This window comes from Novosphingobium sp. MBES04 (assembly GCF_000813185.1).
In the GTDB taxonomy this organism is placed as follows: Bacteria; Pseudomonadota; Alphaproteobacteria; order Sphingomonadales; family Sphingomonadaceae; genus Novosphingobium; species Novosphingobium decolorationis.
Map to the genome: position 1 here is coordinate 869,362 of NZ_DF850489.1, position 56,166 is coordinate 925,527.

Genomic DNA, 56,166 nt, shown 5'->3' on the forward strand with positions numbered 1-56,166 from the left:
GTTTACGCGCCCCGCACGCCATCCCCCGCTTGCCTAGCCGCCTTCCCGCCGCTAGGACGCCCTTGCGTGCGCCCATAGCTCAGCCGGATAGAGCACCAGATTCCTAATCTGGGGGCCAGTGGTTCGAATCCACTTGGGCGCACCAACATCTCTCTTTCTTCAAATCGCAGAACTTCGTTCGGGCGCTGCGGCGTGGCCCGCTTCTGGCGGGGGCGGGTCAGTTCGGGTTTTGCGGCGCTGGTGGGACCAGACGCTGTCGCGCGGGCCGTTGCGTGCGCGGCGGTGGGTGGCGCGTGCGGCGAGGGTGAGGCTGGCGGCGAGCGCGACGCTGACGGCATCGACAAGCGGTTGGCTCCAGGGATGCAGGTCGAGGAAGGCCAGGCTCGCCAGTGGGATGGTGAGAAGGGCGAGCGCGGCTGCGGGGAGGAGTTCGCGCGCGCCTCTTGCGGCGCCGCGCACCAGCGCCCAGGCGACGAACCCTGTAAAGACCACATAGTAGATGGCGCTGTGAATGCCCGCGGTGGCCTCGGTGCCGAGCGGTTTGGCCGCTGCGAGGGTCACCGCGATGCCCGCCACGCAGCCCAGCGGTACGCCCACGGTGAGCGCGCCCAGGGCTCGTGTCGCGCGGGTCTGCGTCACCGCACCGGCCTTGCGCTCGCGCTTGCGACGCGATTCCACCCAGAGCAGGTTGCCCGTGTAGAACAACATCGCGCCGGCCAGTCCCAGCAGGAAGTAGGACCAGCGGATCGGTGCTCCGCCGAAGCTGCCGAAGTGCAGCGCGAAGAAGCTGGTGATCGCGGCGCCCCATGCGTCCTGCAGGCCGGGCATGTAGGTCGTGTCGGTCAGCGCGCCGGTGACCGGATCGGCCTCGACCATGCCGAACGTGGGGCCGCGCAGGCCAAAACGTGGATCATGGCCGCTGAGGCGCGCCTGCGGCTGACCCTCGCGGCCCGTGTGGTAGGTGATCGCGCGGATGGTGAAGCCCGGCGCCTGGCTCTCGACACGCTGGACGAGCTCGGCCGGTGTGAGCAAGTCGGGACCCTGTCCGTTCGGGTTCGGCGGGGGCGGCGGTGCCATCTGCGCGCGCGGGGCGCCCCGGTCCATGAAGGCGGCACCCTGCAAATCGTAGAATTCGTCGTGGAAGGCGAAGACCACGGCGGTCAGGGCCATGACGATGTGGAAGGGCAGGCTGACGATGCCCAGCACGTTGTGGACATCGAGCCACATGCGCTTGGCGTTCTTGCCCACGCGCACCGCAAAGAAGTCCGAGACGAGGCTGGGCAGGAGCACGATCACGCCTGACACCAGCGCGATGAAGTAGAGCAGCGAGATCGCGCCCATGATCGGCATGGCGACCTCGTGCGCGAAGGGCAGGCCGACCTGCTGGTGCAGCCTGTCGATGAACTGCGCCACGGGCGAGGCGGCCTGCTTCTCGACCTCGAGCGTGCCGTCAGGCGCCAGCGCGGCGAGGAAGACCTGCGGATCACGTCGGCTGCCTTGCGGCCATGTGACGCGGGCCGGGTTTTCCGGGCCGGTTTCAAGGTGCACGTCGTACGAGCGTGCGGCTTCGGGATGGGCGGCGAGGACCGCCTCGACCAGTTCGGGCGCGCGCTCCAGCGGGACCGGGGCGGAGATCGAGGTGGGGGCCGAGGCCCAGCGCTGGATCGGCTCCTCGAACATGGTCACAGCGCCCGCGAAGAAGGCGATGAACAGGGCGAGGCCGGAGACGATGCCGACCCAGCCATGTATCTCCTTGTACATCCGTAGGATATCGGTGCGCACTTTCATGATAGGCTCCCCAGCGCGAACAGCGTGAGCCACACGGCTGCGGTGGCAAGGCCTAGCCAGAGCCAGGCGCGAAGGCCGCTGCGAAAGAGAAAGCACAGCGACAGGACGGCGCACCAGACCGGCGCGATGATCCACATCGTGAACTGGCCTTGCGGGGAAAAGAAGCTGTCGCGCACGCCCAGCAGGGCGGCGAGCAGCCCCGAGACACCAAGCGCGAGGGCGAGACCCAGGACGAGGCCGGCGGCGGTCTTGCCCGCCCAGTTCCGGCTGGTGAGAGGCGGGGTCATTTGGGAGCCTTTCGATCTCCGGCGCGCCAGGCGGCGGCAAGCGGGAGCAGCGACCAGACCAGCATGAGCGCGGTCAGCCAGATGAAGACGGAGGTGGTCGGGCCCGACCAGGTTAGCAGGTCAAGAAGGCCGAGTAGGGTGGCACCCCAGCCTGCCCAGAAGATCCCGCGCGCTGCAGGCTTGCCCGGGCGCAGCGCCTGGTTGGGCGCGGCGCGGTAGAGTAGCGCTGCGCCCAGCAGCGTCAGGACGAGGCCGGTGGGCAGGGCCAGTTCGGCCGGGAGCGTGGACCCCGTCATGGCCGGGCCTCCTGGAATGCGACGCGCACCGCCTGGCCGAGGCCCGGCAGCAGCGTGCCGCCATGGCTTTCACCCGAATAGACGCGGCTGTGGACCTCAAGATTCTCCACTGCGGCGAGCCGGTCGGCCAGTTCGCGGTGGGTCATCGCCATGGCCTGGCTGCGGGCGCGGAGGCTGTCCTGCTCGCGTTCCCCCACCTCGAGATGGAGCGTACGGGGCCCGGCCGCCGCGAGGCGCGCGGGAAGGCCGGCAAGGCCGCCCAGCAGGCTGCGCGCCCCGAACCAGAGCGAGGGGCTGGTCGCGACGTAGTTACGGAACAATTCCGGCTCGCCCAGCAGTGTGTCGAGCACGAAGAGAGCGCCGAAGCTGTGGCCCCACAGCGTCTGGCGCGCGGTATCGATACGGTAGCGGCCCGTAATGCGGGGCATGAGGTCGCCCGCGAGGAAGCGGCGGAAGGCAGGCGCGCCGCCGGTTGGATGGGCGACGGCGTCCGGCGGACCCTCGGGCGTGTAGTCGAAGCTGCGGCGCGCGAGCATGTAGTCCTCGTCCGGGTAGCCGATGGCAACGACGATGCCTTCGCATTGCCCTTCGTCGCGGCCGAAGCGGGCCAGGCGCTGTGCGGTCTCGACCGCGCTTGCAAAGGTCATGTCGCCATCGAGCAGGTAGAGCACGGGAAAGCCGCCCGGCGGTGCGGGGCGCCGGGGCACGTGGACATGGACGCGATAGCGCGCGCCCGTGCGCGAGGTCATCGCGAATGTGTCGCTGCCCTCGATGATGTAGGGCGCGGCCAGGAGCGGGGCGGGCGCGGCGAACGTCGCCAGAGCAAGTCCGGCCGTGAGCGCGCGTGCTCTGGAGCTTACCATGTGAACTGCACCCGCGCGGTCACCACGCGGCCCTGTCCGTAGTAGCACGAGGCGACCGAGGTGCAGGTGACGACATAGCGCGTGTCGGCCACGTTGCGCGCGTTGAGCGAGAGGCCGATGCCTTCCAGCGCCGCGTTCGCCTCGCCCAGATCATAGCGCAGCATGAGGTCGAACAGGGTGTAGTCCTGGATGCGGAAATCGGCGTTCATCGCATCGCCCCAGCTCTTGCCGGTGTAGCGCACGCCGCCCCCGAAGCCGAGCCCGGCCAGCGGACCGTTCGCGATGCGCTGGTTGACGAAGAGCGAAGCCATGTAGGCGGGCACCTGGGGCAGGCTCTTGCCGACGAGGTCCTCGTGGGTGTCCTGGGTCACGTCGGAATCGAGGTGGGTGGCGGACGCGATGACGGTCGTGCCTGACCCCAGCGAGGCACGGGCCTCCAGTTCGGCACCGCGAATGCGCGCCTCGCCGGCCTGGACCAGGCAGACATTGCCGTTGCCGCAGATCGTGCCGTCGGGATCGTTCGTCTGGACGTTCTGCTGGGTAATCTCGAAGACCCCCGCGGTGAGGTAGATGCCCGTGCCCGCCTGGTAGCGCAGGCCCGCCTCGAACTGCTCGCCGGTGGTGGGGCGGAAGGGCTGCTGGTCGAGCACGCTTTCAAGCGGCACGAGCTGCGGGATGAAGCTTTGTGAGTAGCTGAAGTAGGGTGCGAGGCCGTTGTCGAAGAGGTAGACCGCGCCCGCGCGCCAGGTGAATTTGCTGGCGTCGTAGTCGTTTTCGGTGTCGGTCAGGCGGTTGCGGGTGTGGTCGCTGGTCCAGTCGTGGCGCCCGCTGATGTTGAGGCGAAGGCGTCCCCATTCGACCTCGTCCTGCGCGTAGAGGCCGGTCTGCTCGCTCGTCCCGCGCCGTAGACCTGCGGGGCCATGTTCGCGGCGTAGTCCTGGCTGCCGCGCGGCTGGGGATCGAAGATGTCGTAGAGCGGATCGACCTGGCCCCGCGGCAGGCCGGGCAGGCTGACGAGGTCGCGGTCGTGGCTCCAGTCGGTGTGGAAGTAGTCCAGCCCGGCGAGAAGGGTGTGGGCAAGCGTGCCGGTGCGCCCGCGCCATTCCAGCTGGTTGTCGATGGCAAAGCCGTCGCTCGACCCGGCCGAGGCGATCGCGCGGCGTCCGATGGTCTGCCCGTCGATGCAGGCCGGGCCGTACTGTGGGACCGCGCTGCAGTCGGTCACCGTCCCGCCCGAGAGCACGGTCACCCGGTAGGCCGAGGTGATGTGGGTGTAGCGCAGGTTGTTGCGGAAGGTGAGGTTGTCAGCGATCTCGTGGCGGAAGAACGAGGCGGCAAGATACTGGTTGCGCGTGAAGTTGTTCCACGAAGGCTCGCCGATGTTGGCGTCGTTGGCGATATGGCCGCCGTTGGTGGGCGCATAGGTACCGAGTGCGGGCAGGAACTGGTAGGTCGCGCCGCCATCGTCGTGCTGGTACTGGCCCAAGAGGGTCCAACTGGTGGCCGAGGTGGGCTCCCAGGTCACGCTGGGCGAGACGTAGTAGCGGCTGTTCTCGACATCGTTGACCTGGCTGCCACCATGTTGGGCGAGGCCGACGAGGCGGGCGGACAGGCGTCCGTCCTCGTCCAGCGGGCCGCCGAAGTCCGCGCCCAGGCGGCCCGACCAGTTGCCAAGATCGGTGTAGCCCTGGGCCTGGAGCAGCACTTCGCCCTGGAAGCGGGAGGTGGGGCGCTTGGTGACGATGTTGACGATGCCGCCCGGCGCCGACTGGCCGTACAGCACGCCCGAAGGGCCTTTCAGGACCTCGATCTGCTGGAGGCCGAAGGTGTCGAAGCCGAAGCGGGTGAACTGGCCGCCCGTGGGCAGGCGCAGTCCGTCGACGAAGTTGTTGTTCGAGGAATAGCCACCCGCGCTGAAGCCGCGCACCGAGACCTCGTCGGTGCGGCTATCGATGCCCATGGGTTCGGCCTGGACACCGGCGGTGTAGGAGAGGGCATCGGCGATTGTCGTCGCCCCGCGCAGGTCCATTTCCTCGCGCGCGACGATCGAGACGCTCTGGGGGGCTTCGATGATGGGCGTGTCGGTCTTGGTGGTCGAGGTCGCGCTGGAAAGGCCCGTCGCGGTGACGATGATGCGCTTGCCCGTGTCCTCGGGCCCCAGATCATCTGGCCCCGGAGCGGGCGCGCCTTGCGCGGCGCACAGGCTGCTCCATCCGGCGCTGAGCAGCAGGCCGCCAATTGCGTACGTTCTCACGATGTCCCCTCATTCTCTCTGATCTATCGCGACTCCTTCTAATGCGAATCAGTCGCATTAGCAATGCTAAGTGGAGTTTTGGAAGGCGGAAGGGGGTGGGCATTGGCGGACGAAGGCGGTGGCCGTGCGGCCTGATCCGGTGGCGGGACGCTCGACGCAGGAGAGGGGGCACGAGGGTGCAAAGTTCGCGGACACAGCGTCTTGGGCCGCGCGCGGGAAGGAAGGAGACGTCTCCGAAAAAAAAAGGGGGGGTCCGAGGGCCATCGCCCTCGGGCTCCCCAGAATGTCGACGTCACCTTGAACGAGCAACGCAGGCTGAGAGCGCCGGGGTGGCCGAGTTTGGGGTCAAGGGGCGATGGCCCCTTGAAAGGGTCTGATCTTTTCTGACTCGCTCCGGTGGGCCGGCTCTACGCCTCAAACCTCGCCCGCCATGCGCGCGATGATCGGACAGTCGGGACGCGCATCGCCCGCGCAGCTCTCCGCCAGGTGGAGCAGGCTTTCGCGCATGTCGGACAGCGCCTTGGCCTTGCGGCCCAGTTCCTCGGCCTTGGCGAGCGCGAGCGCCTTGACCTCGGCGCTGGCGCGGTGGTCATCGCTCCACAGCGCCAGGAGCTCGCCGATCTCCTCGATGGCAAAGCCCAGATCGCGCGCGTTGGCAATGAAACGCAGCCGCGCGATGTCGGCGTGGGCGTAGTCGCGATACCCGCTGTCCCGGCGCGCGGGCGCCGGGATCAGGCCGATCTTCTCGTAGTGCCGGATCATGCGCTGCGAGACGCCCGTGCGCGCAGAGGCTTCCCCGATGTTCACAGCTTCGTCGCTTTCAGGCGCAGCGCGTTGCCGATCACACTGACCGAAGAGAGCGACATCGCCGCCGCCGCGATCACGGGGGAGAGCAGGATACCGAAATGCGGGTAGAGGACACCGGCGGCAACCGGCACGCCCAGAGCGTTGTAGCCGAAGGCGAAGAGGAGGTTCTGGCGGATGTTGGCCATGACCTTGCCGCTTAGCGTACGGGCCCGGGCAAGGCCGGTAAGATCGCCGGTCAGAAGCGTGATCCCCGCGCTCTCGATCGCGACATCGCTGCCCGATCCCATCGCGATGCCCACGTCCGCTGCGGCCAGCGCGGGGGCGTCGTTGACCCCGTCGCCAGCCATCGCGACCACCCGGCCTTCGGCACGCAGGCGTTCGACCACCTCGCTCTTGCGGTCGGGAAGGACTTCGGCCTCGACCTCGGTGATGCCGAGACGGCGGGCAATGGCCGTGGCGGTCGTCGCGTTGTCGCCGGTGAGCATGACCACGCGCAGTCCCTCTTCGCGCAGCGCGGCGAGGGCGTCGGACGTGCTCTCCTTCACCGTGTCGGCCAGCGCGAGAACGCCGCCAAGGTTCCCGTCAAGCGCGACGAAGATCGCGGTGGCGCCATCCTTGCGCAGGGCCTCGGCGGTCTCGGAGGCCGCAGCGGTCGCAATGCCGTTTTCCTTCAGGAAACCGGCCGAGCCAACAAGGACATGGCGTCCTTCCACCTGGCCTTGCGCGCCCTTGCCGGTGGGAAAGTCGGCCTCGGTCACCTCGCCCAGGGCCAGATCGCGGCGCTGGGCCTCGGCCACCACGGCGCGCGCGAGCGGGTGCTCCGACGCCTGTTCGAGCGCGGCAGCAAGGCGCAGCACATCGTCTTCGCCGTACCCGCCGAAGGTGCGGACCTGCGTTACCGAAGGGCGTCCCTCGGTGAGCGTGCCGGTCTTGTCGACGACCAGCGTGTCGACCTTTTCCATGCGTTCGAGCGCCTCGGCGTTCTTGACGAGGATGCCTTCCTGCGCGCCGCGCCCGATGCCGACCATGATCGACATGGGCGTGGCCAGGCCGAGCGCGCAGGGGCAGGCGATGATGAGGACCGCGACCGCGGCGAGCAGGGCATGGGTGGCGCGCGGTTCGGGGCCCCAGATCATCCAGGCGGCAAAGGCCAGCGCGGCGACGGCGAGGATCAGCGGTACGAACCAGCCCGCGACCTGGTCGGCAAGGCGCTGGATCGGCGCGCGTGAGCGCTGCGCCTGCGCGACCATCTGGACGATGCGCGCAAGGAGCGTGTCGCGTCCCAGCTTCTGCGCCTCCATGACCAGCGCGCCGCTGGAGTTGAGCGTGCCCCCGATCACCGCATCGCCCGCCTCGCGGGAGACCGGCATGGCTTCGCCCGTCACCATCGATTCGTCGAGCGAGGAGCGCCCCTCCAGGATCGTGCCGTCGACCGGGATCTTCTCGCCCGGGCGCACGCGCAGGCGGTCCCCGATCCTGAGCGCGTCCAGCGGCACGTCCTCTTCGCCCGTGTCGGTCATGCGCCGCGCGGTGCGCGGGGCCAGGCCCAGCAGCGCCTTCAGCGCGTCGGAGGTGCGCTCGCGCGCGCGCAGTTCGAGCACCTGGCCCAGCAGCACGAGGACGGTGATCACCGCGGCGGCCTCGAAATAGACCGGCACGGTGCCGTCCATGGTGCGCATGGCGGGCGGAAAAAGTCCGGGCGCGAGCGTCGCAATGATCGAATAGGCCCAGGCAACGCCGGTCCCGAGCGCGATCAGCGTGAACATGTTGAGATGGCGCGTGCGCACCGAGGCCACCGCGCGCGTGAAGAAGGGCCATCCCGCCCAGAGCACGACCGGGGTGGACAAGACGAGCTGGATCCACACCGAGACATGCATGGGGACGAGGCGGTGAAGCGCCGGGACGACATGGCCGCCCATCTCCAGCAGGAAAACGGGGAGAGCAAGCGCCAGCGCGACCTTGAAGCGGCGCGTCATGTCACGCATTTCCTCGCTCGGCCCGGCGTCGGGATCGACCATCTCGGCCTCGAGCGCCATGCCGCAGATGGGGCAGGCGCCGGGGTGATCCTGGCGCACGTCCGGGTGCATCGGGCAGGTCCAGATGGCGCCTTCGGGGACAGGCTCGTCGGCGCCTGCGCCCTCCAGCCAGCGGGCGGGATCGTCCTCGAACCGGGCCTGGCAGCGCGCGCTGCAGAAGTGGTAGGCCTGCCCTTCGTGTTCGGTATGGTGCGGGCTCGTCGCGGGATCGACCGTCATGCCGCAGACGGGATCGGTGACCGTGTGCGCCTCGTGTCCGCCTTGCGCGCTCTGCGGGGCTTGGTGATGGCAGTGCTGTTCGTCGTGCATCGCAGTCCCTCCTTGGACCCGCTTCCCATATAGGGTCTGACATCGTGTCAGGGTCAAGGGCGTGGCGCGCATCGGTGTTGTAATGATACAACATATCATGATAGGTGGCCTGCGTACTTATCTGGATCGCAGGATTTCCATGACCCCATCTTCCCGACCCGACACGCGCCTGCCCGTCACCGTCCTCTCCGGCTTCCTCGGCGCGGGCAAGACGACGCTGCTCAACCATGTCCTCTCCAACCGCGACGGGCGCCGTGTCGCCGTCATCGTCAACGACATGTCCGAGGTGAACATCGATGCCGATCTGGTGCGCGGGGGTGGAGCGGCGCTGTCGCGCAGTGAGGAAACGCTGGTCGAGATGACCAACGGCTGCATCTGCTGCACCTTGCGCGACGATCTCCTCCACGAAGTGCGCCGGCTCGCCGAGGAGGGGCGCTTTGATTACCTCCTGATCGAGAGCACGGGCATTTCCGAGCCGCTGCCCGTTGCCAGCACCTTCTCGTTCCGCGACGAGGGCGGGGCTGCGCTCGACGATGTCGCCCGGCTCGACACCATGGTGACCATGGTCGACGCGGTGAACCTTCTGGCCGACTATTCGAGCCAGGATTTCCTTGCCGACCGGGGCGAGAGTACGGGCGAGGAGGATACCCGCTCGCTGGTCGGCCTCCTGGTCGAGCAGATCGAATTTGCCGATGTCGTGCTCATCAACAAGGCCTCGTCGGTGAGTGCGCAGCATCTGGACGTGGTGCGCAAGCTCGTGCGCAGCCTCAATGCCGAGGCCCGGATCGAGATCTGCGATCATGGCCGGATCGAGGCGGGTACGATCCTCGACACCGGGCTCTACGACGAGGAACGTTCCGCGCAGCACCCGCTCTGGGCCAAGGAGCTCTATGGCTACGCGCAGCACCGCCCCGAGACCGAGGAATACGGGATCGAGAGCTTCGTCTACCGCGCACGCCAACCTTTCGACCCGGCGCGCTTCCACCGCTTCCTGACGGCTGACGGGCTCGATCACGTGGTACGTGCCAAGGGGCATTTCTGGTTGGCAACCCGGCCCGACTGGGTGGGTGAACTCGCCGTCGCGGGAAGCGAAACCGTAACCGCGCGCATGGGGCGCTGGTGGGACAGCGTGCCCCGGCACCTCTGGCCCGAGGACGCGCGGTTCGAGAGTTTCGTGCGCGCGCGCTGGGACCCGGTCTGGGGCGACCGGCGCCAGGAACTGGTCTTCATCGGCATCGGCATGGACGAGGCGCGCATCCGCCGCGCGCTCGAGGCTTGTCTGGTGCGCAGCGCAGCCTTTGCGCCTGAAGACTGGGCGGACCTGCCTGATCCCTTCCCGGCCTGGGCGCCCGTCGCGCAGGAGGCCCTGGCATGAGCGCGGCGGTCTGCGCCAACGCGCCCGAAGTCCTGACGCGCATTGCCGAGCCCGATGTCCACCTTGCGATCTGGGAGGCGGGCCGTCCGTCCCGCCTCGACTGGCTCGACACGCTGGACCTTGCGGGAATTTCGGACCTGTCCTTCCCCTGTGCGCTCACCGATCTGGACCGGGAGATCGGGGACGGGCTGGCCGAGGCGGGCTATCCCGACGGGGCAGAGAGGGACGTGCTGGGCGAGCTCATGGCGGATCTCGCGCGCCGGTTTGCCGCGATCATGGGGTGCGCTGAGGTCAAGGTCCGGCTGGAGGTCATCCGCACCGACGCCTGCCGCAAGTTCCACGCCGACTACGTGCCCGCGCGCCTTATCGCCACGCTCGCGGGACCCGGCACGCAGTGGATCGAGGCGGACAGGATCATTGAGGGCAATCCCGAGGAGATCCACCAGATGCGCGCCGGGGATGTGGGTCTGTTCAAGGGGCGTCTGCTCGCGCCCGAACCGGCGATCCTCCACCGCTCGGTCCCCCTGTCGGCCATCGGCGGTACGCGCTTGCTTCTCGTGCTCGATCCACTGGGCGTCGGGGGAGGGGACGGCATGAGCGGCGTGCTCTCCAGCCTCGATGGCCTGATCCCCGTCGCGGTCCTCACCGGGTTCCTGGGGAGCGGCAAGACGACGACGCTCAACGCCCTCGTACGCAGCCCCGAAATGGCGCGCGCGCTCGTCATCATCAACGAATTTGGCGAAGTCGGGCTCGACCACGATCTGGTCACGCAAGGGCACGAGGAGATGCAGGTCGAGATGATCGGCGGGTGCCTGTGCTGCACCATCCGTGGCGACCTCCTGGCGACCTTGCGCGATGCCCCCTGGCGTTTCGCGCGCGAGGGGCGCTGCTGGTTCGACAGGGTGGTGATCGAGACCACCGGCCTCGCCGATCCCGCGCCCATCCTCCACACGCTGATGCGCGACCACACGCTGGAGACGATCTACCGGCTCGACAGCGTGATCGCGACGGTCGATGCGGTGAACGGCGCGGCCACGCTCGAGCGGCAGGAGGAGGCGGTGTAGCAGGCGGCCATGGCGGACCGTATCCTGCTCACCAAGACCGACCTCGTCGCCGCGCCCGAGCGCGAAGCCCTGACCGCGCGGCTGCGGTCGCTGAACCCGGCGGCCCCGATCCTGGCCGCAGAGCACGGCGCGGTCGCGGCGCACGCGCTGTTCGGCGGCGGGGCCTTTGACCCGGCGGGCAAGAGCGCAGACGTGCAGGACTGGCTGCGCGCCGAAGCCTACGCGGACCACCACCACGACCATGCGCATGACCACGCGCACGCGCACGGGCATGACGTGAACCGCCACGGCGCCGACATCCGCGCGACCTGCCTCACCTTCGAGGAGCCGCTTGATCCCGAGACCTTCGAGCGCTGGATCGAGCTTCTGACCTGGATGCGCGGGGAGGATGTCCTGCGCATCAAGGGCATCCTCAACCTGCAGGGGCAGCCGGGGCCGGTGGTGGTCCACGGCGTCCAGCATGTCTTCCACCCGCCGGTCGTGCTGGACGAATGGCCGTCGGATGATCGGCGCACCCGGCTGGTCTTCATTGCGCGCGGGCTGGACGGCCCCGCGCTGGAAGAGACCTTCGCAATGGTGACGCCCGAGCCGGTGCCGGATGCGCCCGTGGACGTGGACGTGGACGTGGAGGAGGGCGGGGAGGCTCTCACTGCGGGAGGCTCGCTGACCGGCTGGACGCGTTAACGGCAGGCCGGGTTGTCGGCCTTGGCAAAGGTGAGGAAGGTCACGCTCGAAGGCGCGAGCGTGACCGAGCCTGACCGGCGAAGGCCGGCAAGGTCGGGCAGCGTATCGCCCGCGCCCAGTTCGAGCGGCGTGCCGTTGAGCGCGGCGTGCGCCGGATCGCGTTCGGCCTGCGTCAGGCTGCGCACCTCGGCCTCGCCGGACAGCGCAAGATCATGGGGCTGCGTGCGGTCGGGATTGATCGCGAGCACGCTGACCCCGCCGGCAACACCGCGCTGGCACTGGGCGTAGAGCCGCAGGCCGAACTTGGCATCGGCGCTCCCGGCATCCAGCACCCTCGTTCCCATCGTGCGCTTCCAGAGGAGCGCAGCCCAGTAGTTGGGGCGCGGCGCAAAGCTCTTCTCGTCGAGGAGCGCGTAGTCGCTGGCGGCCAGCGTGTTGTGCATGACGACCGAGACCCCCTGGCGCGCCGCGCGGGCGAGCTGGTCGACGAAACGGAAGGTGTCGGCAAAGGTCGCGGCCTGCGGGTTGCCGCCACACGCGGTCTCGGCGGTTTCGGTCAGCCAGAGCGGGGCGTCGGGCGCGATTTCGCGGCGCAGGGTTTTGGTCCTGGCGATGGCGTGGTCGATCATGCCCAGCCACGCAGCGCCTTGCGGATCGGGCTGCGGGCCCGCGCAGCGCTGGGAAATCTCGCCGTAGAAGTGGAACGAGACCACGTCCGGGCGCGCCGGTCCGTTCGGCACCATTTCACGGGTCGGCAGCGTCGTGATGAAGGCGGGAAGCGGGCTGCCGTCGCGGTATTCGAAGGCGCCGGGCGCCAGGACCCTGGTCTGGGGGGAGCGCGCCGCCAGCCAGTCGTGGAAACGGGTATAGTCGCGGCGGTAGTCGGCGCTCGTATAGCCCTTGGGCGGCTGGGTGCCGCCGATGAGGTTGGGCTCGTTGGCAAATTCGCTGGCCCAGATCTTGCCGCCCATCTCGTGGGTGGCGGCCAGCCAGCGCTCGGCGGCATCGCTCTGCCAGGCTCCGTTCTCATCGCGGGCGCGCGCTGGTGGGCATCGAGGTGACGATCCGGCCATCGACGGCCTTGGCAAAGTCGATTGCGCCGCGCCACTGCGCGCGGGTCAGGACGGCATCGAAGCCTTCGGGCGCGGGCCCTTCGTGCGTCTCCTCGTCGCGGTAGGTCGTCGCGTTGGCCCAGGTTCCACTGTAGCGCAGGTAGACCGGCCCGAGAGCAGCGGCCAACATGCGCAGGCGCGGGTTGGAAAGGTCGATCGGCGGGCGGTACTCGTATTGGTCGGAAGGGTCGGCCTTGCCTTCGCGATAGGGCTTCCAGAAGCGCCCACCCGTCAGTTCCACCATCTCGACATTGTAGGAGAGGAAACGCGCGTCGACGGTCCCGATCTGCGCCAGTTTGCCCACGGCAAGGGCCGGCTCGGGCGCATCGGCCACAGCCGGAACTCCGCCGAACGCGGCGAAGAGCCCGGTCGTGAGAAGGATACGGCGCAGGTGCGTGGATACGCGAGAGCGGGCGGGCCGGGGCGGCTGCGAAGGAACGTGTGTCATGCACAGGGTCTAGGGGCGCGCGTGGATCGGGCGCAAGCAGAAATTTTTACATTGTAAAAAATAGTGCAGGGCACCCGTACGCCCATCTCCTTTGTGGTGCCAAAGCGTGCTAGGAGCGTGCCGATGACGACGACATCCTCCGATACCGCCCCTGCGCGCGCGGCGGCGTCCGCCAAGGGCGCGGCGCGGCGCGAGAAGATCCTGCGCGGGGTGATCGCGATCATTGGGCGTGACGGCTACCACCAGCAGTCGCTGCGTGAACTCGCCAAGCGCTGGAGATGGAGGCGCAGCACATCCTCTACTACTTTGCGAGCCGCGAGGATCTGCTGCGCAGCGTCATAGAACTGTGGGACAAGGACAGCCTCGCGAACGCCGATCCCGCCGCCTTGGCCGGGCCAAGCCTTGATCTCTACGTGGCGGCGGTCCGGCGCAGCAGCGCGGCGCCGGGCATGTCCTACCTCTATCTCTCGTTCGCGGCCGATGCGGTCGTGCCCACGCACCCGGGGCACCACTTCATTCGCGCCCGCCAGACACGTGTGCGCCGTGATCTTGCCGAGGCCATCCGCGCCGAACAGGCGGCAGGAACGATCGCGCCCGAGATCGATCCGCTGCGCGCCGCGCGCCAGCTTTCCGCGCTCTCCAACGGGCTTCAACTCCAGGCTCTGCTCGACCCGGATGGTGCGGACTGCGATCCGGCGGCTGAAGTCGCCGCGGCGGTGGCTCGCCTGCGCGGGGACGCCCCCTAGGCTCAGGATCGCGCGGTGGCAGGAGGGTTGGCACGCGCACGGTACTGGCTGGGCGTCATTCCGAACCAGCGGCGAAAGCGGCGGTTGAAGTCGGAGGCATCGCTCAGTCCCAGCTGTTCGGCGACGCTGCGAATGGCCAGGCCATTCTCGCGCAGAAGCGCCTCGCTGCGTTCCTGCAGGAGCGCGTCGACCAGCGCCTGAAAGCGCGTGTCTTCCCCCTTGAGGTGGCGGATCAGCGTACGCGCGGAAACGCCGAGCTCACCGGCCACCTGTTCGAGGCGGGGCACGCGGCCGGTGGAGGTCAGCAGGTCGCAGCAGGCGCCCCGGGTTCGGGCCGACCAGCCTTGCGTGGGCCGCGTGGGTCCCACTTCCGCCTCGCAGCGGGCAAGCGCTTGGGTCCAGACAGCGGGGTCGTGGGTCACGCTGGGGCAAAGGGCCAGGGCGCGCGGCAGGGTGATGGCATCGCGGGGGGCGGCGAATTCCACAGGGCAGCGAAAGGCCGCGCGCAGCCGGGCGGCATAGGGCACTTCGCGATGGCGCAATTCGATCCGCGCTTCGTGGACGGGGTGGCCCAGGTTGGCCGCCGCGACGCGCGCGAGAAAGAGCAGCGGCGCTCCGGTCAGGATCGGGCGGGCGTCGCCAAGCGCAAGGCGGGCGCGAGTTCCAGCGTCAGCGTGCGCGCATCCATCGAAAGGCGGTGCTCGAAGATGCCGGGGCGTTCGTTGGCAAAGCGTGGCAGGATCGCGAAGGCGCTGCGGATATCGGGCGCATAGCGGGTGGCAAGGTCGATCCCGCCCCGGAAGTAGGGCACGCCGGCCTCCAGGAAATCGATGAAGTAGGCCGGGTCCGGGGCATGGCGCGCCATGTTGGAGATGATCGTGATGTACTGACCCACGCGGATCGTTTCGGGGAGTTCGTCCAGCCGTTCGAGCCCTGTTCCGGCAAGAAGCCAGGCGGGCCTTTCGAGCGTGGCGTGAAGGGAGCGGACAAAGCGCGCGCAAATCCTGCGAACCGCGCGGCCATCCGGAGTTTCGGACGCCTTGCCGGACCAGTCCCATGTATCCATCGTTTCCATCGCGCTGGCGCGTAACCTGTTCGACATCCCTTCCTCCCTGAAGCGCTGTGCGAACCGGAGGCAAGTTTGCGTAGCCCCGGAAACGAGGTCAACGCGAAATATGGAGAGAGATGGCCCGCTCCAATGTGCACAATTTATCAAACTATCTCTTTTCAGCGTTTTAGTATTATTTGCTGATTTGTATAATTTCCATATTTAATCGGAACCATGGGCGGTTCCCGATTTGGCAGCAAATGCCAAGGATGTTGCCACCTATTGTCATTGACCGGTTGCGGATCTGACGGAATGATCTGAGGGTGTTTGCGGAATATTTCCGCAGCATATCGGTTTGCAGGAGGGGCGGATGCACCTTTGTCTTGCGCATGTGCGGGAATTCCGGGCCGGGCCCTCAGGGCTGCTTCTCGTCCTGTGTGGCCTGCTGGCGGCCTGCGGCATGGCCCCTGGCGAAGAGACCACGGTTCCGGCGGCCGAGCCGGTCGCATTTCCCGAAAGCCTCGTCGTGATCGGCGATGGCTATCCGGCGAGTGGCGATCCCTGTCGGCGCCTGGGCGAAAGTGCGGTGACATCCAACTGGCTCGATGACAGCGCGGTCCTTGTCGGCTGCCCGGGCATGGCGGAGGCCAAGGCCCTTGGCGGCACCATACTTGGCGCCGACGGGCCCATTGCCATCGTCTCGGTGCCGATGGGCGATGCCAATGCTGGCCTGAGCCCGCCAGGCCCTGTGCCTCCGTCGGCTCAAGGAAGTCCGCAGGAGGTCGCCGCAGCCGCGCCCGCGACCGACCCGATCCGTGGGGCAGGGGGCATGGAAAGTGCCTGCCATGAGCGCATCAACGCGATGACCAGCGGCAAGGTGGTGGGCACGCAGCGTATCGAGGAGGCGGAATCGGGCGTCATGATCTACGTGAACGTACGGACTGCGCAGGCGCCTTGGCAATGCTTTGGAAGCCGCGACGGCGTTCTCGACCAGGTCTTCTACGGCGGCGACGAGGGGGCGCTCTAGTTGGCCACCGCAGCGCTGCCTGGAGCATGGTGATGAAGTGGGTCGTCCTCGTTTTCATCGCGCTCTACCTGGGCGCGCTGGTCCTGCTCGCCATCGGCACGTTCGGTTGGCTGGGGCAGGAGAGGGACCCGCTTTCGGGCGTCTTCCTGGTGCCCTTGGGGTTTCCCTGGAACCGTCTGGCCGAGGGCCTTGGCTGGGGCGGCGTGGTGAGCGGTCTGCTGGCGCCGGCGGTCAACGCCGCGCTGCTCTGGGGGCTTTGGAAGGGACGGCGGCGCACCGCCGGATAACGGGATCGCGGGCAGGCAGGAGAGGCCTTGCGCGCACGGGTGACACGGACAACACGGACGAGGAGAGACGTCATGGGCTGGATCGTTGCCCTGATCGTGGGAGGGCTGGCCGGGTGGCTGGCAAGCAAGGTGATGAACCGCGATGCCTCGATGGGCATTTTCTGGAACATCGTGGTGGGCTGCGTGGGCTCGGTCGTGGGCAATGCGATTGCCAGCAATTTCGGCATTGCGGGCAGCGTGCAGGAGTTCTCGATCGTGGGCCTTCTTGTCCCTTTGGCGGCGCGGTGGTGCTGCTGGGCATCGTCAACCTGATACAGCGCGGAAAGGTGCGCTGATGGGGCGCCGCGCGTTCGCGCGCCAGGGCGCGGCCAGGCTGCGCGCTCCGGCTCCGGCCAGCGCACTGGTCCTGGCACTCGTCCTGGCCCTGGCCTTCGCGCTGCTGCCGGTCCTGGCGCGCGCGCAAGGCTCCAAGGTCAGTTCCGCGCCCGAGCTGGCGCGGGCCATCGAAACGCTGAAGCCGGGGGAATGGGTCTGGGCCCCCGAGGTCGCGCCCGAAGGGCCCGTGCTCGTCTTCGTTGATCTCTCGCGCCAGATCGCGCTCGTCTACCGCAACGGCATCCGCATCGGGGCGACCACGGTTTCCACGGGGAAACCTGGCCACGCGACGCCGACAGGCGTCTTCACGATCCTGCAGAAGGACGCCAAGCACCGCTCCAGCACCTACAACAACGCGCCCATGCCCTATCAGCAGCGGCTGACCTGGGACGGCGTGGCGCTCCATGCGGGAGGGCTGCCGGGCTATCCCGAAAGCCATGGCTGCGTGCACCTGCCGTACAACTTCGCGCGCGAACTCTTTACCGTCACCGAACTGGGCGTGACCGTGGTGGTCGAGGGCGATGCCCAGCACCACCTGGAGACAAGCGGCAACGCGCTTCTCTCGCCCTTTGACGATACGGGCAAGGCGATTGCCTATCACCCGCTGCGGCCCGACGAACAGTTCCACTGGACCCCGGATGTGGCGCGCGAGGGACCGGTTTCGGTGATCGTCTCCAAGCTTGATCAGCGCATCGTCGTCCTGCGCGGGGGCAAGGAAATCGGGCGCAGTGTCGCGCGCATTCGCGGCGCGGATGCCGGATCACACGTCGTCACCCAGATCGTGCGCGAGGGCAAACCGCACTGGGTCTTCGTCGGGATGGCGGGGCACGAGGAGGAGGAAGGGCGCGAGATCGACGAGGCGCTGCTCAACCGCGTGGAGATGCCGCGCGCGTTCCACCGCGATCTCGACGCGGTGATGGGGCCGGGAACAACCGTTCTGGTCACCAACTCGCGGGTCGGCGCGGGCGCGTGGGATCACCTGACCGTGATCGACGCGATCCACCCGCACGCCGCGCCGGAAGGGAGTTGATGCGCAGGGATACGCGCAGATGGGCAAAGTTTGGGAAGCAGCAGGGGAGAGCCTGATCATGAGTACGCACACACGCTTCGCCGTCATGGGATCACTGGCGGTTTTCATCGCGCTGGCGCCGCATGCGGTCATGGCCAGGAAGGCCTCCTCGTTCACCGATCTTAATGGCGCGCGCGCTTCAAGCGCGGAAAGCGCGCTCCAGTCGCGCGGCCTCAAGTATATCGACGGGCGCAAGGGAAGTTATGGCGAGAGCTATTCCTACTGGTGGGACGATGACGGCAACGACTGCGTGGTGGTCGAGGTGAGCGACGGGCGCGTGATGACCATCAACGATGCCGACAAGAAGGATTGCCACCATTCGGGCGACAACACCGGGGCTGCGGTGGCCGCTGTGGCGGGGCTGGCGCTGCTCGGCGCGCTGATCGCCCACAAGTCCGACGACCACGATGACAAGGTCCATTTCGACAACCACGACCACGAACGCGAATACGATCGCGGCTACCAGGACGGGCTCTACCACAAGTCCTACCACAACTATGACGACTCGAAGTACTACTCGCGCGGATATTCCAAAGGGGTGGAACAGCGCAACAACCGTACCCAGCACCACCACGGCGATGGCGGGTACCAGCGCACGGCGACCTATCTTGACCTCAAAGATGCGCGCGCGGCCGGCGCGGATTCGACACTCCAGCAGCGGGGCTTCCGCAATGTTGACGGCTTCAAGTCGGGCAGCACGGCCTACACCATCTGGAACCGCCCCTCGTCCAAGCAGTGCCTCCAGATGACCGTGGCGGACGGCCACGTGAAGGACATCCGCGACATCCACAGCCACCCCAAGTGCCGTTAGGAGCCGTCGTGGCTTCCTGAGCGCGGCGCAACGACCGACTTCGCCGGGACGATACCCCCTCCCGGTGACAGGTCCCGTGTCCCCGGCACCGAGGGGGACGCGGGACCTGGACCTTCCGGCCCTGTCGACTGGCGGTAGTGTTGGTGCCCGGTGATGAGCCCGACGCGCGTCGCGGATTTCCGGATTGGCTGTGCGATGGGCCATCCGGACTGCTCGGTGCAGATGCGATAATCCGTAAACCGCATGATTACAGTATTCTACGTAGATTTTCTGATAGATGGTGTCAGGTTGGCCGGGGCGGATTGTTGTGTGTCAGACGCGGCAGTGGAGGTCTATAACATTTAGATATATTGCCTGTAAAACAGAGGCTTGTGATGCATTCCTCGTAAATTCACGTAGTTTGTGAAAACGGGCCCGGGAAGCGACCTGCGGGGGCGCAGCGGGTCTTTGCCGCGCGAAGTCGCTTGCTAATTCGGGCCGAGACTGACGGGCGCGCGTGCGGCTTCGTCGCGGTCGAGATGGATGAGGTAGACGGTGCCGTCCGTCAGCGGCGCAACCCCCTGCGAGGGCCTCGCGCGCGGCCGTACGCAGGATCCACCCACGAAGGCGATGGCGTCCTGTGCCCTGTCCAGGGGGCAGAAAGTCCCGGCGGTCGCGATCTCGGCCCCCTCTCCCTTCGTGGGGGGCGTTCGCTGTCCGCACAGACTACGCGGAGTGCAGGGCGCTGCAATCGATTGCCGGGTTCAGGAGGCGGGGCGGGGCTGGCCGGGCGTCAGGATCCCTTCGTGCTGGAAGGCGCGCAGGACCCGCAGGTTCACGTCGGACTCGAAGGCCTTTTCAAAGCGCGTGTCGAGGACGTAGGCCTTGAGCCGCAGGCGCACACCGACAAGGTAATCCGACACCCACTGGTTGACGAGGATGACAACGGGCTTGGCGAGGAAAACGTAGCGGCTGGAGAGCACGGCCTCGTTCACGATCTCGCGCGCGCGCTCGATGTCCTGGTCGGCGGCGATGTGGAAATCCATCACCACCTGCATGTCGAGCGCGCCGTAGTTGCCCGAGGACGTCACATCGCTCAGGAACTTGCTGTTGGGGATGGTGACGGTGTTGTCGTCCAGCGTCTGCATGCGGACCGAACGCAGGCCGATGGCGGTGATGTCGCCGTATTCGCCCCCGAAGTTGACGCGGTCGCCCACCTGGAAGGGGCGGTCGAGCATGACGATGACGCCCGCGATGAACGAGGCGACAAGGTCCTTCATCGCAAAGCCGACCGCGACCGCCACCGTGCCGCCGATCACCGCCAGTGTCGTCTCGTCGACCCGGAAGGAGAGCAGGAGCACGAGCAGCGTCGTGGCGACGTAGATCACGAACTGGCCGATCGTGCTGACCTTGTGGAGGGTCAACCGGCGTGAGGAGAACTCGCTCCCGAAGGCCGCGACGAAGCGGCCGAGAAGCCGCAGCAGCATCCACGCACCGGTCACGACGAAAAGCGAGGTGATGACCCCGCCCCAGCGCACGATGTCGGCGAGGCGGCTGATCGTATCGATGTCGATATCGTCCTGGGCCCATGCCGGGCTGGCGACGAGGGCCAGAAGCGGGGCGGCTGACCGCAGGGGCCGGAACAGGACGCGGGCAAACGAGGGGCAGGGCATCAGCGTGTCTCCCGCACGATGAGGTTCTGGCGCGCGAGCAGGCGGGCGACGGTCGTCCACCAGTTGAGCGCGATCTGGTAGCCGGGCGGAATCTGCGTCACCGCGCCCATGCGTTCGAGCCGGCGCAGGGCGTCGCTGATCTGCATGTCCGAAAGGTCGGTGCTGGCGTGGATGGCCGCCTTGTCGGCAAAGTCCATCTGGAGCAGCACGCGCAGCACGAAGAGGGCGGGCATGGGCAGTGCGGCGAGGCTTTCCGTGGGCGGCGTGTCGAAGGTGCGCACGGTGACCGTGCCGGTGACCGCCTCGACGAAGAGCGAGCGGCGCCAGTAGTCGAGCGCGATGGCCGGGTTGCCGCCGACGTGTTCGGCGAGGCGCTCGAAGTAGCCGCGCTTGCGGCGCTCGGTCACCGAGACATCCTCGCCGAACTCGAACACGCCGTCATCGACCATGGCCGAGAAATCCGGCGCGATCCCGGCCTGCGTGGAGCGGCGCTCGATAAGGGCGCGCAGCTCGTCGGCGGTCCAGACGGGGAGCGTGTGGATGGCATCGAAGAGGATGCGTTCGCTGCGCGCGCGCTGGAGGAAGCGCCAGGCAGCATCCGAGATCGCGAAGGCCCAGGCATGGCCCTCCTCGCACGAATGGCGGGCCTGTCCGATCAGCCGGTCGAGCGCGGCAAGTCCGCCGATGGCCGGGGTGATGAGGCGCTGGATATCGTCGATGGTGATGAAGAGCGGGGCCGCTCCGGTGCTCTCCTGCGCCAGCCTGTCGGGCAGGCGCTCGACCCAGTCGGCGGGCGGGCAGGGCGGCACTTCCAGGTGGACGTGGCGCATGTCCTTGCCCGACTTGCGGGCCAGATCGCGCAGGTACGAGGACTTGCCGAGCCCGCGCTCGCCCACGAACAGGGTGAGCGATCCGGCCGGGACCGGGGGCATCGGCAGGTGTCCGGGGCGCTCGGTCCCGAGGCGCAGCGTCGAGGGCGGGCGGTGCGGATCGAAGACGGCAAGGGTTTCGGGCGGGAGGCGGTGGAAGCGTCCGCTGGCCTTGTCCTCGGCCACCTGCCGCTCGGCCGCGATGCGCGCGCGCTGCTCCAGCATTTCGCGCACCAGCGCCACGTCGCGCACGCGCCGTGCGATCACCGCGCGCACGCCTTGGCCAGCAGCAGCACACCCACCGCGATGCGCCCGGCCACGCCGGTGACGCCGCCCGGGTCCCGCGCGATCCAGCGCAGCAGCGCGCTGTCACCGGCGTCCGCCGCGGCAAGGCTCACGATGCGCGCGCGCCACCACCTCGCGAGCAGCACGGCCACCACCGGCACCAGCAGCCAGGCGACGGTCACCACCCAGTTGTAGATCGCGCCCTCCCCCACGCTCGCGCGGGTGAGGTTGAGCATGAGGCCGATCGCGAGCAGGCTGCCCGCGATGAGGCGCAGCGATTTCCAGCGCAGCGCCGCGCGCGGGTCGTCCTGCCCGCGCCCGCGCGCCAGCTCGTTGACAAGGCGCACGGTGACGACCGTCGCGAGCGACCAGAACACCACGATCCAGAGGAAGCGCAGGCCCGCCAGCGCGAGATCCTCGGGCCAGAGCCACCACAGGACGCAGGCCAGCAGCAGCCAGTCGAGCGGCGCGCGCACGCAGCGCCAGTGCTGGAGCGCGGCGCTCTGCAATGAACGCAGGACCGTGCGGGGGCGCTTGAGTGCCGCCTCCATCTGCGCGCGCGCCAGCAGGGCATCGCCGCGCCTGCGCCACCAGGCGAACGCCATGGCAATCAGCATGAGGCGCAGCACGGCGAGGACGAAGGCGGGGCTGGGGCTGGTCACGCGGGCCAGAAGGTCGCTGGCGGTATGGCGCCAGGCTTGCAGGTTGAAGCGCAGTTCGAGGACGATCTCGAAGACCTCGCGGCGGACCTGCGCCACGCCTTCCGGGCCAAAGCCGGTCACGCGGCCCCGCATCGATCCGCTCAGCGCGTGCAGGAGGGTGAGGCGCGCGCCGTTCATCAGGTTCATCGCCTCGCGCAGTGCGCTGCGCTGCTGCCACAGCCGCTGGGCGTGGGCCTCGGTCAGCAGCGCTGCGTCGCGTTCGAGCGCGGCGCGGTGGGTCTCCAGCGCGCGCGTCTCCGGCGCGTCGGAGGACAGTGCGCGGTCGAGGGCCGGCGGGATCAGGCCGGGCGTCGAGGGCGCTTCGGAGGCCTCGAGCGCGGCCTGCAGTTCCCCACGCACCTTGGTCAGTTCGGCAACGAGTTCGGGGTAGAGCGCATCGGCCGTGGCGGGGCCGGCCTCGGCGGCTTCGAGGGCGCGGCGGCGCCAGGCCAGCGCGTTGTCGCCCACGGTGTCGGGCGAGGCGCTGCCGCGCACGAGGTCGGCGCGGAACTTCGCCTGGGCCTGTTCGGTCTTGAGGAGGCGCGCGCGCTCGCTGGCGACAAGGCGCTCATGCTCGCTGGCGGCATCGCGCGCGTCCTGCTCGGCCTTGTCGAGGCGGGTGTTGGCGTTCTTGAGCCGGGCATCGGCCTGCGCGACTTCCTGCGCCGAGCGCGAGGAGACGCCGGACGCGGCGGCAAGCTGGACGAGGCGGTCGGGAGGCAGGCGGAAGATCGTGCGCCGGGCCAGCGCGACCTGGTCCTTGAGCCAGGCGATGCGCAGCGCCGGAGAGGCGTCTTCGGCGGGTTCGGCCTCGTCGGGGATTTCGGTGTCGCGCAGGAGCGCCATCTGGCCTGTGTTGTTGGCGGCATCGAGCAAGTTGATGTCGAGCGCGCCCGGCGGCACGGCCTCCCCCTTGAGGAAGGCCTCAAGCGCGGCAAGCTCGGTCTTCAGGCGCGTGAGTTCCTGGGCTTGCGAGCTCTTCTCCGCGGCGGCCTCGCGGAAGCTGCGGTGGGCCTTTTCATGGCTTTCGAGGAGAGTGCGGCGGCGCTGGTCGGAGAGGCGCAGGAAAGCGGCTTCGGCGAGCGCAAGCTGCGCCTGCGCGGGAGGCAGGCCGTCCAGTGCAGCCGGATCGCGCGCGGCGCGTGCATAGAAATCGCGGTCCTCGACCATGCGCGCGACAAGCCGCAGACGCGGCGTGTCCTGCCCTATGAGGCTGGCTCCGAAGAGATCGTGCGCGTCGACGGCCGGGTCCAGGTTTCCGGCGAGGAGCGCCTGGATACGTGCGGCGCGCTGGGCCGCCGGAGCCACCTCGGGCGCGTTCTCGGGAGCGGCGTCCGGCTCGGTGGGCTGCGCCACGAGCGGCGTCTCGCACACGGCCAGCGCCATCATGGCGACAAGGACGAGCAGGACGAGGCGAAGAGGCGAGAGCGTCATGGACGCACGATGCCGCCAAGCGGGCCGCGCTGCAACGGTGGGAACGCGGATACGCACGGTTCCCGTACCCGCGCAGCACCGCTCCAAAGCCTTGTGGCGCAGAAGGATAGACCGGATAGGCGGGCCGCGCATGGGCGCAAGGTTCGGCGCAGGTTCTTGGACCTGCCAACGCTCTGCCGGCGCTGCGGACGATTCGACCTTTCATGGTGGCCTGAGAAGCCCTGGGAAAGCCTGTCATGCGGTATTTCTCTGCAATTGCAGGTGTGCCGCGGCAAGCCGCGCTTACAGGCAGGTTTGCCCGCGATTTCATGTGTATGTCGAAAATCTATATTCATTAAAAGATGAACAATAGTGTCATTATTGGGATCAACTTTATTAATGATTGGCCGATGTGCGGCTTGATATAGAATTCGGGTGGGTCGCTCTTCGCATTGCAGGTCCGGTGTCGGACGAGAGGAGGGCTCATGGCGCAGGCGTCAGCGGTGAAGGCCGGGAGGGGATTCTTCGGGGGCGCCCTGGGCGAAACTCTCGCAGGTGTGCTCGGCGTGCTGCTGGCTGGCAGCCTCTTCTTCGCCTTCTTCGTACAGCCCCGCGCGCAGCACGAGCGTGACCGCATCTACCGCGCAATGGCACAAGTCGCGCGGCTGATCGATGACCAGGTCGAGGTTGCTGGGGCGGCCGCGACAATCTGGCGCAGCCATGGCGATGACGCGACGAACGACAAGGATGCCCAAGGAAGGAGCGAAGCTCTCGAAGACTATCCGCATCTGGGATTCAATTGTCCGGATGGGCCGGTCCTGTGTGTCGAGAGCCTGCGCAAGCCCAACGCCGCACACGACACGAGCGACGTAGATCGGCCGGGCATTGTGCACCTGCCCCTGAAGACGATCGCCGAGAATGCCGACCTGCCCTATCCCGAGGCCATCCTCCTCATCATGGATGAAAAGGGAAATGTCCTGGCCGGGCAGGACAGGGATGGTCGCTGGGACCTTTTTCACTCGCTCGGAATCCTGATCCTGAAGGCGGACAGTTCGCGGGACAAGGTCGCGGAGCAGAGTTCGAAACCTGATGGTCGCTCCGGAGGTGAGGCCAGTAAAACCCGGGACCTGGCCGAGATGAAGCAAACCATCGAGGCCTACCAGCGCGGCGAGCGCAACGTGGTCTTTTCAGGGGCGCCCGCGCGCCTGACCCACAGTTTCGGAGGGCAGGACTATGCGGTGTTCATGGCCGCGCATCGCCTTTCGGCGGTGGACGGCGCGGTGTGGATCGGAGGGGACGACAGCCCGATCGCGTCCGGCTCACAGGGCGCCGAGCAGGGGGAAGCCGGGCCCGCGCGGAGCCGTGGCCTGATCTATGCCTTTCTCGTGCCTGAGCGGGTCATTGACCGCACGGCGACGGCGCTGCCCAAGAGCGCTCTTGTTCACCTGCTGATGGCCATCGTCGTCCTGTTCCTGGCCATTCCGCTGATCAAGTTGTTCAGCCAGAGCGCGCTCAAGCCGATCCGCCGTGCGGACCTTGCCGGGGTCATGCTCTCGATCATGCTGATCACCATGACCGCCACGCTGTTCACGACCGTTGTGCTCTTTCGCAGTAGTGTCACGCGCGACATCGAAGGCGAACTGGCCTGGCTCTCGAACCAAGTCTCGCAGAGCCTTTCGAAGGCCATTGCAGCCGCTCACACAGGGGAAACGGCCGAGAAGGACGTGCTGTTCGGCACGCACCAGGGCGTTGTCGCGCAACAGGACGCGGACGCGCTGGTCGGCGTGACGGCTGTCAATGACGCAGGCACGTGTCTGCCAGCGCTCGGGCAGGCGGATGCGAACGAGAACGCCCTGTGCGGAGGCGGTTTTTTCGGCAGGCAGCCGCTGCGCAGTCGGCTGAATGTCGCCAAGCGGCCCTATTTCGTGGCTTCGCAGATGGGCCTTGGTTTCCCCACGGGCAGCTATGTCCAGTTCCTGCGCTCCAAGGGCAACGGTCGACTTTCGCTTTCGGCCATGGGGCCGGAGGTGTCCTGCTCTGGTGACGACTGTAGCAAGGGCAACAAGGACGGGAGGCAGCTTTTCACCTTCTTTCCGGTTGCGCTGCGCGCTCCGGTCCTGCCGCCCAACTTCGCCTTCATGGTGGTCCTGAACAGCGATCTGCCCGAGGAGCTTGGCGCGCGCGGCGGTCAGGTGGAGGGCGATGTGCTCTACCACAGCCACCAGGCGCGCAGCATGAACGAGAACCTGCTGGTCGAAGCGGGATATGATCCGGGGCTGGCCTCGGCTCTCGAAATGCTGCGGCAGGGGACACGCACTGCGCAGGATGAGGTGGCCGAGGTCCGCAGTTCGCTGCTCTCGATCTCCTATCAGGGGCATCCGCATTTCGCGCTGGTGCGGCCGGTTCCGGACACGCCCTGGTCGATCGTTGCGATCTACGCGCGTGACGAGGCGCTGGATCTGCTGGGGGCCTCGGTGGTCCAGGCCTTTCTGCTCGGATGTGGCTGGATCGCCCTGGTCTTCGTGGTGTGCTGGGGACTTCCACGGATCTTGCGGGTGCTCTTCCCGCGCCCCGCTTCCGGGCTGGACGGGCAAGCCCCGCCCCCCATCCGCGGGCGGTCAATCTGGTTCTTTCCCAACGCCCTGTGCGTGGGGGCAGGTGACGGCCTGCGCTATTCCTTCGTGACCGGTGCGCGCGAGCTGATCTGGCAAGGGGGTGTTCTGCTGCTGCAGGGGGCTGCGCTGTGGGCCTGCGCGCCCGAAGTCGCCGTCCTCGCCAACTTCGGGCTCGCGGTGGTCCTGCTGATCGGCAACTACCTGACCATTGTACGCCGCAGCGCGGCCACGGACAAAAAGCGCGGCCGCCGGCACGCGGTCCGGGTCGCGTGGCTGCGCAAGGGGACTGCGGGTGTCACCCTGCTCGCGATGGTCTTCGTCCTGGGTTTCTACGGGAAAGTCGATGGATCCGATCGTGCGCAGGCTTCGCTGTTCCTGCTCGCTGCGGGAGGGGTTGTGGTCATACAGCTGGGGCGTTGGCTAGCCCTGCGGCGCGACCCGGACAACCCGCCGTGTGCGCCTCTGCCACCTTGGTACCGCGTCCGTCAGCGCCGGGCCTACATCCTGCGGGCCCTAACCCTGCTGACCATCGTCGTGAGCATGCCCATGGTCTGCATCATGGCGCTGACCTACAGCGTCAATCTCGAGCGATACATGGGACGCTCACTGGCGCATGTCGCGGCGCAATCGGAATGGCAAGCTCTCGAGTTCCAGGACGATGCGAGGCGTCTGGCACACGCGAGAGGAGGGAATGAGGCGGCTACGCGCGATGAGATACTTGACCAATGGGGACGCGCATTCGGGTTTGGCACGGATGTGTCGCGAAATCCCGGCTGGTTGGTAAGCCCGCTGCCGGTTGCGAAAAGGACACCGGCTCCGGCTCCGGCCCCGGATACCGAAACGGACGGCGGTGGGTTGTTTGGGGTGGGAGTGAAGTCCCGCTGCGGGGGCAGCGAAGAGGAGGGCGACAACAGCGCCCACGAAGATTGCGACGTCACGTCCCACCAGTCGCAGGGGTGGCTCGCGGCTCTGGTTGAGCGGTTGCAGCCGCGCGTCGGGGTGCCCGACCCTGTGGTGGCGGGGCAGGCCAACGGCTACGTTCTGGTACGGGAGGCGGGGCGCCTTGCGCTGGCGCTTCCAGGGCAATTCCAGCCCTTGCGCGCGCAGAGGGCGGACTGGTCGCTGGAAGGAAAGGCGCTGGTCAGCAGCGATTCCACGCAGCTGCCGCTCCATCCCGATTGGTGGACCAGGGTCTTTCTTGGCGGGTTCGTCGCGCTCTTCGGGTTTGCCCTGTATCGGCTTCTCGTGGCCGTGGCCGAGCACCTGACCGGTCTCTATCTCCTGCCGGTCGAGGTGGCGCCTGAACAGTTGAAGGCACGCCGTGCACAAATGGCGTCCCATCCGCGCATGGCCTGGGACGCGCTGGGAGGCTATCCGCAGAAGGCGCGGCTTCTGTCGCTGGCGTATGGCCGCACGATCAATTTCCACGAACGGGCCTCGATCCGCGATCTGGTCGAGCGCGGCTACCTGCAGCTGACGCCCTACGTGCGTATCGCGAGCGAGGAGCTTGCCGAGTTCATCCGCCACGACCTCCCCCGCGAGGAGCGCGCCCGGGTGCGCGCGTATTGCGCGCAGGTGGACGACAAGTGGCACCATGTACGCCTGCCCATCATCGTCGCCTACGTCGCGGCCTGTATGCTTGTGGCCTACGTCTCCCCCAACCTGGTCCAGCTTGTCGCGACCTCGTTCTTCGCGCTGGCCGCGCTGCTCCCGCTGATGCGCGATCCTCTGGCCCAGTTCCTGGGCAAGAAGGGGTGATGCGCGTGCCTGAAATCGACCCACCGGGCCGCCGTGCCCACGAGAGGAGAGTGTCATGTCCAAGAGCCTGATCGTGTGCTGCGATGGAACCTGGAACAGCGCGGACCAGAAGGGCGAGCCGACCAACGTCACCAAGATGGCGCGCGCGATCCTGCCGCGCACGGCGACAGGTCGCGCGCAGGTGATCTATTACGACGAGGGCGTGGGCAGCGGCAACGTGCTCGACCGGGTGGTGGGCGGCGCTTTCGGCACGGGGCTGGGCACCAATGTCCAGCAGGCCTACCGCTTCCTGTGCCAGAACTACGAGCCTGGCGACAGCCTGTTCCTGTTCGGCTTCTCGCGCGGGGCCTATACCGTGCGCAGCCTGGCGGGTCTGGTCGGCCTCGTCGGGCTGGTGCGCAAGGGCGATCTCGACAAGCTGCCCGAGATCTGGGCCTACTACCGCATGGATGATGGCAAACGGGCCAAGGCGCCCCTCGATCCGGCCCTCTTCGAAGGGCGTCATCCCGACATCGAAATGGTGGGCGTGTGGGATACCGTGGGCGCGCTGGGGGGCCCCTCCAATGTCCTGGGGGCCTGGGGCCGGGGCGGCTACGCCTTTCACGACGTGAAGCTGGGGGCCAAGGTGCGCCATGCCTACCAGGCTCTCGCCATCGACGAGCGCCGCAGCAAGTTCGTGCCCGCGATCTGGGACACCTCGGGCGGCATCGCGCCGGGGCAGGAGGTCGAGCAGGTGTGGTTCGCGGGCGCGCACAGCAACGTGGGCGGAGGGTACCCCGACAAGGTGCTGTCCGACATCGCGCTGCTGTGGATGTGCGGAAAGGCGCAGGCCTGGCTCGAACTCGACGAGGACTACCTTGCGCGCAAGGTGGAGCGGCTGGACGAGGACGCGGCGCGGGGCCTGCTGGTCAATTCGGCACGCTCTGCGTTCTGGAAGCTGCAGGGCCAGAAGGAGCGCGCACTGGGCTCCGACGCGACCGAGACGATCCACCCGAGTGTGCTGGCGCGTCTGAACCTGAGCCGGGAGATGAAGGCGGGGGGGACGCCTCCTTATGCGCCCTTTCCCTATCTCCCGCGCAATCTCCTGCGCTTCCTGGAGAAGACGGGCCTGATCGGCTGAGCGGCCGAACGCGCGCGGACTCTTCGCACATCGCGTTGCGGCGCAGCAGCATCCCTCCCGGACGTTTTTTCCCTTGCACTTGGCCTCGGCGCGTGGCGCTGTGCGGCACGGCTCGTCGCATCCTCTGATATTACTATTGCTGATAGATAAAATATCGCTATTCAGCATAGCCAAGTGATTCAGGGCCAGCAGAGCCAAGGGAGATAGGGATGACTGAGTTCTCGCGTCGCAATCCGCTGACAGGCGAAATCGCCTCCAGCGCGCCGGCCATGCAGCCTGGCGATATTCCGGCCATCGCGAAGAAGGCCGCGCAGGGGCAGGCCGAGTGGGGCCAGATGGGCCCCAACGCCCGCCGTGCTGTCCTCACCAAGGCCGCCGAAGCGCTCGAGGCGCGCCGCGATGATTTCGTGGCCGCCATGCAAAGCGAGATCGGTGCGACCGCGGGCTGGGCCATGTTCAATCACGGCCTGTCGGCCAGCATGATCCGCGAGGCCGCTGCGCTCACCACGCAGATCTCGGGAGAGATCATCCCCTCCGACAAGCCCGGATGCCTTGCCATGGCCGTGCGCGAGCCGGTCGGCGTCATCCTCTCCATCGCGCCCTGGAATGCGCCGATCATCCTGGCCGTGCGCGCCATCGCAACGCCGCTTGCCTGTGGCAATGCGGTGATCCTGAAGGCCAGCGAGATCTGCCCGCGCGTCCATTCGCTGGTGATCGAATCCTTCGCCGCGGCCGGCTTCCCCGAAGGCGTCGTCAACGTCGTTACCAACGCGCCCGAGGATGCGGGCGAGGTCGTGGGCGCGCTCATCGACGCGCCCGAGGTCAAGCGCATCAACTTCACAGGCTCCACCGCGGTGGGCCGCATCATCGCCCAGCGCGCGGCTGGCCATCTCAAGCCCTGCATTCTGGAACTGGGCGGCAAGGCGCCGTTCCTGGTCCTGGAGGATGCCGATCTTGATGAGGCTATGAAGGCCGCCTCGTTCGGCGCCTTCATGAACCAGGGCCAGATCTGCATGTCGACCGAGCGTATCATCGTGGTCGACGCGGTCGCCGAGGCGTTTGCGGAAAAGTTCGCGGCCAAGGTCGCGACGATGACCACGGGCGATCCGCGCGAGGGCACGAGCCCGCTCGGCGCGGTGGTCGACCAGAAGACGGTGAACCACGTCAATTCGCTGATCGAGGACGCGCTATCCCATGGCGCGACCCTGCTGACGGGCGGAACCGCCGACAGCGTGCTGATGCCGGCAACGGTCGTCTCGGGCGTGACGGACGCGATGAAGATCTACCGCGATGAAAGCTTCGGCCCGGTCGTCGCGGTCCTCCACGCGCGCGACGAGGAACACGCGATCGCGCTGGCCAACGACACCGAATACGGCCTTTCCGCCGCGGTCTTCACAAGGGATACCGCGCGCGGCCTTGCCGTCGCCCGGCGCATCAAGTCGGGGATCTGCCACGTCAACGGCGCGACCGTCCACGACGAGGCGCAGATGCCGTTCGGCGGGGTCGGGGCGTCGGGCTACGGCCGCTTTGGCGGCAAGGCCGGGATCGACAGCTTCACCGAGCTGCGCTGGATCACGGTCGAGACCCAGCCCGGGCACTACCCGATCTGAGCGGGCGCGGGCGGTCCGGACACGGTCGGCACGATGAGCCTTTCCCGCCACGGCACCGGCCCCTGGGGCCAGGCCCTATCGGCTTCCGCCTCAGCGCCAGAGCGCGTTGAGGGCGGGGACGAAGTGGTCGCGGTGCTCGGTGGGGATGCGCTGGAGCAGATCCTGCTCGAAGGTCTGGGTGATCCGGCGCACCTCGCGCAGGATTGCCTCGCCGTCCGGGGTCAGGATGATCGCCATCGACTTGCCATCGAGCGGCACGCGTTCGACCAGTCCGCGCGTGACCAGGCGTCCGATGAGCGGGGCCATGTTCGCCGAGCGGATGTCGAGAGCGGTGCCGATCTGGCTGGAGGTCATCGTGTCGCGCCCGTCGATCAGCAGGAGGATCGAGGCTTCGGACACGCGCAGGTCCACTTCGGACAGCAGCGTGCCCAGTTCCGCCATCATCGCATTGGCCGCACGGCGCAGCGTGTAGCCGGGCAGGATGGCAAGCGGATCGGGTTCCCCATGGGGCGCAGGAAGCGAGCCGCTATCGGGCTTTCCGGATGTGTCGGCCAAGGTTCTCTCCGCAATTGGGCTCTTCGTGAGCCATCTTATTCGTATCGAAGATAGTCAAATACACAGATCAAGGAAATTTGCCATGTCCGAACGTGCACCTGAAGATACCGTCTCCTACACCGTCGAGAACCGCATTGCCTGGGTTTCGTTCAACCGCCCGGAAAAGCGCAACTGCATGAGCCCCAACCTCAACCGGCGCATGACCGAGATCCTCAACGAGCTGGAATTCCGCGAGGACGTGGGCGTGCTCGTCCTGACCGGTGAGGGCACGGCCTTCTCTGCGGGCATGGACCTGAAGGAGTACTTCCGCGAGAACGAGGAAAAGGGCCTGTGGGCAACCCGCCAGGCGCAGCGCGAGGCCTATGGCTGGTGGGAGCGCCTGCGCTGGTACGAGAAGCCAACCATCGCGATGGTCAACGGCTGGTGCTTTGGCGGCGCCTACGGCCCGCTGTTCAGCTGTGACCTGGCCGTTGCCGCCGAGGACGCGCAGTTCGGCCTTTCGGAAATCAACTGGGGCATCCTGCCCGGCGGCGGCGCCTCGAAGGTCATTGTCGAACTGACCGGCTTCCGCAACGCGATGTACCACGCCATGATGGGCGAGAACGTCGATGGCAAGAAGGCCGCCGAGTGGGGTCTCGTCAACGAGGCGGTGCCCGGCGACAAGCTCAAGGCCCGCGTCGAGGAAATCGCCGGCGTGCTGCTGGGCAAGAACCCGACCGCGCTGCGCGCCACCAAGTGGGCGATCCGCCGCGTGGGCGAGATGACCTTCGACAATTCGATGGACTACCTCGTGCGCACGCAGGAAGCGGCCAACTTCTTCGACGGCGAAGGCCGCAAGGAAGCCACCCGCCAGTTCATCGACGAAAAGACCTTCAAGCCGGGTCTGGGCGCCTATGACCTGAACAAGAAGGACTGACCTTCACGGGACGGGGCCACGTCGCAGCGGCGGGCCCCGTCCACCCCAGACCTATCTCACATTCACCTGAACCTCGCCGGGAGAGGCCTCCAGAATGACCGTTACCACCCTTTCGCACGACGCCATTTCGCGTTTCCTGAAGCCGCGCTCGATCGCCATCGTGGGCGCGAGCGACAAGCCCGGCGCACTGGGCGCCTCGGTGCTCACGAACCTGGAACGCAACGGCTATTCGGGCGCCATCTACCCGGTCAATCCCAAGCGCGAGACGATCGGCACGCACCGCTGCTACCCCAGCGTCGAGGCGCTGCCCGAGGGCGTGGACGTGGCCGTTCTGGCGATCCCGCAGCCCGCCGTGCTCGACGCGGTCAAGGGGCTTGCCGCGCGCAAGGCGGGCGGGGCCATCATCTTCTCGGCGGGCTTTGCCGAGGGCGGCGAGGAGGGCAAGGCCCAGCAGGCCGAGATCGCCCGGATCGCGGCCGAGCACGGCATGGTCATCGAGGGGCCCAATTGCCTGGGCGCGGTCAACTACGTCGATGCGGTGCCGCTGACTTTCGTGGAGACGCAGGCGCTGCCGCCCGCCGGACGCCGCGCGCTGGGCGTCGTCTCCCAGTCGGGCGCGATGGCTGCGGTGCTGGGCGCGACCTTCGGCGCGCGCGACCTGCCGATCAGCTATTCGGTCTCGACCGGCAACGAGGCCGCGAGCGGCGTGGAAGACTACGTCGAATGGCTGCTCGAAGATGACGAAACCCACGTCATCGCCATGATCGTCGAGCAGTTCCGCAAGCCGGCCCGCTTCCTCGAAGTCGCCGCAAGGGCGCGCGGGGCGGGCAAGCCCATCGTCCTTCTGCACCCGGGCAAGTCCAGTGCGGCGCGCGAGAGCGCGGCCACCCACACCGGCGCGATGGCGGGGGACTATTCGCTCATGCGCCGCAAGGTCGAGCGCGAGGGCGTGATCTTCGCCGAGACGCTGGAGGAGCTGGGCGACATCACCGAGATCCTCATGCACTGCCCGCACATGGAACGCGCCGACATCGCGGTGCTGGGCGAATCGGGGGCCTTCAAGGCGCTGACGCTCGATCTTGCCGAAGAATTCAATCTGCCCCTGGCGCATCTGGACGACGCCAACGCGCCGGCGCTGCGCGAAGCGCTGCCCCCGTTCGTGCCGGTCAGCAATCCGCTCGACATTACCGCGCAAGGGCTCAGCCAGCCGGAAATCTACACCAATTGCCTCACCGCGCTGCTCGACGATGATCGCGTCGGCGCGGTGGTCGCCGGGATCATCCAGACCGATCCCGTCACCATCGGCATCAAGGCGCCCGCGATCCGCGCTGCGCTTGATGGGCGCACCTCGACCAAGCCGCTGATCTATGCAGGGCTCGATGAAGGCGCGCCGATCCCCGAGGAGATCATCACCGATTTCCGTGCGCGCGGCATTCCCTGCTTCCCCAACGCGGAACGTGCGATCCGCGCGCTTTCGCGCCTCGCCGCCTTCGCGCGCCGGGACCTTGCGAAGGGCGCGTTCGAGCCGACCCCGGTGCCAGGGCTCGATGACTACACGGGCGTCGTTGCCGAGTACCAGGCCAAGGAGCTGCTTTCCCCGCTCGGCCTTGCCTTCCCCGAAGGTGGTTTTGCCGACAGCGCGGACGCGGCCGTCGCCGTGGCCGACAAGGTGGGCTATCCGGTCGCGATGAAAGCGCAGGCGCAGGCGCTGGGCCACAAGAGCGATGCGGGCGGCGTGCTTCTCAACCTTGCCGATGCGGATGCGGTGCGCACCGCGTGGGGCACGATCCACGACAACGTCGCGGCCTACAACTCCGCGCTCGCGCTCGACGGCGTGCTGATCGAGAAGATGGGCGCGCGCGGCATGGAGATGATCGTGGGCGGGCGCAACGATCCGGACTGGGGGCCGGTGGTCCTTGCCGGATTTGGCGGCGTGACCGCCGAGATCCTCAAGGACGTGTGCCTGTTCACCCCCGACATGACGCTGGCGCAGATCGAGGAGGGTCTAATGGGCCTTAAGTCTGCGGCGCTCCTTGCCGGGTATCGCGGCTCGCCCAGGCTGGACGTTCCGGCGCTGGCCGCGCTCGTCGCGCAGGTCGCGGCGGTTCTCAGTGCAGAGCCAAGTCTTTCCGAACTCGACCTTAATCCCGTTATCCTCTATCCCGAGGGACACGGAGTGGTCGCGCTCGACGCCCTGATGCTGGTCGAGCCGGTCGCACCCTGAGGCGAAACGGGCCGCAAGGCCCGTTCCCCTTGGCACACGAACAACGCAGCAGCGCCAGAGAAGCGCTGCCAGAGAGGAAGTCCGGCATGAACGCATCACCGCAAGGTGCGACCGATCCCCGTGCGCTGATCGCGCAAGGCCCCATGCGCGCGCGCCAGGTGCTCGCCATCGGGGTGTGCGTCCTTTTGAACGCGCTCGACGGGTTCGATGTCCTCGCCATCAGCTTCGCCTCGCCCGGCATCGCGGCGGACTGGGGGATCGACCGGGGCGCGCTGGGCATCGTCCTGTCGATGGAGCTGTTCGGCATGGCGCTGGGCTCCTTCGTGCTGGGCCCCATGGCCGACCGGATCGGGCGCAAGCCCACCGCGCTCGCCTGCCTTGCGGTCATGGCGACGGGTATGCTGGGGGCGGCCTATGTCGGGTCGGTCTACCAGCTGGCGGCGCTGCGCTTTGGCACCGGCATCGGCATTGGCGGCATGCTCGCCTGCACCAACGCGATGGTGGCCGAATACGCCAACGACACGTGGCGCAAGGCCGCGATCTCGGTGATGGCGGCAGGCTATCCCATCGGGGCCATCACCGGAGGCGCCTTCGTCAGCGCGTTTCTGCTCGAGGATGGCTGGCGCAATGTCTTCATCTTCGGGGCCGTGGTCAGCGCGGCGTTGATCCCCATCGTGATGCTGCTCGTGCCCGAGAGCGTGGGCTTCCTCATGCAGGGTGGGCGCTCGGGCCGTCTTGCCAAGGTCAACCGCGCGCTGGCCGGACTTGGCCATTCGGCTGTCGCTGCCGTGACCGAGCCGGAACTTGCGCCGCGCGCGAAAGTCTCGACCGCGCGGCTGTTCGCGCCCGATCTTCGCCGCACCACCATCCTTCTGACCATTGCCTATTTCACCCACGTCATGACCTTCTACTTCATCCTGAAGTGGGTGCCCAAGATCGTGGTCGACATGGGCTATGCGCCGTCCTCGGCCGGGGGCGTGCTCGTCTTTGCCAACATCGGCGGCCTCCTGGGCTCCCTTCTCCTGAGCGTCCTGCTGCTGCGCATCGGCCTGCGCCCGCTGATGGTGGCTGCGCTCGCCTGCTCGACGCTGCTCGTCATCAACTTCGGGCGCGGGGCGGGTGACCTTTCGGGCCTGTCCTGGGCCGCCGCATCGGCGGGCTTCTTCACCAATGCGGGCATGGTCGCCTTCTACTCGCTGATCGCCGGCGCCTATCCGACCGAGGCGCGCGCGGGCGGCACCGGCTTCGTCATCGGTATCGGGCGCGGCGGCGCGGCGCTGGGGCCGGTGCTGGCCGGCTTCCTGTTCGAGGGCGGACTTGGCCTGCAGGGCGTCGCCGTGGTCATGGGACTGGGTTCGTTCATCGCGATCCTCGCGCTCCTGGGCCTCAAGGGCGCGGCGCGCGAGATCTAGAACAGGCCATCGTCGAAGTCGTCGAAGTCGTCGAAATCATCGAAGCCCTCGAACCCTCCCCCATCGTCCGAAGCGCTGGGGGAGGGAGCGTTCCCGCTTGTGTTCAGCGCCACCATACCGGGGCGCAGGAAGCGGTTGTGCACACTGCGCTCGCCCGCCATCGTGTAGCTTCCCGCAATGTCGTCCAGAAGGAGGCGCAAGGGGCTGTCGTCGCCCGGCGCGGCGGGGGATAGCGGGCTGGCGGCCAGCGCCTGGGCTTCCTCGGCAATGCCGGGCGCCATCTGAAGCGCGGCGGCAAGGAAGCCCTGGGTCTGTTCCATCAGCTCGGCCATGCCGATCGTGCCTTGCTCGACGGTGGCCATGGCCATGTCGGTCGCCTGCGCGCTGTCACGGATGGTTTCGAGCGCCTCGGAAAGTCCGGTGCCCACCGCGCCATCGCCGTTGCCCGCCATCGTGCGCATGCGCTCCGAAATCGCGACCAGTTCGGCTTCGGCGGTGTTGATCCCGGCGATCAGCGTGTCGAGCTTGTCGGAGTGGCTGCGGATTTCGTTGGCGATGATCGAGACGGGGCGTCCGATGACCTCGGTCTTTCGGCAGCGCAGGCCGATGTTGATCGCCATCTGGCGCACATCGACGCGCAAGTTGCGGATCGCGGCGACCCGCTCGGTCACGGTTGCCACGGTCGCCAGGATCACGCCGAGCGTGGCCTCGGCCTGAACGTCGGCTTCGTGGAGCTGGCCGATCATCCCGGCGGCTTCCGCGATGCCGTCTTCCATGCGGCGCAGGAACAGGGCGCCGGCCTGCTCGTCGAAAGTGTCGCGGTCCTGCAGCGCGGTCAGCTTTTCGGCATTGGTGCGCAGGCGCTGGAGCGCGGCGACGAGCGCGCGGGTATCGCGCGCATACTCGTCGGCGGTGTCCTCGACCTGCGCGTGGAGAAGGGCAAGGACATGGCCGCGCTGGGGGGCGGACAGGGCCTTCCCTGCCGCCTCGTCGAGCCGCGTGCAGGCCTGGCAGACGTGTTCGAGGCGCTGGCGCGCGCGGTCACCGACCTGGAGCGCGGTCAGCGCGCTCGCCAGCTCGCCCTGGATCGCGTGGGCGTGGTTCGAGGTGGCCTCGGCCAGGTCGACAAGCCCGTCCTGGTGGCTGGCGAGCGCTTCGGCATCGCGGGCAAGCCGGTCGGGTACCTGGGGGATGACCTTGCGGCATTCGCGCAGGAGCCGGGCGCGATGCCCTGCATCGAGGTGATGCTGGTGTCGAGTTCGGCGAGCTTGAGGGAAAAGGCGTCGGTCTCGCGGTTGCCCGCGCCCAGCTTCACGTTCATCTCGTCGGCGAAGTTCACGAAGTCGGGGGCGCCCGAGGCCGCGATCTTCACGTTCATCGCATAGATCTGGAGGACCTGCAGGCAGCGCTGCACTTCGCTTATGGCGCGGCGCAGGTCGCGCGACACCTTGTGGATCGCCGCGATCTCACTGCCGCGCCGCTCCAGGCTCTGCGCGACCTGGCCAAGCCGGCTTGCCGAATCGCGCAAGGTCGCGATGGCTACGGTGGCCTCGCTCTGCGCGAAGACTTCAGCGACCTCGCGCAGCGCGGTCAGGATGATGTCGATGGTCTCGACCGTCTGGCCGAGCGCGAGCCCGGCCTTGTCGAAATGCCCGTTCAGCCCCTCGGCAACGGCCGCGAGGTTCTGGCGCACGAGGTCGGCGCGCCCATCGGGCGCGTCCGGCCCGACGTCGAGACGGTGGGCGAGGCTGGCCATGGCCTAGCGGACCGTGGCCTGCAGGAACTCGCGCGCGATCGCCGAGAGCGGAACGATGCGATCAACCGCGCCGTGGGCGATGGCCTCCTTGGGCATGCCGAAGACGATCGAGGTGGCCTCGTCCTGGGCGATGGTGCGCGCGCCGCCCTGCTTCATCTCGAGCAGGCCGCGTGCGCCGTCATCGCCCATGCCGGTCATGATGACGCCGACCGCGTTGGACCCGGCCGAGCGCGCGGCCGAGCGGAACAGCACGTCGACCGAGGGGCGGTGGCGCGAGACCAGCGGGCCGTCGCGCACCGCGACGAGGTAGCGCGCGCCCTGGCGTTCGAGCAGGGTGTGCTTGCCCCCCGGCGCGATCAGGACGTGGCCGCGCATGACCGTGTCGCCGTCCTCGGCTTCCTTGACGCTCACCTCGCACAGGCTGTCGAGCCGCTTGGCGAAGGCGCGGGTGAAGTTCTCGGGCATGTGCTGGACGACGACGACGCCCGGCGCGTTGGCGGGAAGCGCCTGGAGTACTTCGCGCAGTGCCTCGGTGCCGCCGGTCGAGGCGCCGATGCACACGACCATCTCGGTCGTGCGGCTCATCGGGCGCCCGTCGGGCGGGGGCAGCATGGCGTCGGCGGTGAGCTTCTTCTGCGGTTCCAGCGAGGGCAGGGCTGTGGTCTTGTGCCCCCCGACGCGGGCGCGGGCGGCGGCCTTGACGACGTCGCGGATCGTGGCACGGGCCTCCTGGAGATGCTCGGCCACCCCGACACGGGGTTTCAGGATCACGTCCACCGCGCCCGCCTCGAGCGCCTCCATCAGCGTGTCGGAGCCGTCTTCGGTGAGCGAGGAGCACATGACCACGGGGACCGGGCACTGGCTCATCAGCTTGCGCAGGAAGGTGATGCCGTCCATGCGCGGCATTTCCACATCGAGCGTGATGACATCGGGCACTTCGGTCTGGATGATGCGCGCGGCGGCAAAGGGATCGGCCGCGGTCGCGATGACCTCGATCACCGGGTCCTCTTCGAGAATGGCCTTCATTGTCTGGCGCACGCTCGCGCTGTCATCGACGATGAGCACGCGCGTCTTGGCAAGGGGCATCGGGTCAGTTCCTCTGGAAGACGGTGCCGGATGCGGCCGTCAGGTTATGCTGGAATCCGCTGATCGATTCCGAATGGCCCAGGAACAGGTAGCCACCGGGGCGCAGCTGGTCGCACAGGCGGTTGACCACGGCCTCCTGCGTGGGGCGGTCGAAGTAGATGAGCACGTTGCGGCAGAAGATCATGTCGACCGGCTCGCCGATGGCGTAGTGGCGGTCCATGAGGTTGAGGCGGCCGAACGCGATCTTGCGGCGCAGGGCAGGCGCGATGCGGATTTCGCCGCGGCGCGGGTCCTTGGCGTCCATGACGTAGGCCTTGCGCAAGGGGGTGGGCACGGGGTCCACCATCTCGCGCGGGTAGATGCCCCGGATCGCGGTGGAGAGGACACGCGTGTCGAGGTCAGTGGCGAGGATCGAGTACTCGAAACCGGAATTGCGCTGGGCAAAGGCGTCGAGCAGCATGGCGATGGTGTAGGGTTCCGCCCCTGTCGAGCAGGCCGCGCTCCAGCAGCGCACCTCCCGGCGACCGCTCTCGAGCAACTGGGGCAGGATGGTTTCGGTCAAGTAGTCAAAATGGCGCGGCTCGCGGAAGAAGTCGGTCTTGTTGGTGGTGACCGCGTTGATGAGGTTCTCGATCTCGTCCGCGCCATGATCCTGCGAGAGGATCCACTTGCAATAGGCGCCCAGGGTCGCGTGGCCCCCTTCGCGCGCGCAGCGCCGCAGCCGCCCTTCCAGCATGGTCCGCTTGGCCGGGGGCAGGTTGATCCCGGTGTGCTCGCGAATGAGGGCAGCAAGGCCCTTGAACTGGGCCGGGGAGATCGTGTCCCCGGCCGCAGGGTTCTCGAAGGGGACGAAGGCTGCGTCGTTCATGGCGGGCCCGTTCGCTGGAGGAAGGCAGGGATCAGGCGGCGAAGCCGAAGTCGGCGTCGTCGGCGTCCGGTCCGCCCATGTTCATGTCGAGGGTGAAGCCTTGGGCACGGCTTTGCTGGTGCTGGACGCTACCGGGCTTGGGGCCGGAGGAACGCGCAGGCGCCTTGGGAGCGGACCGCGGGGCGGGCTGGGGCAGGGCGGCCTGACGCGGCGCGGGGGCGGGGCTGGCGCGTAGCATGCGCGACCCACCCTCGCCGGCACCGACCTGGAAGAAGGTGATCGAGTTCTGCAGATCGCCTGCCTGTCCGGCGAGGCCGTCCGAGGTGGAGGAGATCAGCTCGGAGGCATGGGCGTTCTGCTGGGTGACCTTGTCGAGCTGCTGGATCGCATCGTTGATCTGCGAGGCGCCGATGTCCTGTTCGCGGCAGGCCGCGCTGATCTCGGAGACGAGTTCGGCGGTGCGGCGGATGTCGGGAACAAGCTTGCCCAGCATCTCGCCCGCCTCGGCCGCGGCCTTGACCGTATCGGAGGACACCGAGACGATCTCGGAGGCCGCGCTCTGGCTGCGTTCGGCCAGTTTGCGCACTTCGGAGGCGACGACCGCAAAGCCCTTGCCATGTTCGCCCGCGCGCGCAGCCTCGACCGCGGCGTTGAGCGCGAGGAGGTCGGTCTGGCGGGCAATTTCCTGGACGATGGAAATCTTCTCGGCGATCGTGCGCATCGCGCCCACGGCCTTTTCCACCGCGACGCCCGAAAGCTCGGCGTCCTTGGAGGACTGGCGGGCGATCTTCTCGGTCTGCGAGGCGTTGTCGGCGTTCTGCTTGATGTTGGCGGCCATCTCTTCCATCGAGGCGGAGGCCTCTTCGGTCGAGGCGGCCTGCTCGGTCGCGCCTTCGGAGAGCTGCTGCGAGCTGCCCGCGATCTGGCTCGATCCGCTGGCGACCTTGTTGGCCGCCTCGCCGACGTCGCGGGCAAACTGGCGCAGGTTGCCGACAAGCGCGTTGATGGCGTCCTTCATGCGCTGGTGATCGCCCTCGCAAGTGATATCGACGGTCTGGAGCAGGTTGCCCTGGCTCACCAGCGCCAGCACGCGGTTGCCCTCGGCAATGGGATCAAGGATGGCATCGAGCATGCCGTTGATCCCTGCGATGAGGCTGGCGAAATCGCCCACGAAGCGGCGATCATCGCCGCGCGTTTCGAGCTTGCCGGCCGTGGACGCCAAGATCAGGCGCTGGATCTCGGCGGTGATGTCGCGCAGGTTCGAGCGCAGCGTCTCGACGGTTTCGTTGATGAAGGCCTTCTTGCCCGGGAAGCGTTCGAGCGGGGCATCGAAGTTGCCCTCGCCGAATTCGCGGATGCAGGCCATGGCCTTCTTCTTGACCGCGATGTGGCCGGCGACCATCTCGTTGATGCCGCGCGCGACGTCGGCGAAGTCGCCGTCGAACTTGTCGGCGGGGAGGAATATGTCGATGTCGCCGCGTTCGTGCTCCTCGGCCATGTGCTTCATCTCGTGGACAAGGCCCTGGAGGTTGCGGCTGAGGGTGTCGATGGTGCGGTTGATGAAGGCCTTCTTGCCGGGAAGCTCTTCCAGCTTGGCGTCGAAGTCGCCCTCGCTGATCGCCTTGACGCAGGCCATGGCCTTCTTCTTGACCTCGATATGGCTCGCGACCATCGCGTTGATGCCGCGCGCCATGGCGCCGAAATCGCCCGCGAACTTCTCGGCCGGAACGAAGACGTCGATGTCGCCGCGTTCGTGTTCGCTCGCCATGTGGGTCATCTCGGTGATGAGCCCGGAGAGGTTGTGGCGCAGGGTCTCGATGGTCTCGTTGATGAAGGCCTTCTTGCCCGGGAACTGTTCGAGGCGCGCATCGAAATTGCCCTCGCTGAACTCGCGCACGCAGGCCATCGCCTTCTTCTTGACGGCGATGTGCGCGGCGACGAGCTCGTTGATGTGGCGCGCCATGACCGCAAATTCGCCGTGGAAGTCCTGGACCGGGATCACCGCGTCGATGTCGCCGCGCTCATGCTCGGCGGTCATCGTCGAGATTTCGCGGCTGAGCGCTTCGGACGGGTGGAGGCAGGTGTCAATGAGACGGTTGACCGCGTCGAGCACGGCACGGGTCTGGCCCTGGCCGTAGGTCATTTCGGTGCGCGCCGACATGTCGCCGCGCGCCACCGCCCGCTCGACACGGGCGATCTCGTCGAGGACGTGGTCCGGATCGAGGCTGGAAAACAGGGTGAAGGGCATGGGGACGTTTCCTTGTGCAGTCGGCGGCGTGCGGGGGGTGAAGAGGTGCTGCGGATCAGGTGTCCGTGGGCATCAGGGCGGAATGGGCCAGGCTCGCGGCCTCGGTCCCGGTGAAGATGGCGGCGATGTCGACGAGGAGGACGAAGCCGCCCTCGCGGCGCACGACGCCCAGGAGATAGTCGCTGCTCCAGGCGACCCCGATTTCGGGGGGCGTCTCTATCGCGGCGGTCTCGAAGCTGGTGACGCTGAGCACCCGGTCGACAACCACGCCCAGCGTCAGGGCACTGCCCTGCTGCGCGAGGTCGAGAATGAGGATGCGCGTGGCAAGCGAAGCCTCGGCGGGCGGAAAGCCGAGCCGGCGGCGCAGGTCGAGTGTGGCGACCCCCTGGCCGCGCACGTCGGTCAGGCCCAGGAAATAGGCCGGACCATTGGGCACGGGCGAGGGCGGGGCGTAGTCGAGGATCTCGCGCACGATGGCCACAGGCACGGCAAAGACGTCCCCGCCCATGCCGAATTCGACGACCTGGAGTTCGTTGGCAGCGTTCATGCGGCGTGTCCCATGGAAGCCTCGCCGCCGCCCAGGCCCTGGGGATGGGAGAGCGAGGCAAAGATGGCGGGAAGGTCGGGCAGGACGATCACGGCCTCGCCCTGGCGCGCCAGCTCGCGCGCGTAGGTGCGGCGCCAGCGCATGCCCAGCACCGGGGGCGGGGCCGAAGTCGTGCGTTCGAGCAGGGTCACTTCGTTGACCTTGTCGGTGCGCAGGCCGATCTGCGTTTCCTCGCCGTCGAGCTCGATCTCGATGACGACGATGCGGCTGTCGGGCGTGGGCTCCTCCAGCGGCATGCCAAAGGCAATGCGCAGGTCGGCGATGGGGATGATCTTGCCGCGAAAGTTTATCACGCTGCCAACCAGCGCGTGGGCGCCGGGCACCGGGGTCTCGGGCAGGAGATCGAGGATCTCGCGGATGGTCACGGCCTCGACGGCCAGGCGCTCGTCGCCGACCTCGAAGGTGAGAACCTCAAGCTGGCCGTTCGCGTCCCAGGCGGTCGCGCCATCGACCTCGTTCTCGGGTTTGGGGCTGGATTGGGGCATGGCTGGTTATCCCGCGGCGCGCAGCCGCTCTTCCTGTTGCTGGCCCAGCGCGACAAGCTGGACGATGTCGAGAATGAGCGCGACGCCGCCGTCGCCCAGGATCGTCGCGCCCGAGAAGCTGGGCAGGCGCCGGTGCAGTCCCGAGAGCGACTTGATGACGGTCTGGTGGCTGCCGATGATCTGGTCGACGACCAGCCCCACGCGCTCGCCGCCGGTGCCGATGACGACGATCTTCTGGTAGGGATCGGGCCGAGTTCCGGTCTGGAACACCTCGCGCAGGCGCAGGAAGGGCACGAGCCGTCCGCGCAGCGAGATCATGCTGCGCCCGCGCGTGCGGATGTCCTCTTCCAGCGAAAGCTCGATGCATTCCTCGACCGCGGCGAGCGGGATGACGTAGTTGCCCTGGCCCACGCGCACGAGGAGGCCCTCGATGATGGCGAGGGTGAGGGGGATGCGCAGGGTGATGGTCGATCCCTTGCCCGGCTCGCTGGTCATGTCGATGGTGCCGCGCAGCGCTTCGATGGTGCGCTTGACCACATCCATGCCCACGCCCCGTCCCGACAGGTTAGTGACCTGCTCGGCGGTGGAGAAACCGGGGTGGAAGATCATCTGCAAGAGTTCGCTGTCGGGGATCACCTGGCCGGGCTGGAGCAGCCCGTTGGCCTCGGCCTTGGCGCGCACGCGCTGGCGGTTGATGCCGCGCCCGTCGTCGGTGATGGTGATGAGCACTTCGCCGCCCGCCTGCTCGGCGCTGAGGCGGATGCGTCCGGTCGATGCCTTGCCCGCCTGGCCGCGCTCCTCGGGCGTTTCCAAGCCATGGTCGCAGGCGTTGCGGATGAGGTGGACGATCGGATCGGCCAGCTGCTCGGAGACGGTCTTGTCGATCTCGGTGCTTTCGCCCTCGGTGACCAGTTCGATCTCCTTGCCGGTCTCGTGGGCCAGGTCGTGGACAAGGCGCCGGAAGCGCCCGAAGAGCGCGGCGATGGGCACCATGCGCAGGACCATCGTGGTGTCGCGCAGTTCGCTGGCGAGGCGCTCGACTTCCTCGGAGATCGAGCGCAGTGCCAGTTCGCCTGCCGGGCCGCGCAGGCCGCTTTCGGCAAGCTGGGCAAGACGGCTCTGGACGATCACGAGTTCGCCCACCCGGTCCATCAGGACGTCGAGCCGGCCGGCGGGCACGCGCACGCTTTCCTCAGCGGCGCGCGGCTGCGCGGGGCCGGGCTGCGCGGGCTCTCGGCGGGGGCTGGTGCGCTGGCCGGGGCGGCGGACTGCACCGCTCCGGCGGCCGGTGGAGCATCGCTCTCGAGGGCCTCGATGGAGAGGTCCATGTCGTCCATCACGAAGATGAAGACGTCCTCGATGTCCTCGCGCGTGGCGGGGCCTTTCAGCGTGACGTCCCAGCCAAGATAGCACAGGGTCGGGTCGAGCTCGTCGAGCGGGGGGACGGTGTCGGTCAGGACGCGCACCTCGGCGTCCCCCAACTCGCGCATTTCATCGAGGAGGATGAGCGGATTGGTGCCGTTCGCCATGGCCTCGGCAGGCAGGCGGAAGACGATGTGCCAACCGCCGGGGGCGGCCGTGGCGTTCGCCGTGGGCAGGGGCTGCGCGGCAGGGGTCGCCTCTCCGCCCGCTTCGGGCGCGGAGCCGAGCGCGGTGTGCAGGCGCTCGAGGATTGCGTTTCCGGCTTCTTCCAGGGCGGGATCGTCGCCCTCGAGGTCGACGAGGGTGCGCATGTGGTCCATCGCCCCCAGCGTGATCGCGACGAGCTCGGCGCTGGCCGGGACGACCCCCTTGCGCACCTTGTCGAAGGCGGTCTCGCAATGGTGGGTGAAGGCCGCGAGCGCGTCGAAGCCGAACATCGCGCCCGAGCCCTTGAGCGTATGCATCCCGCGAAACACCGTGTCGACGAGGTCGCGGCTGGCAAGGTCGTGGGTCAGGTCGAGAAGCGCCTGCTCGGTTGCATCGAGCAGGTCGGCGGCCTCGATGCGGAAGGCCGCGGCGGGGTCCTGCTCGCTCATCCGCCCAGCACCTTGCGCGCGACCTTGAGGAGGTGGTCGGGGACGAAGGGCTTGACCAGCCATCCGGTGGCGCCCGCCGCCTTGGCCTGGCTCTTGAGGTTGTCGGCGGATTCGGTGGTGAGGAAGATGATCGGGGTGCCCGCCTGGATCGGCAGCTTGCGGATCTCGCGGATCATCTCCAGCCCGTTCATGCGCGGCATGTTGAGGTCGGTGATGATGAGGTCGTACTTGGCCATGCGCGCCTTGCCCAGGCCTTCGCTGCCATCGGCGGCTTCGGCCACCGAGTGCCCCGCGCCCGAAAGCGCGATGCGGATGGCCATGCGCACGCTGGCGGAATCATCGACGGTGAGGATGCTGCTCATTGCGGGGCGTCTCCGTGGAACCAGAAGGCAAGGGTGGCGCTGTCCGCGCACGCGGCGAGGCCTCCGCGCGCGAGGAGCGCGGCGAGGGCGGTATTGGCGGGGTGTGCAAGGCGAAGGGGCTTGCCCTCCTGCGCGCCCTGGATGCGCGCGGCCTCGATCAACTGCACGAAGCTGAGGTCGGCCTCGTCCAGCTGCGATGTATCGAGTTCGAGTTCCTCACCCGGGCCAAGCGCGGCGAAGCCTTCGAGAAGGCGCGTCGCGAGGCCCTGGATGGTCCGGATCGTGGCGGTATCGCCTACGCTGATCTGCATTGCTGTCTCACCGTTTCTCGGGTGTCCTTGGCGAGCAGGTACCTGAAACGAATGAGCATATGCTTGGGTGCGCCTAGCGACTTCTACGGGGCGCGCTGGCGATGTCCGGGCAAGAGAGGGGGGAATGGGGAGAGGCGCGCTGGCCTCTCCCGCAAGGGAAAATCAGTCGCCGATGCCCATGAGGCGCGCGTTGAGGGTGCGGTCCGAGCCGGTGTCGGCAAAGTCGTCGAAGGCCTTGTCGGTGACGCGAATGATGTGCCGGTCGATGAAGGGCGCGCCTTCGGCAGCCCCGACTTCGGGGTGCTTGAGCGCACATTCCCATTCGAGCACCGCCCAGCCGTCGAAATCGTACTGCGCCATCTTCGAAAAGATCTGGGCGAAATCGACCTGTCCATCGCCCAGGCTGCGAAAGCGCCCGGGACGCTCGGACCAGCCCTGGTAGCCGCCGTAGACGCCCGAGCGGCCCGAGGGGCGGAACTCGGCGTCCTTGACGTGGAAGCACTTCACCCGATCGTGGTAGATGTCGAGGAAGGCGAGGTAGTCGAGCTGCTGCAGCACGAAGTGCGAAGGATCGTAAAGGATGTTCGCGCGGGCATGGTTGCCGGTGGCCTCAAGGAACCTCTCGAAGGTGACGCCGTCGTGCAGGTCCTCGCCCGGATGCAGTTCGTAGCCGATGTCGACGCCGTTCTCCTCGAACACGTCGAGGATCGGCGTCCAGCGCCGCGCAAGTTCGGCGAAGGCGTCCTCGACAAGGCCCGCCGGGCGCTGCGGCCAGGCGTAGAAGTAGGGCCAGGCGAGCGCGCCCGAGAAGCTGGCGTGCGCGGTCAGACCCAGGCGCCGCGAGGCGACGGCGGCGAGCTTGACCTGTTCGACAGCCCACTCCTGACGTGCCTTGGGATTGCCGCGCACGTGGGGGGCGGCAAAGCCGTCGAACTGCGCGTCATAGGCCGGATGGACCGCGACGAGCTGGCCCTGCAGGTGGGTCGAGAGCTCGGTGATGGCGATGCCCTTCTCGGCCAGCATGCCCGCGATCTCGTCGCAGTAGTCCTGGCTCGCAGCGGCTTTCTCGAGGTCGAAGATGGCCGGGTCGCTGGTGGGCACCTGGATGCCCTTGTAGCCCAGCGAGGCCGCCCAGTCGGCAATCGCGGGCAGCGAGTTGAACGGCGCTTCGCTGCCCAGGAACTGGGCGAGAAAGATGGCGGGGCCCTTGATCGTCTTCATGTACCTGTCTCCAAAGTCCGGTGGGGCCGATCAGACGGCAAGGTCGACCCAGCCCGCGTTATCGCGGCTGGCGGCCACGGCGGTGGCGATGAGGGCCATGCCGCGCAGGCCTTCATCGGCGCTCGGCACCAGCGTATCGGGCGCGCCGCGCAGGTGCCCGGCAAAGTCGGTGTAGAGGTTGGCGAGCGCTTCGAGCAGGCCTTCGGGATGACCGCCGGGAAGGCGCGAGCTGGCCTGCGCGGCCGTGCCCAGCGACGGATCGCCCGCGCGCACGATTTCCATGCCGCCCTCGGCCTTCAGCACGGTGAGCTGGTTGGGGTTCTCCTGGTTCCAGCGCATCCCGCCCTTGTCGCCGTAGACGCGGATGGCGAGGTCATTGCCTTCCCCGGTCATCACCTGCGAGGCCATGAGGAGCCCGCGCGCGCCGCCTGCAAAGCGCAGGAACATCTGGCAATCATCGTCGAGCACGCGGCCCGGCACAACGGCGCCCAGGTCCGCGTTGATCTGTGCGACCCGCGTACCGGTCACGAATTCGGCGAGCTGGAAGGCGTGGACGCCGATGTCGGCTATGCAGCCACCGAGGCCTGCGGTCTTGGGATCGACGCGCCACTCGGCCTGTTTGCCGTTCGCATCCCCGGCGAGCCAGCCCTGGTTGTACTCCACCACGACCTTGCGCAGCGTTCCGATAGTGCCGCTTGCGATCCGGGCGCGCATCTCGCGCACGAGCGGGTAGCCTGAATAGGTATAGGTAAGCCCGAAGGGGACCGGGTTGTGCTTGAGCATCGCCACGATCTCGCGCGCCTCGTCCAGTGTCGCGGTCATCGGCTTGTCGCTCATCACGGCAACGCCCGCGGCGATGGCCGCCTTCGCCGCGACGGCGTGGTGGGCATTGGGCGTCGCGATGGTGATGAACTCGATGCCGTCCTCGCGCTGCGCTTCGGCGGCGAGCATCGCGTCGAGCGAGGGGTAGCCGCGCTCGGGCGCCACGCCGTAGCCGATCGCGGCCTCGCGCGAGCGCCCAGCATCGCGGCTGAAGGCCCCGGCGACAAGCTGGATGCGGCCATCAAGGCGCGCGGCCATGGCATGGACCGGGCCGATGAACGAGCCGGGCCCGCCCCCGACGAGTCCCATGCGCACGGGCGAAGAAGCAGGGGCAATGTCGGATGCGGCCATGGAAGGTCCTTGTGATCTGGGGGCGAGAGCCCGCGAATGGGAGGATGGATACCCGTCTAACCGCGCGGGAGGGGCGCTGCAATGCGCGATGTAATCGTTACCATGAAGCGGGGGCAAATGTTCCCGGCCTGTCGTCGAAGTTCGTTTCCAAGGATTCTCAGCGCGGTCCTTGCGTAAGAGGAAGGTTACCATCCTGTAAGGTCGCAGCTGGCCTGTGTGAAACACTTGTGCGCGCTTCGCCGCAACTGTAACGATTACAGTAATGGCAAATATCAAGGACATTGCCCGCGTCGCGGGCGTTTCGGTCGCGACCGTTTCGCGCGCGCTGAGCACGCCATCGATGGTGCGGCCAACCACGATCGAGCGGATCGAGGCTGCCATTGCCGACCTCAACTACCAGCCCAACCACATGGCGGCGGGCCTTCGCCGCCAGCGCAGCGACAATGTCCTCGTGGTCGTCCCCAGCATCTACAATCCGTTCACGTCCGCCTTCGTCGAGGGCATCGAGAACGTCGCGCGCACGAGCCGTATGCGCGTGCTCCTGGGCATCACCGAAGGTGACCGCGATGCTCTCAACACGTATACCGCGATGATCGCGAGCAAGCAGGCCGACGGGATGATCCTGCTGGAAAGCAACCTGCCCGACATCCTCATCAATCCGCCCGCCAAGGGCACGCTGCCGCCGATCGTGTCGGCCTGCGAATATCCGCTCGACCACGCCCTGCCGCGCGTGAAGATCGACAATCACGAAGCCAGCGCGCTGGTGGTCAGCCATCTTGCCGGCCTTGGTCACAGGCGGATTGCCGCGGTGACCGGGCCGATCGACCTGGTCATGTCGCAGGACCGTCTGGCCGGGTACCGCCTGGGCCTTGCCCGGGCGGGGATCGAGTTCGATCCGCAGCTGGTGCACGAAGGCGATTTCACGCTGCAGTCCGGCTATGACGCCATGGTCCGCCTGCTCGATGCCGGGACGCCTTTCACGGCGGTTGCCTGTTCCAACGACGAGATGGCGCTGGGCGCGATGAGCGCGCTGCGGGCCCGCGGGCTGTCGGTTCCCGACGATGTCTCGGTGGCCGGCTTCGATGACCTGCGCTTCGGGGCCTACGCCAGTCCGCCGCTCACCACCGTACACAGCCCCACGGTGGAGATCGGTGAGGCGGCGATGCGCCTCATGCTCGATGCCCTTCTCCCCGCCGACCGCCAACCACCCGCGCGTGAAGTGATCCTGCCGCACCGCCTGATTGTCCGCGAATCCACCGCGCGGGTTCCGGCCCGGGTCGTCGCGGGCACCTGATCTGCACCGAGCCCCATCGCCCACCGAAGCTGCCCAGGAAAGAAGCCCCGGCCCCTGGTCGGGACCGGGGCTTTTCCGCGACCCGAGGGCCTGGTGGAGCCATTCTCGTGTTATGGGCTCCGCCTCGGGGAAAGGGACAGGAGGGGCGGCATGGTGCTCTAGGCTCGGGCGAGGGCTGCGTGCGGGTGGGCACGCCACCGGGTCGCCTGTTCGTAGGCATGCGCGGTGCGCAGGAGCCGGGCCTCGCTGTGGGGCGGTCCGATCAACTGGAGCGCGAGCGGCAGGCGCCGGGTGTCGAACCCCATCGGGGTCACCAGCGCGGGAAAGCCGAGCAACGAAGCGGGCCGGGTCAGTTCCGAAATCTCCCCGATGAGCTCCTGGCGGCTGGCGGGGCCGAGGATCTCCACGTCGCGGGCCAGCGGGACCGACATGCGTGTCGCCGGGGTCAGGAACAGGTCGACGTTGGCAAACGGGCCGTCACGCATCGCCACTTGCGCCCAGTGGCGCAGCGCCAGCGCACTGCCGTAGTCGCTTTCGCTGATGGCCGAGCCCCGTGCGAGGCGCGCGCGCACGTCCTCGCCGAAGTCGCCGGGGCGCAGGGCCAGGTCCCGGGCGTGGACGCGCGCGCCTTCGTAAAGGGCGATTGTCCCGGCCGCGCGCGCCATCGCGGACTGGTCGGGCACGGCGACATCGACCAGTGTCGCGCCCAGCGCGCGCATCTGGGCCGCGGCGGCCTCCAGCGCGTAATCGATCTCGGGATGGATGCCGTCGTTGTACCAGGTGGTGGGAAGGCCGATACGAAGCCCGCAAAGATCCTCGCCGATCCCGGCCATATAGTCGCGTCCGTTCGCGGCCAGGACCGTCATCAGCAGCGCCAGAGCGCGCGATGAGGTGGCAATCGGGCCCGCCGTGTCGCAGGTGCGCGAGAGTTCCATCATCGCGTAGGTGGGCAGGAGGCCGGTGGTGGGCTTGAGACCGCTGACGCCGCAGAACGCGGCCGGAACCCGCGCGGACCCGCCCGTATCCGATGCCAGCGAGGCGCAAAGGATGCCCGCGCCGACCGCCGTCGCCGAGCCCGAGGACGAGCCGCCCGAAATGGCCCGCGCGTGCCAGGGATTGCCGCAGCGTCCCAGATGGACGTTGTGTCCCGTGGGGCCCAGCGCGAACTCGGCCATGTGGAGGCGGCCGAAGGTAATCGCGCCTGCCCCTTCGAGCCGGGCGACAAGCGGGGAGGTTTCCTCGGGCCGAAAGCCCCGCCACAGCGCCGCCCCCGCTTCCGTCGGAAGGCCTGCCCGAAAGAACATGTCCTTGTGGGCGAGGGGGACGCCGTGAAGGGGGCCGCGCAGCGACCCGGCCTGGCGTTCCCGGTCGCACTGGCGCGCGAGAGCAAGTGCGCTCTCGGCCTCGAGCGCGACGAAGGCGTTGAGATCGTGTGCCGCCTCGGCGCGGGCGAGCGTCGTACGCACCGCGTCTTCGCTCGAGACGGTGCCATCGGCGATGGCGCGGGCAAGGGCGCACAGCTCGTTGGGCAGATCCGGCAGGTCGACCATCATGGCTCACTCCGTCACGGGCGGGGCGCCGACAGGGCCGGGCTCCGGGCGAGAAATGGGAAAGGGGCGATGCAGCCATTGGGAGGAGGAGAGAGAGGACTGCATCGCCCCTGTCACGTGTAGCGGGTTACGGGCAGGCCCCGAACGTCGACAGGAAGGGACTTACCGTCGTCGTTCCGCGTGGGTGGCGTGCATCGCGGGCGACCTGCGGATGGTCGCAATGGGGTGTGCCCCTGGATGTGACCCGTACACGTGATTTCATCGGACATGACCCCTGTTCGTGGGTGGGATGTCTAATCTGTGCGTTTCGTTTTCATGAGAATGCGCGATTCGTTCCGGATTGCAAGCGGCGTTCGCGAAGGGGTGCTCGGCTGTGTCCTAGATCGCTGATAATACTGCGGTTTAGCGCAACATTTATGCGCAGGTGTCCGCCTGGCGGATGATCGCAGTGCGGCATGGAGCAGGATCGGGCGGAGCGCAGAGGCGAGGTACCCCAAGGGCTTGGCACCCGGATAAGGCGCATGCTGCGCTGCGAACACCGCCCATTTCTGCGCTCCACGTGGTGTGCCTTATACTTTAGGCCTATTGCGGCGCGAATGTAATCGATCTCGCCATTTAGGCGCGAGTCGAGCGTCTGCTCGCTTGGTGGAGCATGCCGCGGGCAAGGCGTGCCGTGCGCTGGCAGGCGTGCGATGTCCACCTGCGAGGCAGGAGACGTGGCCACTGGCCCGTCCGCAAGAGGAGATGACGAGTGAAGCGCTGGTCGCGACGCGGTTACACCGATGGCCCCTACGGGCAGATCCACTATCGCCACGAAGGAGCCGTTACCCAGACCCGCGGGGCGATTGTCCTGTTGCATCAGGCGCCGATGACCTCGGCCCAGTACGACAACGTGCTGCGTCCTCTGGCCGCTCATGGTTTCCATGCCATCGCCATCGACATGCCCGGGTTCGGCATGTCCGACCCCGTCCCGGGCGTGCCGCGGGTGGAAGACTGGGCCGCCGTGGTGGTGCCGGTCCTCGACGCGCTGGGCTATCCCGATGCGGTGGTGCTGGGCCATCACACCGGCGCGATGGTCGCGACCGAAGTCGGCATCCAGTTTCCGGACCGCGTGCGCGCGGTGATCCTGAATGGCCCGATGCCGGTCAGCGAGGAAGAACGCGCCGAATTCATGGAGGGCCTGCACCAGACCGAGCGTACGATTACCGCGACCGACGACGGCACGCAGTTCAACATGGTCCACGCCGCCCGCACCGGCCTTGCCGAGGGCACCGTCGCACCGGCGCGTATCAGTGAGTACGTCGTCCAGGCCTTCGAGGGGCAGGGTGCCTACTGGCATGGGCACCATGCGGCCTTCCTGTACCGGCAGGACGAAACGCTGGGCAGGTTGGAGCGCCCCGCGCTCATCCTCACCAACACCGGCGATGTCATCTACGAGCACGCGCTCGCGGCCCATGCGATCCGGCCCGACTTTGCCTTTACGGCGCTGGAGGGGGGCGGTGTCGACGTCGTTGACCAGATGCCCGAGGACTGGGCCGAGGCCGTGACGCGCTACGTTTCGGGGCTCTGAGGCCCTAGCCCTAGCCCATGATGTGTTCGCCCGCATCGACCGGGATCACGGTCCCGGTGATGCGGCGTGCGGCGGAACTCGCCAGGAACGCGGCGAGCGCGCCGACATCGTCGATATCGACACGCTCATGGACCGGCACGCTGGCGGCCGTGCGTTCGAGCAGTTCATCGAAACGGGCGATGCCGCTCGCCGCGCGTGTGGCAATGGGACCGGGCGAGATGGCGTGGACGCGAATGCCTGCCGGGCCCAGTTCGGCGGCGAGATAGCGGCTGGTGCTTTCGAGCGCGGCCTTGACCGGGCCCATCAGGTTGTAGTGCTCGACCACGCGCTCCGATCCATAGAAGGTCACGCACATCAGGCAGCCGCCCTCGCGCATCAGCGGCTCGGCAAGCCTGGCCATGCGGATGAAGGAGTGGCACGACACGTCCATGGCGAGCGCGAAGCCTTCGGCCGAGCAGTCGGTGACGCGCCCGTGCAGGTCCTCGCGCGGGGCAAAGGCGATGGAGTGGAGCAGGAAGTCGAGCCCGCCCCAGCGCGTCCTGACCTCCTCGAACAGGCTTTCCAGCTGGCCCGGCTCGCGCACGTCGAGGGGGGCAATCCACTCGCAGCCCATCGCATCGGCGACCGGCTCGACGAAGGGGCGGGCCTTCTCGTTGAGATAGGTCGCGGCAAGGCGGGCGCCAGCGTGCGCGAAGGCGCGCGTGCAGCCCGCCGCAATCGAGTTCTCGTTGGCGATCCCGATGACGAGGCCGCGCTTTCCGGCAAGGTCGACAAGTGGCTTCATGGCAGGTCTCCACAGAGGATGCGAAGGGTGTGGAGCGCGATCATGCGCTCCTCGTCGGTGGGGATGACGCGCACGGTGATGCGGCTTTCGGGCGCGGAGATAAGGGGGGCATGCGCGGCGTTGGCCTCTTCATCGAGGATGAGGCCAAGCCAGCCAAGGCGCGCGCAGATATCGGCGCGCAAGGCGGCATCGTTCTCGCCGATGCCTGCGGTGAAGACGAGACCGTCAAGACCCTGGAGCGAGGCGGTGAGCGCGCCGATCTCGCGCGCGGTGCGGTACGCGAAGAGTTCGACCGCCTCGCGTGCGGCGGGTTCGCGGCTTTCAGCCAGTGCGCGCATGTCGCTGGAGATGCCCGACACGCCCAGCAATCCCGACTGGCGGTAGAGCATCGTCTCGACGGCCTTGGCGCTGTAGCCCATCTGGCTCTGGAGGTGCAGGACAACGCCGGGATCGAGCCGCCCGCAGCGTGTCCCCATCATCAGTCCGTCGAGCGCGGTGAAGCCCATGGTCGTGTCGATGCTGCGGCCCTTGGCCATCGCGCACAGGCTTGCTCCGTTGCCCAGATGCGCGGCGATGACCTTGCCGTGCGCCAGCGCCGGATCGAGCCGGGCGAGGGTGCGCGCGATGTATTCGTAGGACAGGCCATGAAATCCGTAGCGCCGGATCCCGGCCTCGTGGAGGCTGCGCGGGATGGCCATACGCGCGGCGACTTCGGGCTTGTCGTGGTGAAAGGCCGTGTCGAAGCAGGCGACCTGCGGGAGGTCGGGCGCTAGGCGGGCCAGCGTGCGGATCGCGACGAGGTTGTGCGGCTGGTGCAGCGGGGCGAGGGGGGAGAGCGCCTCCAGTTCGTCGAGAAGCTCGGGTGTCACCCGCTGCGGCGCAACGAAGCGCGTGCCGCCATGGACGACACGGTGGCCGATCGCGACGATGGTGCCGCTTTCGATGTGGCGGGTGGCCCAGTCGAACAGGAAGTCGAGCAGGTCCGCGTGGGTGAGGTGCGCGCCCTCGGGCCAGTCCTTCTCCAGCAGCACCTCGCCCGCGTCGGTGGCGATGCGCAGGCTAGGCGCGATGCCGATCTTCTCGAACTTGCCGCCCGCCGAATGAACCGGATGGTTACCTTCATCGAGGCGGAAGACGCCGAACTTGATGCTGGAGGAGCCCGAGTTCAGGCTGACGATGGCCTTCATTCGGCAAGCCCCGGCGCGGCCATGGTCTGGGCGCGGGCCATCAGCACCGCGACGGCGCAGGAGGCAAGCCGCGTGCGCAGGCTGTCGGCCCGGCTGGTCAGGATCATCGGCACGCGCGCGCCCAGGACGACGCCCGCCGCGTCTGCATCGCTGAGGAAGGTAAGCTGCTTGGCGAGCATGTTGCCCGCCTCCAGATCGGGCACGACGAGGATGTCGGCCTTGCCCGCCACGGGCGAGACGATGCCTTTCTCGCGCGCGGCGCTCTCGCTCACGGCGTTGTCGAAGGCGAGCGGCCCGTCGAGCAGGCCTCCGGTGATCTGGCCCCGGTCGGCCATCTTGCACAGCGCCGCGGCGTCGAGCGTTGCGGGCATGGCCGGGTTCACCGTCTCGACCGCCGCCAGGATCGCGACGCGCGGGGTCTCCTTGCCGATGACATGGGCAAGGTCGATGGCGTTGCGGATGATGTCGGCCTTGCAGGCGAGGTCGGGTGCAATATTGATGGCCGCATCGGTGATGATGATCGGCTCGGCGTGGCCGGGCACGTCCATCACATAGGCGTGGCTGATGCGCCGCTCGGTGCGCAGCCCTCCGGTGCGGGCGACGACCGCCCCCATCAGCTCGTCGGTGTGGAGGGCGCCCTTCATCAGGAGCTGCGCCTCGCCCGCGTGGACAAGCTCGACCGCGCGCTGGGCGGACTGGTGGCTGTGCGCGCTCTCGACGATACGCATGGCCGAGATGTCCTTGCCCGCCTTCTCGGCAGCCTCTTCGATGCGCGCGCGCGGGCCGACGAGGATGGGGACGATGAAGCCTGCTTCGGCGGCTTCGCAGGCCGCGGTGATCGCAGTCGCGGAGCAGGGGTGGACGACGGCGGTGGGGACATTCGCGCCGCCCTTGGCGGCCTCGATCAGGCGCTGGTACTGGCCGTGGTCGGACAGGCGGATGTCGGGCAGGGCAACGCGCGGGCGCGCCACGCGTTCGGTCGGCGCGATGACGCTGGCCTCGCCGGTGATGACGGTGGTGCCCTCCTGGTTGGTGCAGGTGCAGTCGAGCTTGAGGCGCTTCTTGTCCTCACGCCGTTCGGTGACGGTGACCGTGGCGGTGATCGTGTCGCCCAGTGCCACGGGCGCGGTGAAGCGCAGTGATTGGCCGAGGTAGATCGTGCCGGGGCCCGGAAGCTCGGTGCCCAGGACCGCCGAGATGAGGCCAGCCCCCCACATGCCGTGCGCGATCACCTTGTGGAACATGTCGTGCTCGGCATAGTCGATATCGACATGGGCCGGGTTCACATCGCCCGAGACGAGCGCGAAGAGGTGGATATCGCGCTGGGTGAGCGTGCGCACGACGCTGGCGCTGTCCCCTACGGCGATCTCGCCGAACGTGCGGTTGGTGATGGTCTGGTCGGTCGACATCGGGGCGTGGGTCCTATTTCTCGAGCACGTAGCGGCCGGGCGCGTTGCACAAGGGGGGATAGCCCTTGTCCGCGTTGCCCAGCGGGGGCGGCGCGGTCGGCTCGCCCGAGTTGGCATCGAGCCAGGCGCCCCAGTCGAGCCACCACGATCCGTCCTTGAGCGCGGCGCGCTCGCACCATTCCTCGGGCGCGAGATTACCGTTGGGATGAGGATGGGTGGCGATGCGGTAGTGGCGGTGGGGATGGCCCGGTTCGGAAACGATTCCGGCGTTGTGCCCCCCGCTCGTCAGCACGAAGGTCACCGCTGTATTGGTGAGAAGGTGGATCTTGTAGACCGAGCGCCAGGGCGCCACGTGGTCGCGCTCGGTGCCCACGGCGAAGACGGGGACCGTAATGTCCTCCATCGTCACGACATGGCCATC

Annotated in this window: 48 protein-coding genes, 1 tRNA gene and 3 pseudogenes (1 of these 52 only partly in view); 19 read left to right on the forward strand and 33 right to left on the reverse strand. The window is 67.8% G+C overall.

Features of this window, described 5'->3' with window-relative positions; all coding sequences use genetic code 11:
• Positions 1-68 precede the first annotated feature (68 nt).
• Positions 69-145: transfer RNA gene (locus MBENS4_RS17760), tRNA-Arg, on the forward strand.
• 14 nt (positions 146-159) lie between these two features.
• Here MBENS4_RS17760 and MBENS4_RS17765 read toward each other — a convergent pair.
• The 8 genes and pseudogenes from MBENS4_RS17765 to MBENS4_RS17795 all read right to left on the reverse strand — a co-directional run bounded on the left by MBENS4_RS17765 (position 160) and on the right by MBENS4_RS17795 (position 8,640).
• Entirely contained in the window at positions 160-1,788 is a 1,629-nt protein-coding gene (locus MBENS4_RS17765; protein WP_084592225.1) for a PepSY-associated TM helix domain-containing protein, read from the reverse strand.
• Positions 1,785-2,075: a hypothetical protein gene (locus MBENS4_RS17770; RefSeq protein WP_039393310.1), complete on the reverse strand. Its 291-nt coding sequence runs from the start codon at positions 2,073-2,075 to the stop codon at positions 1,785-1,787. Before MBENS4_RS17770 ends, MBENS4_RS17765 begins: the two co-directional genes overlap by 4 nt.
• Positions 2,072-2,371 (reverse strand): hypothetical protein, encoded by a 300-nt coding sequence (locus MBENS4_RS17775; protein ID WP_039393312.1) that lies wholly within the window; start codon positions 2,369-2,371, stop codon positions 2,072-2,074. The genes MBENS4_RS17770 and MBENS4_RS17775 overlap by 4 nt, the downstream gene beginning before the upstream one ends.
• Positions 2,368-3,234: an alpha/beta hydrolase gene (locus MBENS4_RS17780; RefSeq protein ID WP_052322498.1), complete on the reverse strand. Its 867-nt coding sequence runs from the start codon at positions 3,232-3,234 to the stop codon at positions 2,368-2,370. The genes MBENS4_RS17775 and MBENS4_RS17780 overlap by 4 nt, the downstream gene beginning before the upstream one ends.
• Positions 3,228-4,337 carry a TonB-dependent siderophore receptor gene (locus MBENS4_RS26850; protein ID WP_144400991.1) on the reverse strand — a complete coding sequence of 370 codons (1,110 nt, stop codon included), beginning with the start codon at positions 4,335-4,337 and terminating at the stop codon, positions 3,228-3,230. The genes MBENS4_RS17780 and MBENS4_RS26850 overlap by 7 nt, the downstream gene beginning before the upstream one ends.
• A 707-nt stretch (positions 4,338-5,044) precedes the next feature.
• Positions 5,045-5,263 (reverse strand): annotated as a pseudogene (locus MBENS4_RS26855) (TonB-dependent receptor plug domain-containing protein); the annotation flags it as partial.
• A 639-nt stretch (positions 5,264-5,902) separates the two neighbouring features.
• Positions 5,903-6,295 carry a Cu(I)-responsive transcriptional regulator gene (gene cueR, locus MBENS4_RS17790; protein ID WP_039393315.1) on the reverse strand — a complete coding sequence of 131 codons (393 nt, stop codon included), beginning with the start codon at positions 6,293-6,295 and terminating at the stop codon, positions 5,903-5,905.
• On the reverse strand, positions 6,292-8,640 hold the full coding sequence (locus MBENS4_RS17795) for a heavy metal translocating P-type ATPase (RefSeq protein ID WP_039393318.1): 2,349 nt from the start codon (positions 8,638-8,640) through the stop codon (positions 6,292-6,294). The genes cueR and MBENS4_RS17795 overlap by 4 nt, the downstream gene beginning before the upstream one ends.
• A 139-nt stretch (positions 8,641-8,779) precedes the next feature.
• Between MBENS4_RS17795 and MBENS4_RS17800 the strand changes: the two genes are divergently transcribed.
• The 3 genes from MBENS4_RS17800 to MBENS4_RS27460 are packed head-to-tail and all read left to right on the forward strand — an operon-like array spanning position 8,780 to position 11,763.
• On the forward strand, positions 8,780-10,015 hold the full coding sequence (locus MBENS4_RS17800; RefSeq protein ID WP_052322501.1) for a GTP-binding protein: 1,236 nt from the start codon (positions 8,780-8,782) through the stop codon (positions 10,013-10,015).
• Positions 10,012-11,079 (forward strand): DUF1826 domain-containing protein, encoded by a 1,068-nt coding sequence (locus MBENS4_RS27455; RefSeq protein WP_340140848.1) that lies wholly within the window; start codon positions 10,012-10,014, stop codon positions 11,077-11,079. The genes MBENS4_RS17800 and MBENS4_RS27455 overlap by 4 nt, the downstream gene beginning before the upstream one ends.
• 9 nt (positions 11,080-11,088) lie before the next feature.
• Positions 11,089-11,763 carry a CobW family GTP-binding protein gene (locus MBENS4_RS27460; protein ID WP_340140849.1) on the forward strand — a complete coding sequence of 225 codons (675 nt, stop codon included), beginning with the start codon at positions 11,089-11,091 and terminating at the stop codon, positions 11,761-11,763.
• Here MBENS4_RS27460 and MBENS4_RS17810 read toward each other — a convergent pair.
• Positions 11,760-12,836 carry a hypothetical protein gene (locus MBENS4_RS17810; RefSeq protein ID WP_144400992.1) on the reverse strand — a complete coding sequence of 359 codons (1,077 nt, stop codon included), beginning with the start codon at positions 12,834-12,836 and terminating at the stop codon, positions 11,760-11,762. The two genes, MBENS4_RS27460 and MBENS4_RS17810, sit on opposite strands and share 4 nt — an antisense overlap.
• Entirely contained in the window at positions 12,790-13,323 is a 534-nt protein-coding gene (locus tag MBENS4_RS24320; protein WP_052322503.1) for a hypothetical protein, read from the reverse strand. Before MBENS4_RS24320 ends, MBENS4_RS17810 begins: the two co-directional genes overlap by 47 nt.
• A 123-nt stretch (positions 13,324-13,446) precedes the next feature.
• Here MBENS4_RS24320 and MBENS4_RS25520 point away from each other — a divergent pair, with 123 nt between their 5' ends.
• Positions 13,447-13,665, forward strand: coding sequence for a hypothetical protein (locus tag MBENS4_RS25520; RefSeq protein ID WP_144400993.1), 219 nt, complete (start codon positions 13,447-13,449; stop codon positions 13,663-13,665).
• Complete coding sequence (locus tag MBENS4_RS17815; RefSeq protein WP_039393321.1) at positions 13,602-14,069, forward strand: TetR family transcriptional regulator C-terminal domain-containing protein; 468 nt, start codon at positions 13,602-13,604, stop codon at positions 14,067-14,069. Before MBENS4_RS25520 ends, MBENS4_RS17815 begins: the two co-directional genes overlap by 64 nt.
• Before the next feature lie 2 nt (positions 14,070-14,071).
• Here MBENS4_RS17815 and MBENS4_RS26860 read toward each other — a convergent pair whose 3' ends face one another.
• Both MBENS4_RS26860 and MBENS4_RS26865 read right to left on the reverse strand, forming a co-directional pair.
• Positions 14,072-14,695, reverse strand: a complete 624-nt coding sequence (locus MBENS4_RS26860; protein WP_242405062.1) for a helix-turn-helix transcriptional regulator — start codon at positions 14,693-14,695, stop codon at positions 14,072-14,074.
• Complete coding sequence (locus tag MBENS4_RS26865; protein WP_242405074.1) at positions 14,689-15,171, reverse strand: hypothetical protein; 483 nt, start codon at positions 15,169-15,171, stop codon at positions 14,689-14,691. Before MBENS4_RS26865 ends, MBENS4_RS26860 begins: the two co-directional genes overlap by 7 nt.
• A 316-nt stretch (positions 15,172-15,487) precedes the next feature.
• Between MBENS4_RS26865 and MBENS4_RS24325 the strand changes: the two genes are divergently transcribed.
• The 5 genes and pseudogenes from MBENS4_RS24325 to MBENS4_RS17855 all read left to right on the forward strand — a co-directional run bounded on the left by MBENS4_RS24325 (position 15,488) and on the right by MBENS4_RS17855 (position 18,686).
• A complete protein-coding gene (locus tag MBENS4_RS24325; RefSeq protein ID WP_052322505.1) occupies positions 15,488-16,144 on the forward strand; it encodes a hypothetical protein in 657 nt (218 codons plus the stop codon).
• A gap of 32 nt (positions 16,145-16,176) precedes the next feature.
• Positions 16,177-16,431 carry a hypothetical protein gene (locus tag MBENS4_RS17840; protein ID WP_039393326.1) on the forward strand — a complete coding sequence of 85 codons (255 nt, stop codon included), beginning with the start codon at positions 16,177-16,179 and terminating at the stop codon, positions 16,429-16,431.
• Positions 16,432-16,503: 72 nt separating this feature from the next.
• Positions 16,504-16,766: pseudogene (locus MBENS4_RS17845) on the forward strand (GlsB/YeaQ/YmgE family stress response membrane protein).
• A complete protein-coding gene (locus MBENS4_RS17850; RefSeq protein ID WP_084592227.1) occupies positions 16,766-17,836 on the forward strand; it encodes a L,D-transpeptidase family protein in 1,071 nt (356 codons plus the stop codon). The pseudogene MBENS4_RS17845 and the gene MBENS4_RS17850 overlap by 1 nt, the downstream one beginning before the upstream one ends.
• Positions 17,837-17,894: 58 nt before the next feature.
• The gene (locus MBENS4_RS17855; RefSeq protein WP_039395379.1) at positions 17,895-18,686 is read left to right on the forward strand and encodes a hypothetical protein; all 792 of its coding nucleotides are present in this window, start codon (positions 17,895-17,897) and stop codon (positions 18,684-18,686) included.
• A 743-nt stretch (positions 18,687-19,429) separates the two neighbouring features.
• On the opposite strand, the gene MBENS4_RS17860 is transcribed toward MBENS4_RS17855, so the two are convergent.
• From MBENS4_RS17860 to MBENS4_RS25530, 3 genes are read right to left on the reverse strand one after another with little or no spacing between them, the layout of a single operon-like run.
• Positions 19,430-20,338: a mechanosensitive ion channel family protein gene (locus tag MBENS4_RS17860; RefSeq protein WP_052322506.1), complete on the reverse strand. Its 909-nt coding sequence runs from the start codon at positions 20,336-20,338 to the stop codon at positions 19,430-19,432.
• Entirely contained in the window at positions 20,338-21,474 is a 1,137-nt protein-coding gene (locus tag MBENS4_RS25525; RefSeq protein ID WP_144400994.1) for a hypothetical protein, read from the reverse strand. The genes MBENS4_RS17860 and MBENS4_RS25525 overlap by 1 nt, the downstream gene beginning before the upstream one ends.
• Positions 21,471-23,627 carry a hypothetical protein gene (locus MBENS4_RS25530; RefSeq protein ID WP_144400995.1) on the reverse strand — a complete coding sequence of 719 codons (2,157 nt, stop codon included), beginning with the start codon at positions 23,625-23,627 and terminating at the stop codon, positions 21,471-21,473. The genes MBENS4_RS25525 and MBENS4_RS25530 overlap by 4 nt, the downstream gene beginning before the upstream one ends.
• 464 nt (positions 23,628-24,091) lie before the next feature.
• Here MBENS4_RS25530 and MBENS4_RS17870 point away from each other — a divergent pair, with 464 nt between their 5' ends.
• The 3 genes from MBENS4_RS17870 (at position 24,092) to MBENS4_RS17880 (ending at position 30,709) form a co-directional block, all read left to right on the forward strand.
• A complete protein-coding gene (locus MBENS4_RS17870; protein WP_039393328.1) occupies positions 24,092-27,979 on the forward strand; it encodes a hypothetical protein in 3,888 nt (1,295 codons plus the stop codon).
• 55 nt (positions 27,980-28,034) lie between these two features.
• Complete coding sequence (locus MBENS4_RS17875; RefSeq protein WP_052322507.1) at positions 28,035-29,099, forward strand: DUF2235 domain-containing protein; 1,065 nt, start codon at positions 28,035-28,037, stop codon at positions 29,097-29,099.
• Positions 29,100-29,308: 209 nt separating this feature from the next.
• Complete coding sequence (locus MBENS4_RS17880) at positions 29,309-30,709, forward strand: aldehyde dehydrogenase (protein WP_039393330.1); 1,401 nt, start codon at positions 29,309-29,311, stop codon at positions 30,707-30,709.
• Between the two features lie 90 nt (positions 30,710-30,799).
• Here the strand turns inward: MBENS4_RS17880 and MBENS4_RS17885 are convergent, their stop codons facing one another.
• A complete protein-coding gene (locus MBENS4_RS17885; protein ID WP_052322508.1) occupies positions 30,800-31,264 on the reverse strand; it encodes a MarR family winged helix-turn-helix transcriptional regulator in 465 nt (154 codons plus the stop codon).
• Between the two features lie 82 nt (positions 31,265-31,346).
• Between MBENS4_RS17885 and MBENS4_RS17890 the strand changes: the two genes are divergently transcribed.
• The 3 genes from MBENS4_RS17890 (at position 31,347) to MBENS4_RS17900 (ending at position 35,816) form a co-directional block, all read left to right on the forward strand.
• Positions 31,347-32,180, forward strand: a complete 834-nt coding sequence (locus MBENS4_RS17890) for a p-hydroxycinnamoyl CoA hydratase/lyase (protein ID WP_039393331.1) — start codon at positions 31,347-31,349, stop codon at positions 32,178-32,180.
• 94 nt (positions 32,181-32,274) lie between these two features.
• Positions 32,275-34,404, forward strand: a complete 2,130-nt coding sequence (locus MBENS4_RS17895) for an acetate--CoA ligase family protein (protein WP_039393332.1) — start codon at positions 32,275-32,277, stop codon at positions 34,402-34,404.
• Positions 34,405-34,490: 86 nt separating this feature from the next.
• Entirely contained in the window at positions 34,491-35,816 is a 1,326-nt protein-coding gene (locus tag MBENS4_RS17900) for an MFS transporter (protein ID WP_039393333.1), read from the forward strand.
• Here the strand turns inward: MBENS4_RS17900 and MBENS4_RS17905 are convergent.
• The 12 genes and pseudogenes from MBENS4_RS17905 to MBENS4_RS17965 form a co-directional block, all read right to left on the reverse strand.
• The gene (locus MBENS4_RS17905; protein WP_039393335.1) at positions 35,813-36,592 is read right to left on the reverse strand and encodes a hypothetical protein; all 780 of its coding nucleotides are present in this window, start codon (positions 36,590-36,592) and stop codon (positions 35,813-35,815) included. The genes MBENS4_RS17900 and MBENS4_RS17905 overlap by 4 nt on opposite strands.
• Before the next feature lie 284 nt (positions 36,593-36,876).
• Positions 36,877-37,572 carry a hypothetical protein gene (locus tag MBENS4_RS24330; RefSeq protein ID WP_052322509.1) on the reverse strand — a complete coding sequence of 232 codons (696 nt, stop codon included), beginning with the start codon at positions 37,570-37,572 and terminating at the stop codon, positions 36,877-36,879.
• A gap of 3 nt (positions 37,573-37,575) precedes the next feature.
• Positions 37,576-38,658: a protein-glutamate methylesterase/protein-glutamine glutaminase gene (locus MBENS4_RS17920; protein ID WP_039393341.1), complete on the reverse strand. Its 1,083-nt coding sequence runs from the start codon at positions 38,656-38,658 to the stop codon at positions 37,576-37,578.
• A 4-nt stretch (positions 38,659-38,662) separates the two neighbouring features.
• Positions 38,663-39,526 carry a CheR family methyltransferase gene (locus MBENS4_RS17925; protein ID WP_039393342.1) on the reverse strand — a complete coding sequence of 288 codons (864 nt, stop codon included), beginning with the start codon at positions 39,524-39,526 and terminating at the stop codon, positions 38,663-38,665.
• Between the two features lie 31 nt (positions 39,527-39,557).
• Positions 39,558-41,774, reverse strand: a complete 2,217-nt coding sequence (locus MBENS4_RS17930) for a methyl-accepting chemotaxis protein (RefSeq protein WP_052322510.1) — start codon at positions 41,772-41,774, stop codon at positions 39,558-39,560.
• 55 nt (positions 41,775-41,829) lie between these two features.
• Positions 41,830-42,321, reverse strand: a complete 492-nt coding sequence (locus MBENS4_RS17935; RefSeq protein WP_039393345.1) for a chemotaxis protein CheW — start codon at positions 42,319-42,321, stop codon at positions 41,830-41,832.
• Positions 42,318-42,866 carry a chemotaxis protein CheW gene (locus MBENS4_RS17940; protein WP_052322511.1) on the reverse strand — a complete coding sequence of 183 codons (549 nt, stop codon included), beginning with the start codon at positions 42,864-42,866 and terminating at the stop codon, positions 42,318-42,320. The genes MBENS4_RS17935 and MBENS4_RS17940 overlap by 4 nt, the downstream gene beginning before the upstream one ends.
• Before the next feature lie 6 nt (positions 42,867-42,872).
• Positions 42,873-44,884, reverse strand: a pseudogene (locus MBENS4_RS27645) (chemotaxis protein CheA).
• Positions 44,881-45,246, reverse strand: coding sequence for a response regulator (locus MBENS4_RS17950; protein ID WP_039393349.1), 366 nt, complete (start codon positions 45,244-45,246; stop codon positions 44,881-44,883). The pseudogene MBENS4_RS27645 and the gene MBENS4_RS17950 overlap by 4 nt, the downstream one beginning before the upstream one ends.
• Positions 45,243-45,557 carry an STAS domain-containing protein gene (locus tag MBENS4_RS17955; protein WP_039393351.1) on the reverse strand — a complete coding sequence of 105 codons (315 nt, stop codon included), beginning with the start codon at positions 45,555-45,557 and terminating at the stop codon, positions 45,243-45,245. The genes MBENS4_RS17950 and MBENS4_RS17955 overlap by 4 nt, the downstream gene beginning before the upstream one ends.
• Before the next feature lie 162 nt (positions 45,558-45,719).
• Positions 45,720-46,778 (reverse strand): sugar phosphate isomerase/epimerase family protein, encoded by a 1,059-nt coding sequence (locus tag MBENS4_RS17960; protein WP_039393353.1) that lies wholly within the window; start codon positions 46,776-46,778, stop codon positions 45,720-45,722.
• Positions 46,779-46,808: 30 nt separating this feature from the next.
• Positions 46,809-47,951, reverse strand: coding sequence for a Gfo/Idh/MocA family protein (locus MBENS4_RS17965; RefSeq protein WP_052322512.1), 1,143 nt, complete (start codon positions 47,949-47,951; stop codon positions 46,809-46,811).
• Positions 47,952-48,213: 262 nt separating this feature from the next.
• Between MBENS4_RS17965 and MBENS4_RS17970 the strand changes: the two genes are divergently transcribed.
• On the forward strand, positions 48,214-49,245 hold the full coding sequence (locus MBENS4_RS17970) for a LacI family DNA-binding transcriptional regulator (protein ID WP_039393372.1): 1,032 nt from the start codon (positions 48,214-48,216) through the stop codon (positions 49,243-49,245).
• A gap of 158 nt (positions 49,246-49,403) precedes the next feature.
• Here the strand turns inward: MBENS4_RS17970 and MBENS4_RS17975 are convergent, their stop codons facing one another.
• Entirely contained in the window at positions 49,404-50,798 is a 1,395-nt protein-coding gene (locus MBENS4_RS17975; RefSeq protein ID WP_242405001.1) for an amidase, read from the reverse strand.
• 748 nt (positions 50,799-51,546) lie between these two features.
• Here MBENS4_RS17975 and MBENS4_RS17980 point away from each other — a divergent pair.
• Entirely contained in the window at positions 51,547-52,365 is an 819-nt protein-coding gene (locus tag MBENS4_RS17980) for an alpha/beta fold hydrolase (protein ID WP_039393375.1), read from the forward strand.
• Positions 52,366-52,375: 10 nt separating this feature from the next.
• On the opposite strand, the gene fabI is transcribed toward MBENS4_RS17980, so the two are convergent.
• The 4 genes in view from fabI to MBENS4_RS18000 are tightly spaced (at most 13 nt apart) and all read right to left on the reverse strand, a layout consistent with a single transcriptional unit that may run on beyond the window.
• Positions 52,376-53,149 (reverse strand): enoyl-ACP reductase FabI, encoded by a 774-nt coding sequence (gene fabI, locus MBENS4_RS17985; RefSeq protein WP_039393377.1) that lies wholly within the window; start codon positions 53,147-53,149, stop codon positions 52,376-52,378.
• Positions 53,146-54,336 carry an acetate/propionate family kinase gene (locus tag MBENS4_RS17990; RefSeq protein WP_039393379.1) on the reverse strand — a complete coding sequence of 397 codons (1,191 nt, stop codon included), beginning with the start codon at positions 54,334-54,336 and terminating at the stop codon, positions 53,146-53,148. Before MBENS4_RS17990 ends, fabI begins: the two co-directional genes overlap by 4 nt.
• Positions 54,333-55,745, reverse strand: coding sequence for a bifunctional enoyl-CoA hydratase/phosphate acetyltransferase (locus MBENS4_RS17995; RefSeq protein WP_039393381.1), 1,413 nt, complete (start codon positions 55,743-55,745; stop codon positions 54,333-54,335). Before MBENS4_RS17995 ends, MBENS4_RS17990 begins: the two co-directional genes overlap by 4 nt.
• A 13-nt stretch (positions 55,746-55,758) precedes the next feature.
• Positions 55,759-56,166, reverse strand: the final stretch of a protein-coding gene (locus tag MBENS4_RS18000; RefSeq protein WP_039393383.1) for a PHA/PHB synthase family protein. It continues 1,374 nt past the right edge of the window; 408 of the gene's 1,782 nt are visible here — the last part of the coding sequence; its start codon lies off the right edge, out of view; it ends in the stop codon at positions 55,759-55,761.

Coding starts and splice junctions, on each gene's coding strand:
- MBENS4_RS17765 (WP_084592225.1), bottom strand. CDS start 1,788: ATGAAAGTGCGCACCGATATCCTACGGATGTACAAGGAGATACATGGC.
- MBENS4_RS17770 (WP_039393310.1), bottom strand. CDS start 2,075: ATGACCCCGCCTCTCACCAGCCGGAACTGGGCGGGCAAGACCGCCGCC.
- MBENS4_RS17775 (WP_039393312.1), bottom strand. CDS start 2,371: ATGACGGGGTCCACGCTCCCGGCCGAACTGGCCCTGCCCACCGGCCTC.
- MBENS4_RS17780 (WP_052322498.1), bottom strand. CDS start 3,234: ATGGTAAGCTCCAGAGCACGCGCGCTCACGGCCGGACTTGCTCTGGCG.
- MBENS4_RS26850 (WP_144400991.1), bottom strand. CDS start 4,337: ATGGCGCGGGCGCACCGGCACGCTTGCCCACACCCTTCTCGCCGGGCT.
- MBENS4_RS17795 (WP_039393318.1), bottom strand. CDS start 8,640: ATGCACGACGAACAGCACTGCCATCACCAAGCCCCGCAGAGCGCGCAA.
- MBENS4_RS17800 (WP_052322501.1), top strand. CDS start 8,780: ATGACCCCATCTTCCCGACCCGACACGCGCCTGCCCGTCACCGTCCTC.
- MBENS4_RS27455 (WP_340140848.1), top strand. CDS start 10,012: ATGAGCGCGGCGGTCTGCGCCAACGCGCCCGAAGTCCTGACGCGCATT.
- MBENS4_RS27460 (WP_340140849.1), top strand. CDS start 11,089: ATGGCGGACCGTATCCTGCTCACCAAGACCGACCTCGTCGCCGCGCCC.
- MBENS4_RS17810 (WP_144400992.1), bottom strand. CDS start 12,836: ATGGCCGGATCGTCACCTCGATGCCCACCAGCGCGCGCCCGCGATGAG.
- MBENS4_RS24320 (WP_052322503.1), bottom strand. CDS start 13,323: ATGACACACGTTCCTTCGCAGCCGCCCCGGCCCGCCCGCTCTCGCGTA.
- MBENS4_RS25520 (WP_144400993.1), top strand. CDS start 13,447: ATGACGACGACATCCTCCGATACCGCCCCTGCGCGCGCGGCGGCGTCC.
- MBENS4_RS17815 (WP_039393321.1), top strand. CDS start 13,602: ATGGAGGCGCAGCACATCCTCTACTACTTTGCGAGCCGCGAGGATCTG.
- MBENS4_RS26865 (WP_242405074.1), bottom strand. CDS start 15,171: ATGTCGAACAGGTTACGCGCCAGCGCGATGGAAACGATGGATACATGG.
- MBENS4_RS24325 (WP_052322505.1), top strand. CDS start 15,488: ATGCACCTTTGTCTTGCGCATGTGCGGGAATTCCGGGCCGGGCCCTCA.
- MBENS4_RS17840 (WP_039393326.1), top strand. CDS start 16,177: ATGAAGTGGGTCGTCCTCGTTTTCATCGCGCTCTACCTGGGCGCGCTG.
- MBENS4_RS17850 (WP_084592227.1), top strand. CDS start 16,766: ATGGGGCGCCGCGCGTTCGCGCGCCAGGGCGCGGCCAGGCTGCGCGCT.
- MBENS4_RS17855 (WP_039395379.1), top strand. CDS start 17,895: ATGAGTACGCACACACGCTTCGCCGTCATGGGATCACTGGCGGTTTTC.
- MBENS4_RS17860 (WP_052322506.1), bottom strand. CDS start 20,338: ATGCCCTGCCCCTCGTTTGCCCGCGTCCTGTTCCGGCCCCTGCGGTCA.
- MBENS4_RS25530 (WP_144400995.1), bottom strand. CDS start 23,627: ATGACGCTCTCGCCTCTTCGCCTCGTCCTGCTCGTCCTTGTCGCCATG.
- MBENS4_RS17870 (WP_039393328.1), top strand. CDS start 24,092: ATGGCGCAGGCGTCAGCGGTGAAGGCCGGGAGGGGATTCTTCGGGGGC.
- MBENS4_RS17875 (WP_052322507.1), top strand. CDS start 28,035: ATGTCCAAGAGCCTGATCGTGTGCTGCGATGGAACCTGGAACAGCGCG.
- MBENS4_RS17880 (WP_039393330.1), top strand. CDS start 29,309: ATGACTGAGTTCTCGCGTCGCAATCCGCTGACAGGCGAAATCGCCTCC.
- MBENS4_RS17890 (WP_039393331.1), top strand. CDS start 31,347: ATGTCCGAACGTGCACCTGAAGATACCGTCTCCTACACCGTCGAGAAC.
- MBENS4_RS17895 (WP_039393332.1), top strand. CDS start 32,275: ATGACCGTTACCACCCTTTCGCACGACGCCATTTCGCGTTTCCTGAAG.
- MBENS4_RS17900 (WP_039393333.1), top strand. CDS start 34,491: ATGAACGCATCACCGCAAGGTGCGACCGATCCCCGTGCGCTGATCGCG.
- MBENS4_RS17905 (WP_039393335.1), bottom strand. CDS start 36,592: ATGGAAGACGGCATCGCGGAAGCCGCCGGGATGATCGGCCAGCTCCAC.
- MBENS4_RS24330 (WP_052322509.1), bottom strand. CDS start 37,572: ATGGCCAGCCTCGCCCACCGTCTCGACGTCGGGCCGGACGCGCCCGAT.
- MBENS4_RS17920 (WP_039393341.1), bottom strand. CDS start 38,658: ATGCCCCTTGCCAAGACGCGCGTGCTCATCGTCGATGACAGCGCGAGC.
- MBENS4_RS17925 (WP_039393342.1), bottom strand. CDS start 39,526: ATGAACGACGCAGCCTTCGTCCCCTTCGAGAACCCTGCGGCCGGGGAC.
- MBENS4_RS17930 (WP_052322510.1), bottom strand. CDS start 41,774: ATGCCCTTCACCCTGTTTTCCAGCCTCGATCCGGACCACGTCCTCGAC.
- MBENS4_RS17935 (WP_039393345.1), bottom strand. CDS start 42,321: ATGAACGCTGCCAACGAACTCCAGGTCGTCGAATTCGGCATGGGCGGG.
- MBENS4_RS17940 (WP_052322511.1), bottom strand. CDS start 42,866: ATGCCCCAATCCAGCCCCAAACCCGAGAACGAGGTCGATGGCGCGACC.
- MBENS4_RS17950 (WP_039393349.1), bottom strand. CDS start 45,246: ATGAGCAGCATCCTCACCGTCGATGATTCCGCCAGCGTGCGCATGGCC.
- MBENS4_RS17955 (WP_039393351.1), bottom strand. CDS start 45,557: ATGCAGATCAGCGTAGGCGATACCGCCACGATCCGGACCATCCAGGGC.
- MBENS4_RS17960 (WP_039393353.1), bottom strand. CDS start 46,778: ATGAAGACGATCAAGGGCCCCGCCATCTTTCTCGCCCAGTTCCTGGGC.
- MBENS4_RS17965 (WP_052322512.1), bottom strand. CDS start 47,951: ATGGCCGCATCCGACATTGCCCCTGCTTCTTCGCCCGTGCGCATGGGA.
- MBENS4_RS17970 (WP_039393372.1), top strand. CDS start 48,214: ATGGCAAATATCAAGGACATTGCCCGCGTCGCGGGCGTTTCGGTCGCG.
- MBENS4_RS17975 (WP_242405001.1), bottom strand. CDS start 50,798: ATGATGGTCGACCTGCCGGATCTGCCCAACGAGCTGTGCGCCCTTGCC.
- fabI (WP_039393377.1), bottom strand. CDS start 53,149: ATGAAGCCACTTGTCGACCTTGCCGGAAAGCGCGGCCTCGTCATCGGG.
- MBENS4_RS17990 (WP_039393379.1), bottom strand. CDS start 54,336: ATGAAGGCCATCGTCAGCCTGAACTCGGGCTCCTCCAGCATCAAGTTC.
- MBENS4_RS17995 (WP_039393381.1), bottom strand. CDS start 55,745: ATGTCGACCGACCAGACCATCACCAACCGCACGTTCGGCGAGATCGCC.